This window comes from Verrucomicrobiota bacterium JB022, assembly GCA_030673845.1.
In the GTDB taxonomy this organism is placed as follows: Bacteria; Verrucomicrobiota; Verrucomicrobiia; order Opitutales; family Oceanipulchritudinaceae; genus WOUP01.
The window spans coordinates 1-57,671 of record JAUTCQ010000012.1 but is presented as its reverse complement, the minus strand read 5'-3'; the positions used below and the strand labels follow the sequence as shown (position 1 = coordinate 57,671).

The window sequence follows — 57,671 nt, the reverse complement described above, 5'->3', positions numbered from 1 at the left end:
ATTCAGGTCTGCCATGTGGCAGTTGCAGATGTCGTCGTAGCTGACGCCGCCGGAGAGCGTGCCGATGATGTCGATCCCGCAGAGGGCGAAGATTCGCTCGATCTCCCAGGCATCCCCGCCGATGTTGTATTCACCGAGGATGTTGATCTTGTATTTGGCCTCGATCGGCGTGTCGTCCAGACCGATCATGTGCTTGAACACCCCGTTGTTGGCAATGTGGTGGCCGGCGGACTGGCTTACGCCCTTGTAGCCCTCGCAGGAGAAGCCGAAGACGTTGATGCCGAGTTCCTCCTTCATCTGGCGACACACCGTGTGGATGTCGTCCCCGATCAGGCCGACCGGGCAGGTGGCGTAAACGGAGATCGCCTTGGGCTTGAACTCGTCGTAAGCCTCCTGGATCGCCTGCTTCAGCAGCTTTTCCCCGCCGAAGACGATATGGTTTTCCTGCATGTCGGTCGACATGGAGTACTGGAGGTAGTCCGTCTCGCCCGGCTTGCGGATCCGCGTCTTGTTACGGCGCGACAGCCAGCTGTAAAACCCGCAGCCGATGGGCCCGTGGGTGATGTGAAGGATGTCGTAGATCGGCCCAATCACCACCCCTTTGCAACCGGCGTAAGAACACCCGCGCTGGGTGACGATGCCGGGCACAGTGCGGCTGTTGGCCCCGATCTCGGCCGGGGTGGCAGGCGTTTCGTTGACGAGCAATTGCTTGCCGCGTTTGCGCTGAGTCTTCTTCGGGTAGATTTCCAGCATCTTCTCCCGTGCGACGGCGGCGGGCGGTCCGGGGATCCCGAGAGGTCCAGCAGATGCTTCCGATGGCTCTGACATGGTAAAGGCTCCTGATTGAGTATGGATAAGGGCAGCGCTCCTGCCGGTGGCAGGAGACGCTCAACTGAGTAACCGGGGGGTGGAGAGGCCTATTTGAACAGGCCGTATTCCATCAACAGGCTTTCCAGCTCCTCGATATGGAGCGGGGTGGGGACCACCTTGAGGGTGTTCGCGTCGATCTTGCGGGCCAGGGCGCGATACTCGTCGGCCTGGCCGCAGTTCGGGTTCCAGTCGATCACCGTCTTGCGGTTGATCTCGGCCCGTTGCACATCGTTGTCGCGCGGGACGAAGTGGATCATCTGCGTGCCCAGGCGCTTCGCGAACTCCTCGATCATCTCGGCTTCGCGGTCGCAGTTACGGCTGTTGCAGATGAGGCCGCCGAGGCGCACGACTCCCGTCTGGGCAAACTTCAGGATGCCCTTGGAGATGTTGTTGGCCGCATACATCGCCATCATCTCGCCAGAGCAGACGATGTAGATTTCTTCGGCCTTGCCTTCGCGGATCGGCATGGCGAACCCGCCGCAAACCACGTCGCCGAGCACGTCGTAAAACACGTAATCGAGCTGCTGGTCTTCGTCATAGGCCCCCAACTGTTCCAGCATGTTGATGGAGGTGATGATGCCGCGACCGGCGCAGCCGACACCCGGCTCCGGGCCGCCCGATTCGACGCACAAGCTGTCGCAATAGCCGCCGCTGCGGATATCGTCCAGTTCGACGTCTTCGCCCTCTTCGCGGAGGGTGTCGAGCACGGAGCGCTGGGCGAGGCCGCCCAGCAGCAGGCGGGTCGAGTCCGCCTTTGGGTCGCAACCAACGACCATGACTTTTTTGCCCATTTCCGCGAGCGCGGCGACCGTGTTCTGTGTGGTGGTCGATTTTCCGATGCCGCCTTTGCCATAAATGGCAACCTTGCGCATCGTCCTCTCAGAGGTCTTCTGGGCAGTGGGTGCTTGCACTGTGGCAACCATGGTGAATTCCTTTGATGTGGTGTTAGAGGTGAAAGAGTTTCGATACCTCCCACAACATGCGCCGTGCCAGTGTCTGGGTGGTGATTTCCTTAGTCTCTATATGTAAGGGGTTTAAAGGTGATAATTTCGAATTTAGGCCGTTTTGACACGTCCTGAGAGATCATCCTGTCGGCCTCAAATCCCTACATTTTTGTTAAGCGTAGTCCATAATCCTACATTTCCGTAGGATGCCGGTGGATTAGATTGTCTTATGTAAAGTAAAAGTTGGCTCCGGTTTTATAGATTGGGGAGTAACGTCTTTGTGCCGTAGGATCGGCAAAATGAGCGACATAGGAAACGCGACCGCCCAAGCACCCTTAATAGACATCAGAAAGTCTCCAACTATTGCGCCGCCGGTGAGGCGCTGGGCATTGGATAAGCTAGGAAAGATGTAGTCATTTTCCTGATCAAAAATGCCAGTTGCTCATACCTGCCAGTCCGAAGGATGCAGACTTGCCCGCGAAGGGCCTTCGCTCGAAATGCTCAATCGCTCGATGGGCGTCAGCTGTCGCTCAGTGCTCGAGCTCGGCCTGCTCTTCGCCGTCAGCCAGTCGCTTGAAAACAGCTTCGACCTCGCCGAAATCGTCCGGCCCGCCCTTCGCCGCATGCAAGACTTTATGGGGCTGGAGCGCGGGACGATTGCCCTCCTCAACCGCGACACCGGCGGCCTCCTCCTGGCCGAAGCAGTAGGGCTGCCGCGCAACCTCGCGCCGCAGGACTACCTCGGGCTGATCAAGCCCCAGCTTGAGCGTGCGGTCGAAAAGCTTGAGCCGGTCGTCATTCCCAAGTTTCACCAATGGGCGATGGAGGTGACGGACAAGCCCAAGGTGGTCGAGGCTCTGCAGCTCGATCAGCAGACGGGCCTGCTCTGCGTGCCCCTCAAATATCAGGAGAAGGCCGTCGGCACGCTCAGCATCGAGCGGCGCCATAGCCCCGACATCGGGTGGGAAGCCGACCTGCGCCTGATGACGATGATCGCCTCCATGGTGGCCCAGGCCGCCCATCTCCGCCAGGACACGGCGGAGCAAATTCAAAGCCTGCGCCAGGAAAATTCGCGCCTGCAGGAAGCCATCGCCAACGACTTCCGGCCCAAGGGCATGATCGGATCGTCGAGCCTTATGCGCACGGTCTACTACCACATCGACCAAGTTGCCCACAGCGTCACCACGGTGCTCATCCGCGGCGAGAGCGGCACGGGTAAGGAGCTGGTGGCCAAGGCCCTGCACGAGAAGAGCAAGCGGGCCCGCAGACCCTTCGTGAAGTTCAACTGCGCGGCCCTGCCGGATTCGATTATCGAGAGCGAACTCTTCGGCCACGAAAAAGGAGCCTTTACGGGAGCCCTCGCCATGCGCAAAGGGCGCTTCGAGACGGCCGACGGCGGTACCATCTTCCTCGACGAAATCGGCGACATCTCTCCCACGACCCAAGTCAAGCTCCTGCGCGTGCTCCAGGAAAAGGAATTCGAGCGTGTCGGCAGCCAGGAGACCCGCCGGGTCGATGTGCGCGTAATTGCTGCTACCTCCCGCAACCTCGAAGACATGATGGCCAAGGGCCAGTTTCGGGAAGACTTGTATTACCGGCTCAACGTCTTTCCCATTTACGTGCCCCCGCTGCGGGAGCGCAAGTGCGACATCCTGCTGCTCGCCGATCACTTCATCGAGCGCTACGCCGAGCGGCAGGGCGTGGCCCCCATGCGCATCTCTTCGGCTGCCATCGACCTGCTGACCAGCTACTTCTGGCCCGGCAACGTGCGCGAGCTGGAGAACTGCATCGAGCGCGCCGTCCTCCTCTCCAAAGGCCAGTCGATCAAGGCGCACCACCTGCCGCCGACCCTGCAAAAGAAGTCTGCCACCGAATCCAACGACCACGCCACAATCGAGGAAGCCATCCAGGCGGTTGAGCGCGAGATGATTATCGACGCCCTCAAGGACACCAAGAGCAACATGGCCGAAGCCGCCCGCCGCCTCGGCTTGACTGAGCGCAAAATGGGCCTGCGGGTCAAGAAATACGACATCGACCTGACCCGCTACAAGTAACGCCTTGGCGATTGGATGTGTCCGGGTAGCTCTTTGGCACGGTACAGATCGCAATTCGGCAGTCGGGCAAGCATTTGGTATAGCTTGGTGCACAACCTCACCCCCAGACGATGATCTAGGGTGAAAACTTCGGTATATCCGGAAGGTTGATCGCGACAGGGCTGCGCATAGTCTACTGCGCAGTGCACGCAAACGATCACACAGCAGATTTGGGAGTGCCGTAGATCGGTTGACAAACCGCTAGTGGTTGGGACTTGCAGTGCTTGCTGTTAGAACAGTTAGGCCCTTGGTATAAGCTGGATTTCGGCGGGCCGCGCTGAAGACGGGTTACTTTTCTTTTGGCTGCGGCTGCCAGGCGTCGAGGATCCGTAGTCGAGCAGCACAGTGGAGGTTAGATCCGCGCCAAATTCAAAACGTTTGCTCTACTATCGTGCGGAATTTTGATAAGGAGTTCTTATGATTGAGTGGATGGAGGGAAAAACATTGGACGATAGGGTTCATCGTTGGAGTATGGTAAAAACCCTACTCAGGGCACAGGGAAATATTTACTGTCATGCTGAAACTCCGCTGCTGCATTGTCACTTTCACGTTATTGCTCGCTCTTTTGTCCGCCAGTCCTCTGCGCGGGCAGGGGGCTGGCGACCCGTTGGAGATCGTCATGAAGGCATTTCGCCTCGTCGATGCTCCTGATGGGACGACTCAGGAAGTCGAAGCCGAAGAGGCCTCTCCTGGCGATCTGATCCTCTACCGGGCGACGTTCACCAACGCAGGCGAGGCCGATCTGGCCGGCCTGCAACCCCAGATCCCCGTGCCGGCTGGCTTCGAGTATGTCGCCGGCTCGGTGACGCCGGCTCCTGAAGCCGTAGCCATTGCCGGGCAGGGCTTCGTGGCCTTCCCGGTGCAAGCGGCAGACGGCACCTCTCCTTCGCCGGAAGCCTACCGTGCCTTCCGTTGGCAGGTATCCGTCCTCAAGGCTGGCGCCACCTTCCAGGCAGAGCTGAAGGTGCGCGTGCCGGCTGAATAATAACGATCTTCTCACGCTGCAATGGACCCATTTAGTTAATTCGAATGGGGTCTTCGGTTTATTATAACCGTTTATTATTACTTATCCAACAACCCAATGAGCAAAATGATTCTTCTCTCGCTCTACCGAAGCCGGGCTCGTCTCGCCGGTTTTGGTCTTCTCGGCCTGTTGGCACCCGGAATGGTGTCGGCAGCTGCTCCGCTGGTCGGGACGCGGATTGGTAACCAGGCCTCCGCCACCTATACGGACCAATCGAATACTACCCGCACGGCGACCTCCAATACGGTTACGACCGTGGTGCTCCAGCAGGCTGGTTTGGTGCTCACGCAAGACAACACCCGCTCCGTCTCGCCCGGTGGCACGTTGTTCTTCCCGCACACGGTGACCAACACCGGTAACGGCAACGACACCTACACGCTGACGACCGGTAACATCGACGTCACCAACCTCGACGGTAATCTGGCCAACGTCCGCATCTATGCCGACCGCAATCAGGACGGCCAGCCGGACGATCTCGGCTCGCCGATCACCAGCACGGGCGACATGACCGCCGGCGAGTCGTTCTACCTCGTCATCGGCGTCACCGTCCCCGGCACCGCCGACAGCGGCGACACCGCCAGCCTCCAGATCACGGCCACCTCGACCTACACCGGGACGATCAACGCGACCAATACCGACACCATCCGCGTGTCGGGCGACGCCGTCGTCACCGTGGTCAAGTCGATCGACACGGCCCAAGGCAAGCCGGGCACCACGCCCATCACCTATACGCTGACTTACACCAACACCGGTAACACGACCGCGACCGACGTCGAAATCATCGACATCCTGCCGGCCGGCCTTACCTACGTGGCGGGCACCGGTCGCTCCAGCCTCACCGGCTCCACCGTCTTGACCGACGACGATACCGACGGCGCCCAAGGCACCAGCCCGAACGGCGTGGACTACGGCTACGACCTCGCGACCGACACCATCACGGTGCGTCTCGAATCGATCCGCCCGGGCCTCTCCGGCAGCATCAGCTTCCAGGTCTCCGTCGACACCGACATCGCTCCCCAGCGCATTTTCAACACGGCGACGTATCAATACAACCCTGGCACCGGCACGGTGGAAGGCCCGTTCAATACGAACCGCCCGCCCTTCGACGTGTTGCCCGAGCCGGCCGTCGCCCTCCTGGGCGACACCGTGGCCAACGCGCGCCCCGGCGACACCGTCAAGTTCAGCAACGTGCTGACCAACAACGGCACCACGACCGACACCTTCGACATGACGTTCGTGACCGCCTCCAGCACCTTCCCGGCCGGCACGACGTTCAAGTTCTTCCAGCAAGACGGCAACACGCCGATGGTGGACAGCAATAACAACGGTATCCCGGACACGGGCCCCGTGAACAGTCGCCTCGCCGGTGGCAACACCTACACCGTCGTGGTGCAGGCCACCTTGCCCACCAGCGTCGCCAGCTCCGGCCCGTTCTCCATCCAGAAGCGTGCCACCGGCTCCGTGATCGACTCCGATACCGGCACGACCGCCACTGCGGTTGCGACCGACACGCTGACCGCGATCATCCCCCCCTCCGTCGACTTGACCAATGCCGCCGTGGGTCAAGACCCCGACGATGGCGCCGGCGACGGCGTGGGCGTGACCGATGGTGACGACTTTACCACCAACCCGGGCCGCACCGTCGTGATCCCGCTGACGGTGGAGAATGAAGGCTCGATCGTGGACACCTACGACCTGAGCGTCGACGCCGGCACCATCCCGGCTGGCTGGACGGTGGCGCTCCGCCGCTCCGCCGGTGGCGCTATCGTGAGCAACTCCGGCACGCTGCAGCCCCCGACCGTCGACGACGGCGAGTTCTTCCAGTATGTGGCCGAAGTGACCGTCCCTGCCGGCCAGTCGCCGGGTGATTACAACATCACCTTCCGCGCGTCCTCGCCGGTTTCGGCTGCCTCCGACACGCTGATCAACACCGTGACGGTCAACACCTACCGCGAAATCTCGCTCGTGAGCGACAATTCCGGCCAGGTCTTCCCGGGCGGCTCGGTCGTCTACTCTCACCTGCTCACCAACCTCGGCAACGTGCCCGAGGCAGTCGGCGGCACCAGCGACATCACGCTGGGCCTCTCCGACACGGAAGCCGGCAAGGGCTGGACCTCCGTCGTGATCTACGACGCCAATAACAACGGTATCGCCGACGCGAGCGACCCGATCATCTCCAGCCTGCCCAGCGTCGACGCTGCGACGTTTACCTCGCTTGGCAAGGTCGGCTCGGCCACCAGCCAGGTCCGCCTGTTTGTGAAGGTGTTCGCGCCTCTCGGCGTGCCGAACAACGCGATGAACATTACGACGATCACCGCCACGCCCTCGGGCACGGTCAACAGCATCGTCGCGCCCGCCGTCGTCTCCAACGGCGACACCACCACCGTGGTCGTGGGTGACTTGGCGATCGTGAAGGAGCAAGCCCTCGATGCCGACAACAACGGGGTTGCCGATGGCGCCTACACGCAGCTCGACCTGCAGGCCCTGCCGGGTCAGTCGATCATCTACCGCATAACCGTGACCAACACGGGCTCGGCCGATGCGACGAACATCGTGATCTACGACACCACGCCGGTCGGCACCAGCTATGCCGGTGGCCTTGGCGGTGCGGCCGTCGCCCAGACGGACGTCGGCTCGGTCGGCCTCAGCCCGGCCGACGGCGCGAAGGGCTCCCTCGAATTCGAGGTGGGCACGCTCGCTCCCGGCACTTCGGCCATCGTCAGCTTCGGCGTCACGATCGACCAGTAAACTCCCGTCACTCGGGTTGTTGGAATTCTCCGTCTCCGGAAGGGTCCGAACCCCTTCCGGAGGCCTAAGCCCGCAGCCCTCATTTCGCCGGCCAAGGATGGTCCCTGCCATCCTGCGGCCCGGAACGCTTTTCCTGCTTTTACGTAACGACCTTTACTTGTGAGTCGCATTCTCCATCTCCTGCGCTATTGGCACCCCGTGCTGCTTCCGCTGTGCTTGCTCTTCGGCGCAAGCCCCTCGGCAGTGGGCGCGCCCCTGCAGCCAGGCACGCGCATCACCAATCAGGCGGAGGCGTTCGGCTTCCGGCCCGATGAGGCGCTGGAGGTCAACCTCTTGTCGAATCAGGTCGTCGTTACGATCATTTCCAACCAAGGGCTGACGCTGGAGCCCGACCGCCGCGCTTATCTTTTCCCTGGCGCGCAGGCTACCTTCAGCCACCGTATTACCAACACGGGCAACGTGTCCGGTACTTACACTTTTCAGGTTTCGCACCCCGAAGGTGACACCTATGACCTGGGGCTGACCCAGCTCTTCCTCGACGCCAACGGCAACGGCCTCATCGACCAAGGCGAGCCCGACTTGCTGGCCGAGGGTGGGGCAAAGCTCACGCTCGCCGCCGGCAGCCATGCCGATGTCATCCTCAGCGGGCGCGTGCCCCCGCAGCTCCGCGCGGGTGATCTCTCTCGCGTCAACGTCACCGCGCAGATTGATGGCACTGCCATCTCTGCCACCGTTACCGACGAAGTGGTGGTCGGTGACGACGAGGTCCGCCTCTTCAAAGGCGTCGACCGCACCACCGCCAGTATCGGTGAACCCATTCACTTTACGCTGACCGCGCAGAACGGCAGCACCGCCCTGACGCCGATCAACATCACAATCGACGGCCAAGTGCGATCCCGCGTCGTCATTCGCGACGAAATCCCTCGCAACACCACTTTCCAGCGCGTGCTCGCCAGCCCCGGCCTGCAGCAACTGTATCACCTGCGCTCGGCCGCCAGCGACCACGAATACGTCACCTCGGCCCCGGCCGATCTCGACAACGTCGAAGCCATCGCGTTTGCCACCAGCCAAGTCTTTGCCGGCCAACGCCTCGAAGCCAGCTTCGCCGTGATCGTCAAGCCCCTCGGCAGCGGTGGGATTACGAATCAGGCCCACTTGTTCCACCGCCGCCCGGAATCGCCGACGACCGACGTGCCTTCCAACGAAGTCGCGGTCGAAATCCCCATCGAATGCCCCGTCATCACGGTCTATACCGACGAGACTTTTACCCTCCCGACCGAAATCGTCTCCGTCGGCTCCCCGGTCTTCGTCGAGATCGAGGCAGGCTTCCTGAATGTGCTGCCGACCGTACGCGACGAGCTGCCCATCCACATCACCTCCCGCCAGACAGGCGACGTGCTGGACGCGATCTTTATCGAGACCGGCCCCAACACCGGCGTCTTCCGCCGCAAACTGGCCAACGAAGGCGACAGCTACGGCTTCCCCACCGAAACGAGCCTGGAAGCGCGTCCGGGCGACATGATCCTGCAGACCGCCCCCCGCGACGTCTTGACCGCGATCATTCGCAACGGCTGCCTCGACGGCGTTACCCAGATCCAGATCTTGATCGACCCGGCAGGCATCGTCTTCGACAGCCGTACCGGTGAGCGTGTGGCCGGTGCCACCGTTACGCTGATCGACGTGACCGGGCGCGGCAATGGCGGTAACGCTGGCGGCCCCGCCGTCGTCTTCAAGGCCGACGGCCTCACGCCTTCGCCCAGCACCATCGTCACCAGCGGCGACGGCGCCTTCGAATTTCCGCGTGTCGGGGCGAGCACCTACCAGCTCCTCGTGACGCCCCCAGCGCAACACGCCTTCCCCAGCCAAGTGCCGATGCAACTGATGCCGACGATCCTCAACCCGTCGGCCGAAGCGCGTATTCTGGAAGGCGGCTCCTATGGCGACGTCTTTGAAGTCAACGAAATGACGGGCGCCGTGTTCCTCGACGTGCCGGTCGACACAGAATCGCCCGAAGGCTTCGTCCTCGAAAAGAGCGTCAACCAACGCGAAGTCGAGATCGGCGAGTCGGTCCAGTATACCCTTGAGCTCAAGAATACCACCGGCTCCAACCTGCCGGGCACCTTCATCGACGACGTTTTGCCCGCCGGCGTCAGCTATATCACCGGTAGCGCCCGGCTCAATAGCCAGCCCATGGCCGATCCGACGGGCGGCAAAGGCCCCAACCTCCGGTTCCGCCTCGGCAATCTCCCCGACCAGACGACCTACACTGTGACCTATCGCGCACGCGTGGGTATGGGCGCCGACCGGGGCGACGGGGTCAACCGCGCGCGTGCCACCAGCCTCGGGCCGCCCGCCACCAGCAGCAACCTCGCGCTGGCCGAAATCGAGATCGACCAAGGCGTCTTTACCGACCGGGGCGTCATTTTCGGTAAGGTCTTTGTCGACCTCAACGACAACCGCATCCACGACGGCTATATCGACCCCGAGACGGGCGAAGAGCGCGCGGAGCCCGTCGTGCCCGGTGTCCGCATCTTCCTCGAAGACGGCACCTACGCGATTACCGACAGCGAGGGCAAATACAGCATCTACGGCCAGCGTGCGATCCACCACGTGGTGAAGCTCGACCGCTACACACTGCCGACCGGCGCGAAGCTGGCCGTCATCGACAGCCTCAATGCGGGCGACCCCGACAGCCGCTTTGCAGACCTGCGCAAGGGCGAGCTGCACAAGGCCAACTTCCGCATCGTGGAGCCCAGCGACGCGTTGCTCGCCTTGATCGAGCAACGCCGGGCTGCCGGCGATCCCAACACGGCCGAGATCGACCGCACGCTCGACCGCCGCTTCACCTACGAAGACCGCCTGCTCTTGGCCGACCCCACCAGCGGCCCGGCCAGCGGCACCGTCGACCAAGCCTCGTCGACCCCGTCTTTCTTCCAGCCCGTTTTGCCGGAGAACACCCTGACCGCAGCCAATTCCAACCTCCCGGCCCGCCCGGTGGCCGTCGTGCCCCACGTGTCGCTCGAAGACGACCTGGCCAACGTCAGCACCAACGAGCCGGAGATCCTCGACTTGCGCGACGGCGATACCGTGGCCGTGCCGCAAGTGCGCCTCCGCGTCAAAGGCCGGGCTGCGACGCGGCTGGAGGTAAAGGTAAACGGCGAAGTGGTGCCCGAAGAGCGCCGTGGCAAATACATCGAAGACACTGCCCGCGACCTGCAGGCCGCTGAATACATCGCGGTGCAGTTGGCGCCCGGCGACAACTCGATCGAGCTGACCCAATACGACTTTTACGGCAACGAGCGGGGCTCCGACGCCGTGACGATCCGCGCTCCCGATGGGCTGGCCCAGCTCAACATCGCTTTTTCCAACCCCGAGCCCGCTGCCGACGGCACAACGCCGGTGCAGGTGAGCGTGCGCCTCGAAGACCGCCACGGCACGCTCGTTTCGGCCCCTACGCCGCTGACGCTCTCCACCACGCTGGGCGAATGGCAAGTGCAAGACGTGAACCCGCAGGAAGAAGGCATCCAGGTCTTCCTCACTGGCGGCGAAGGCACCTACACGCTGCTGCCCCCGGGTGAGCCGGGCCTGGCCGAGATCGTGGTGAGCAGCGGTGTGATCGAAAAGCGCCAGATCCTGCCGTTCCTGCCCGACCTGCGCCCGCTGATCGCTTCCGGTATCCTCACGGGCCGCATCAACCTCAACGACCGGGGCGCCTCCATCGTGCCCGCCTATGGCAATCACGGCTTCGAGGAAGAGCTGCGCGCCCTTTCACGCTCCAGCGACGGCGACCTGACCGAGGGTCGCGCCGCCTTCTTCCTCAAAGGCCAGATCAAGGGCGAGTGGCTGCTCACGACGGCTTACGACTCCGACAAGCGAAGCGATGTCGAACTGTTTCGCGACATCGACCCGGACAAGTATTACCCCGTCTACGGCGACTCTTCGGTCAAAGGCTTCGAAGCCCAGTCTTCCGGCAACCTGTATGTGCGGGTCGACAACCGCCGCTCCTACCTCCTCTGGGGCGACTTCATGACGCGCACCAACAACGAGGCGCGCGACCTGGGCAACTACAACCGAAGCCTCAACGGCTTCAAGGGCCACTACGAGACCGACCGCGCCGCCGCCAACGTCTTTGCCAGCCACGGCAACTCCCGCCAGGTGGTGGTCGAAATCCCCGCCAACGGCACCTCCGGCCCCTACAATTTCAGCGCCTCCAACGGCCTCATCAATTCCGAGCAGGTGGAGATCATCACCCGCGACCGCAACCAGTTGTCGATGGTGATCGAGCGCACGCCGATGACGCGCTACGAGGACTACGAGTTCGAGCCCTTCACCGGTCGTGTGCTCTTCCGCCGCCCTGTGCCGACGCTCGACACCAACCTCAACCCGCGTTACATCCGCATCACTTACGAAGTCGAGCAGGCCGGCCCCGCCTTCTGGACCTACGGCGTCGACGGGCAGGTGAAGGTGACGGATCGTTTCGAGGTCGGCGGCTCCTACGTCAAAGACGAGAATCCGCTGGAGGAATACCAGCTCTACAGCGCAAACACCACCGTCGCGCTGACCCAGAATGTCTTTGCGATTGCGGAAGTCGCGCAGAGCGAAGACATGCTCAAGGGCACCGGCGCTGCGGGCCGCGTCGAGCTGCGCGCGGTGGGCGAGGAGACGGAAGGCCGGATCTTCTACGGGCGCACGGAGGCAGACTTTGTCAACCCGGGCGCGCTCCTGACGGCCGGTCGCGTCGAGGGTGGGGCGGAGGCGCTTCACCGCCTCAACCGCAGCACTTCCCTGCGCGGGCAGGCCGTCTATACCGAAGACGCCGTTACGGGTGGCTTCCGCCGGGGCGCGCGTGCCGATGTGATCCACCGCTTCGACAACCAGGTCGAGCTGGAAGGCGGCGTGCGCGTCTCCGAAGAAACCGAGCTCGCGGCCAGCCCCTTGACGCGCGACATCGCACCCAATGAGGTCCGCAGCCTGCGCGGCAAGTTTACCGCCCCGGTGCCTTATCTGCCCGACGCCCGCTTCTTTACCGAGCTGGAGCAGGATGTGGTCGAGATGGACAAGCAGCGTTTTGCCCTCGGGGGCGACTACCAGGTCAGCACGCGCACCCGCGTTTACGCCACGCACGAGATCATCAACTCGTTGGGCGGCGAATTCGAAATCAACGAGTCGCAGCGCAATTACCGTACGCTCGCCGGGGTCGAAACCGAGGTGATGCGCGACACCCAGTCGTTCAACGAATACCGCATGCGCGACGCCATGGAGGGTCGCCAGGCCGAAGCCAGCACCGGCTTGCGCAACCAGTGGCAAGTGGCCGACGGGCTGCGGCTCAACACCACTTTCGAGCGCATCACGCCCTTCGACGGTGTCGACAAAAAGGTCTCCACCTCCGTGACCGAAGCCATCGAATATACCGGCGCCGACACCTGGAAAGCGACCACGCGCGCGGAATACCGCACCAGCACCGATCAGGACACCTTCCTGGGCACCATCGGTTATGCGGCCAAGCTCAACCGCAACTGGACCTTCCTCGGCCGCACCCTTTACCACACGCAGGACGACAAGAACGAAGACACCGTCAACCTCAAGCAGACCCGCTACCAGGGCGGCCTCGCGTGGCGCCAGACCGATGAAGACGTGTGGAACGCGCTCTTCCTCTACGAATATCGGACGGAGGAGGGCATCTCCTACCGCGACGACCTGGGCACCAGCCGTCAGGTTCACATCTTTTCCAACACCCTCAACTATCAGCCCAACGAAGACTGGATCTGGACGAATCGCATCGCGGGCAAATGGGTCAGCGAGTCGCTCGCACCCTTCGAAGACCGCTATTCGGCCTTTCAGGACAATGGCCGCATCATCCGCAAGTTCGACCAGCGCTGGGACATCGGCCTGAACTACGCCGCCATGTGGACGGGCGACAAGGACGAGGTCTCCTACGGTTTCGGGCCGGAAATCGGCTTCTGGGCGCGCCACCAGATTCGGATCGGCCTCGGCTACAACTTCTGGGGCTATGTCGACCGCGATTTTGATACCTCGGGCGAAACGCAGCGCGGGTTTTTCCTCTCGCTGAGCATGAAATTCGACGAAGACGACCTGCCATTCCGCCGCAAGGAAGAGGAGACTTACTGATGAACCGCTGGCTGCACCTGCTAGTTTTCGTGCTGGGGGCCATGGGGCTCCAGGCTGCCACGATCACGCCCACGACCGACTTTACTCCCGCCGATCCGAGCCGGGATACGCCCGCGGTCTCCACCCCCTACATGGACCGCGCGGGCGTGTGGGACGGGAGCGCCGACGTGCGCGCGAGCGAGGGCGATACGTTCCGCCTCTCGCTGCCGAATACCGGCACGACTGCGTACGATCTGGCTGCGCAGGTCACCGTCCCCGCCGGATTTACCTACGTGCCGGGCACGGCACAGGCTACCGGCACCACGGTCAGCGCCAGCCAGTCGGGTAACGTGATTACCTTTACGCTCGGCGGAGGCGGCTACGACCTCGCGAACGGCAGCACCCTTTCGATCGACTACGGGCTGCGCGTCGAATCATCGGTCGTGGCCGGGACGTATTCGCTGGCCTACGAATGGAGCTTTGGCGATACCGACGGGGCCGTGAGCCGCACGACCAGCACCCTCAGCCAAAACGTGCTCGTGCTGGCCGGGGCTGCCGTCGTCCAGAAGCTGCCGGTCACGCAGACGGTGGGGGTAGGGGAAGATGCAACCTGGACGGTGACGGTCACCAATTCCGGTTTCGGCGGCCTTTTCGATGTGGTGGTCGATGAAACGGCCCTGCTGGGCAACGCGTCCTTTACCAACGTCACCATTACTCAGACTTCGCCAGCTCGGAGCGCCATTCAGTCGCCCGCCGGGCGCTATCGGCTGCCCTACCTGGCGGCGGGAGAAGACTTTACCTTTGCGGTGAGTGCGACGGTGGCCGGTTGCGACAATCTCGGCAATACCGTCCAGATTTCCGACCGCACGGGAGAGATCGACACCAGCCGCGAAGGGGCCGTTGCGCTCGACTTCGACCTGCCGCTGGTACAGTTGACAACCAACCCGATCCAGCTCGACTTTCTGACGCCTACCAGCGTCTCGATCCCGATCAGCAACGTGGCCGGGGCGGGCCCAGCAACCAACTTCACACTCGAGTCCAACCTCAACACGCTTGGGGTTGCGATCGTGAACGTAGGCGGCGGCTTTGCCTACAACCCAGCCAACGGTAACTTTACCTACACTTCCAACGGCGGCAGCATCGCGGAAGGTACCACCGCCACGCTGACCTTCGATGTGCGCTCCAGCGACGTATGCGCAGGTACCGGCGGCGGCACCATCGTCTGGCAGACGTTTTACCAGAACGAGTGCGGCGACCCCTATTCGGTGCCGTTCCAGCTCAGCAGCATCACCGCGCCCAACAACCGGCCTTCGCTGAACGTCGGCGTGAGCGATGGCGGCATCAGCCGCTTGAGCATCAACGGCACCGGTACCTTTACGGTGGAAGCGAGCGCGACCGAGCTGACCAGCATCGCCGAAGATCCGATCTCCGTGGATGTGGCCATTACCGGCGAAGTGGCGATCACCACCGTTCAGATGCCCTCCGCCGGCTCCGTCGTCGATAACGGTGACGGCACCTACACCTGGAACCTGCCCCGGGCGAGCCTGGCTGGCAACCCCACCTGGGAGCTGGATTTCCAGGTTAACGGCGACCCCTGTAACGGGGGCACGCAGGCTGGCATCACCGCCAGTGCCAACGCCACGACCATCACGGCGGCCGACGGCGCTTCCTGCCCGTTGACGGCCAATGCTTCCGACTCGCTGACGATTACCAACAGCCCGGGTGCGACCACCACTCAGTATTACAACGTTACTGGTTCGGTCTTCGAGGCTGGCTCGCCCTCCGCCAATCTCACGCGCGATGCCGGCGAAGGTGAATTCATCCCCTACATCGCTATTTACCAGTTCGACCCCGGCTACCCCGGCGCCTGGGCCGGCTCGACCTACGTCGACAACTTCGACGGCGATGCCAGCCAGACCCTCGTCCCCGGCTCCCTGACCGTCACCTACGATAACGGCAGCGGCTCGGTCGGGCCGGTTGCGGTCCCGGCCGGTGCCATCGTCCAGTCGACCGGCGCCTTGCGCCTCAACCTCGACTTCCTCGCTGGGGCGGGCTACCTCGATACCGATTACGTCAGCGGCACGATGGTCACCTTCGACTACCAAACTACCGTGCCCGACGGCTCGCTCGGCGGCGATTCCCGCAGCTACCAGAATACTTCCGTGCTGCGCCTGACTGGCTCTTCGAGCGGCCCGGGCGCTTGCGACCTTGCGGGTGATCAGGTCTTTACCCAAGTGGCAAGCTATACCGTGCAGCGGGCGGCAGCCAGCCTCTCGCTCAGCATGCCCGCCCAGCTCGATATCTGTGAGGAGTTCGACGCGGTCATCACCCTCGGCAACGCCAACGCACAAGAAATTTCCCGCGTCTTGCTGACGCTCCTGACCTCCAATGCCGATTACGAATACGTGACCGGGCAGACGCCGGTTTACGGCGGCGTCTTCACCTCCGGCAACATCGTCTATGCGGAAAACGGGGGCAATAACCCGACCTTTCGCTATACGGGCAGCGAGCTGACGGGGCAGGGCACCATCACAGTGCGCATGCGCCGCGCCGCCGATTCCGGCACCGACACCACGGGGATCTCGGCCCGGGTGGATTACGACGACTACCAGACTTCGCCCACGACCACGCGCGATTTCTCCACCACGGCTTCGGCCAACCCGTCGTTTGTCTTCACTGCCGAGCTTGCGATCGTGGTGACGCCCAATACCCGCCTGCAGCTGCAGGACACCCGCACGCAATGGTCGCTCATCGTGCAAAACCTCAAGCCCGGCACGGCCTACGGGGCGACTGTTGCCAATACCCTCCCGGAGAATTTCCAGATCGATACCACCGCGACCGCGGCGGCCAACACCACTGCTTTCACCGTCTCGGGCAGCACGATGACGGGGCAGACGATCACTTTTGACCTTGGCGACTTCGCCGGTGGTGCCCAGCGCACCCTGACGGTCGTGGCCGACCTGCTGCCGGGGGCCGATTGCCTGATCCCCGATGGCGAAAATACGGTTTTGACCCGCTGGGGCTGTGGGGTGGACGTGGCCCAGAGCATTGTGAGCATAGCCCCCAACTTCCGCCTCGGTGCCGGCAGCCTGCAAGTCGTGCACGACACGACCGACAGCCTTGCCCGCCTGTGTGGCAACGGTGAAGTGGAAATCCTCGTCCGCAACACCGGCGATGGGGCGATCTACAATGTGGAAGTGCTCGAAGTCATGGATCCGAGCCTCACCGGCTTGAGCATCGTGCCCGGCTCCATCAGCTACGCGACCGACAACGCGCCCAGCTCCTTTGTGAGCGTGGCCGGTATGCCCGCCGGTGCCGGCAGCTCCGGCAGCCCTTACCGGTTCGACAGCACGCTGATTCCCGCCCTCGCGCACCTCGTCAACGTCCATACCGACACGGGCTCGACGGTCAATTCTCTCACGATCCGCTTCCAGATCGTGGCCAGCGATCCGGACACTTTTGCCGGCAACCAGCCCGGGCCTACGTTGACGGCCTCGGGCAGTGCCGAGCTTTTCTGCGGCAGCAACGTCCCTTCCCCCGGCGTGCCGTTTATCCTGCCCTCCGAAAAGCCCGACATCAGCACCAACCTGCGCATCGACAGCGCCACGAATCCCGACGGCTTCAGCGACAAGCAGATCGCGCTGCCCGGCCAGCAAGTGGATTGGCAGTTTGTGATCACCAACGCCGGCGATGCATGGGCAGAGCACGTGCGCGTGCGCATCCCCCTCTCCGGCAGCGGCGGCTCGGCGGTGCTGAATGGCGACGTTCCCAGCCCCGGCGCGGCCTACACTGGCGGTTGGGTGGCGGTCGATGACGTGCCGCCCGGCGGCAGCATCACGGTCACGGTGCGCGAAACGCTTGGCGCGAACTGCCTCGACATTACCCAGACGGCGGAAGTCACCTGGGGCTGTAGCGATCCGGGTGCCGGTCAGCCCAACCTCGTCACGCAACCTACCGACAACGACGACACGGCGACGCTCGTCATGCTGCCCGACTTCACTACGAGCGGGGGCACGATGACGGCTACCGCCGATGCCAGCATCACCGCAACGCCCAGCCGCGGTAACAGCGGCCGCGTCCGCATCCGCGTGACGATGACCAACAGCGGTGCGCGCGGCGAGAACCTGAGCATCACGCCCGACCTGCCCAACCAGACCGTTTTCGACGACACCTACGCCCCGGTGTTCGTGACCAACAGCAGCTCGCTGACGGCGGTCGCCTGGGACGGCGTTTCCAGCACCGATCCGCGCCTCGAATTTACCGGTACGGTGGAGAATGCGGAGAGCTTCACGGTAGAGTTTTACGCGATCACCTCGATCGACGATACGACGCGCGCCACCAGCTTCCCGGCTCTTGCGGCAGAGGAAGAAACCGCCAACGGCCTCGACCCTTCCGTCAACCCCGGCGGTAACAACCGCACGATTCAGGCGGCTTACGAGACCTCCTGCGGGGCGAATTTTACCCGTAGCGTCACGCTCAACATCGACCCGCGCCAACCGGAGCTGGACATCAAGTTTGCCGCCAACGGGGGGACCGAATCGACCAGCGTGATCAACCGCATCGTGTTTGCCGGCCAGCCGGAGACCTTTGACGTCTACGTGCGCAACGAAGGCGAAACGAATTCGGCCGCCAACAACAATACGATCGCCGTGACCCTCGGCAGCGGCTGGACGACGGCGAGCGTCGTGCTCGTCAGCTCCCCGCGCGGCAGCAACGGGGCGGCGACACAGGCCGGGAACGTCTACACCTTCAGCCCGGCCCAGGTAGGCGAAATCCGTCGCACGGGCACGTTGGAGGAAGTGCACCTGCGCATCACCGCCACGCCGACCGGACTGCCGGCGGATTCCCTGCAAGTGCAGATCGACGTGGACGGGGAGCAGATCGGGACCGGCGGCTCCTCGACGGGTCGCTTTTATACCCGCGACAGCCGTGCTTTTCGCTGCCTCGGCGTGAGTGTGGCCAAGACCTACGTCAACGGCTCCACGACCGAAACGGCTACCGGCACCGAAGGGCATACGCTCATCGGCGAAGAGGCGAGCTTCGACTTGTCCGTCAGCTTCTTCGGCGCCGACGGTGGGGCCGACATTAGCAACGTGGTCGTTCGCGATACGCTCGGCAACACGGCGGCGGCCGACAAGGGCCTCGGCCTCGTCAGCATCGACACCAGCAGCTCGGAAATTGCGCCCGCCTCGGTCACGACCACCCCGGCCAATCTGGAGACGCTCGACCCTGTCCAGAATGGGGTGATCAATTTCAACCTGGGCACAATCACGGGCCCAATCGACGCCAGCAGCAACGAGTTTACGGCTCGTGTGACCACACGCACGCTCAACGATGCCGCCCTGGCTGCGGTCAACTCCGACAACAAGGAGCTGTTCAACCACGTTGGCGTCTCGCTGGAATACCAGGGGCAGGTGTTCCGCTCCAGCAGCAGTTTCGATGGCTTCAGTGGCGGCATCGGTTATGCCTCCCTCCACGCCCAGTCATCCGTCCGCGTGCAGCGCCCCTCCATGAGCGTCAACAAGACCGTCCGCAACCTGCGCACCGGCGGGGCTTTTGCCGGAAGCGCGGCGGGTGAGGCGACCGACGTCTTCCAGTTTCGTACCATCATCACCAATACCGATGCGACGGCGGTCACGGTGCCCATCTATGATCTGAATTACGTCGACACGCTCCCGGCGGGCCTGTCGCTGCTCGATGCCAGCACCGATCCCTCTTATGCCCCCGGTGCCGACACCAATGAGGACGACACGGTAGACGTCGCCATGGTCGGCGGGGTCAGCACGGGCATTGCGGGCAGCCTCACGGTGAATGCGGCCAATCTCAGCTTTGGCAGCGCGGGCAGCAACCTTGTGCAGCTCGACCCTGGCCAGTCGGTCCGCATCATCTACTACGCCGAAACGGTGCAGGCGGTGAATCCCAGCCAGCAATGGACGGACGACGTGACGGTATATGCCGATACCTTGCCCGGCGCGACCGGTAGCCAGAGCACGCGCACCGGCTCGACGGGAGACCCGGACGGCGCGGCGGTCATCAGCGCCTCCGACAACCCGGGTGTGACGATCCAGATCGACTCGATCGACCAGGCCAAAGTGGTCTCGCGCACCTCCGTGGGCGGCGATGCCTCGGGCAACGTCCTGATCGGTGAGCAGGTGGAATATCAGGTGAGCCTCGTCCTGCCCCAGGGCACGATCCCGAACCTTGTGGTTTCCGACCAGCTGCCGCAGGGGCTGGAGCTGATTTCGCTCGGCAACCCCGTCATCGGGTCAGGCATCACGACCACAACCAACGACCTTCCTTCCGTCGCACTTCCGGCCAGCGGCAACCCCCTGAGCCTGACGTGGGAATTTGGCAGCACGGTCGTCTCTTCGCCTGTGGGCGACCCGGTGGCCAACCGCACCATCACGATCACCTACGTGACGCAGGTGCGTAACATCGCTGCCAACCAGCACAACACCACGCTCACCAATTCGGCCCAGTATTCCTTTACCGGTGCGCCGGTCGACATCGCCGACGTCGACCTGACCATCCGGGAGGCCATCATGAGCGTGACGAAGACCGCAGACCCGACCGACCCGGTCCGCGCGGGCGATACCGTCACCTTTACCGTTGAGATCGTCAACGCTCCCACCAGTGGCTCCAGTGCCTACGACCTCGACATCGTCGACACCTTACCCGCCGGGCTGACTTACGAGACGGGCAGCACGACGCTGCTCAGCGGCTCCGGGCAGACGCAGAACCTGACCGGCACCTTGGGCGAGCCGACCGCCGCAGGCCAGACGCTGACCTGGGGGCTGGGGCAGGGCACCAATCTCGACCTCGGGACCAACGGGCGCCTCGTCTTCAGCTACCGCGCCACGGTCGATAACAGTGTGGAACCTACGCAGGAACTCGATAACAGCGTGGTCGTGACCTGGACCTCGCTCGACGGCGACCCAGGGCCCGACCTGGGAGGGCCCCTCGTGGGCACTGCCGGTGCCACCAATGGCGAGCGCAATGGCAGTACGGCCAACGCCAACGACAACCGGGCCACTGCCACGGCTGACGTAGTCGCCGCCAACTCCAGCTCTCTCACGAAAACCGCGAGCGGCGACACCTTGCCGCTGGCGGGCCCCACGCCGGGCACCGGCTTCCGCGTCGGTGACGTGGTCACCTACACCTTGCAGGCCACCATCATGGAGGGCACGCACCGCGATTTCGAGATCCGCGACACGCTTCCCGCCGGGATGTCGTTCGTCGGTTTCGACGCGATAACTCCGGCCAGCGGGGCCAATGGCTTTACCTACACCCCGCCGGTCGCGGGCACCAACGCACCGGAGGCGGGCGATACGGGCAACCTCGTCTTTGCGCTCGGCGACCTCGTCAACGAAGGCGATGGCGACACGACCAACGACACGCTGACCCTCGTCTACCGCGTGCGCATTGTGGACCATGTCGATTTGCCCACGACGGATGGCAATAACGGCACGACCGACGACCGCGCCATCGACCTCGACAACACCGCGCGTCTGGCCTTCCGCCATGCGGGAGATACGGACCCCGCACCGCTGGAGGAGACCGCGAGCGTCACCGCCACCATCGTCGTCCAGCAGCCCGAGCTGACCGTGGCCAAGTCGCGGGTTTCACCCAGCAACGGCCGCCTTTCGCCCACGGGAGAAGGCCGCTTCACTTTTACGGTGACGAATCGCTCCACCGTCGCGCCAGCCTACAATGCCGAAGTGATCGACACCTTGCCCAACGGTATGCGCGACACCGAGCCGACGATCATTGCTGCTACCCTGAACGGCAACGATGTGATCGACGATCTGGCGCACACCTACGACGCAGGTACGGGTAAGCTTACCTTCAACTTGACTGATCTGCAGCAGATCGACCCGGGCCAGACGCTCGTCGTCAGCTACGACATCGCGCTAGACGCCGATGTGGGCGGTAACCTGACGCTGCGTAATTCGGTCGATGCCACCTATTATTCGCAGCCTTCCGCGAGCCCGGATGGCCGCCGCCTTTACGACAACGTGACGGTGGCGCGCGCCTCGATCTTTACGCGCATGACCCTGGAGGGTAACGTCTTTGAAGACCTGAACCTCAACCGCAGCCGCGAATCGATTGAGAACTGGGCGAATGGCTCTGCCGTCTACGTCAACCTCGTCAACGGCGCTTCGGTGGTGCAATCCCAGTTGGTGGAGCCGGGCAACGGCTACTTCCGCTTCGATCTGGTCGAAACGGGCAGCTACAACCTGGTGATCAGCGACGGCGCGACCAACGCCTCGCCCGTGGCACCGCCCGGCTTCATCTTTTACGAGCCGCTGGCCCCGTCAGATGGGCGTCTGGCCGTGAATGTCGCCAGCAGCAGTATCTACGGGATTGAGCTGGGCCTCGCCCTCGGCAGCAGCCTGAGCGGTCGCGTGATTCAGGACGACGGCAACGGCGGCGGTGTGGCCAACGACGGCAGCCTCAACGGGGGCGAGCGCGGCATCAGCGGCGTGATAGTCCGCCTAACCAACGGCTCCGGCACGGTCTATGACGAGGCGACGACGCTCGGCGACGGCAGCTTTGTGCTCATGGTGCCGCCTGCGGTGCCCAATGGTGCGGCGCTGGTGGTGGAGCAGTTCAACCTGTCGGAATACCTCTCGACCGGCGGTAATGCAGGCGATTCCGGAGGCAGCTACGATCGTTCGTCGGACCGTATCAGCTTCACCTATCAGCAGTCGATCGGGCATACCGGCCTGCTCTTCTGCGATGTGCCGCCCAATGCCCTGCTGACGGACGGCGAGCAGACGATTTTGCCGGGCAACGTCGCGTTCTATGCGCACACCTTTACGGCGGGGACGGCTGGCCAGGTCAGCTTCAGTCTCAACGCGAGCGCCAACCCGAATACGCCGGGGTGGGGGCAGACGCTCTTCCGCGACCTCAATTGCAACGGCCAGCTCGATTCCGGGGAGCCCATCATCGACACCCCCGGCAATCTCATCACGGTCAGCGCAGGCGAAACAATCTGCCTCATCGTCAAGGATGCCTCGCCCAGCGGAGCGCCTTACGGTGCACTCAACCAGATCGAGTTGACGGCGACGTTTACCTACAGCAACGCGAGCCCCGCCTTGCCGAGCAACGTCCTCACGCGGCACGACCTGACGCGGATCGGGGCCGTGACCACGGCGGGCCTGGAGCTGCACAAGGCAGTCGATGCCTCGACAGCCAGCCCGGGAGCGATCATCACCTACACGATCACCTTCACCAACAATGGGGAAGGACCGCTGCAGAATATCGTGATCTTCGACCGCACACCCGCTTACACGACCTTTGTCGATGCGGCGGCGACGGCACCGCTGCCGAACGATCTGACGGCTGCGACCATCGACGCCCCCGACGCGGGCAAGGCTGGTTCGATCATCTGGACCTTCGATGGCATCTTGGCTCCGGGCGTTGAAGGCAGTGTAACCTACCGCGTGCAGATCGAAAACTGATCCGGCAGACGAGGAGGGCTCTTGGTAGCCCTCAATTGAAAAAGCTATGATGGCGTTTTGGGGCGGAGCTTGACCAGGGGTCTCAGCAAAAACGCTGCTTGCGACTGCGTATTGCGCAGGCGAGTTGTTAAGTATGTGCCCACAGCGACCTAGGGTTTGCACCTCGGAAATGTGGTCGGGTGAGCGTCACATGTATTTGTAATTCAGGGTATTAGCGGTTGTTGTGCTGCTTTTGTAGCGTTTCTGCCGCTTCACCTGAATGCCACAAATAGGCACTCAAATTGTAAAAAAACAGTGATAGGCTCTGCATTCTCTCAACCTTGCACCCTTTGCTGAGGGTGCCCTGGCCACCAGAAAACCCATCGGGTCCTCGTTCTCTCAAGGGGACCCGATGGTGTTTTTTATTACTGTCATAAACTTAGCTTAAGCCTCATAAAATGTCGCTTCATGTAAAACTGCCAGCGCAGCTGCTCGGGTTAGCGATCCTGACCCAGGGTGGCGCGCATGCGCAAATCGACCTCGGTTGGCAGAAGATCGACCGAGACGATCTGCCGCCTTCGATTGAGTTGTACCAATCGACCCAAAACTATCCCAATGGGAACCTGGTTTCCGGGCGCTATGCCTTGATCGACCTCGACGACCCGAATCTCGAGCTGGATATTGAAGAATTCGCGGGTAGCGCCAACCGCACGCCGGCGGAGCTCGCTGCGACGGCTGACGAGCTGACCTATGTCGTCAGCAACGGCTCGTTCTTCAATACCTCCAACGGCACCAGCCTCAACATCCTGCTGGATGACGGGGTGCTGGTCAACGACGGCGGCTATACCGATCCCCGCACCTGGGGCATGTTCGTCCGCGATGCAGACGGTGCGCTCGACACGCTGTGGGGCTACCCCGCACAGAACGACCTCGTGCTCGGATTCCCGCAGCCCAACCAGAACCTGAGCGTGCAGCCCCACGTCGAGCTCGACGGAGAAGGCAACGTGCTCTCTATCGTGCCCTCCAACGGCTTCGTCGGCACCTTCACGGAGGCCATCGCGGCCCGGCCGGTGTTGATCGACAACGGCGTCAAGACCACCACGGCCCAATGGGACCGCGAAGGTGTGGGGGCCAGCGGCAGCTTCACCGACCGCAATCCGCGCACCGTGATCGGGGTGACGGCCGACAACAAGCTCATCCTGATGGTGATCGACGGCCGTCAGGCCGAGCACTCGGCGGGCGCTTCGCTTTACGAGCTGCAAGACATCATGCTTGGGGTAGGGGCGGTCGAAGCCCTCAACCTCGACGGGGGCGGCTCTTCTTCCCTTGCCATCTTCGATGAGACGGTGACGCAGCCGTCGGACCTCGAAGGCGCGCGCGCGGTACCGAACTTTGTCGTGATTCGCCGCAAGGCTCAGGTTTACGATACGCAAGACAGCTTTTACGCCGAGACCGCTGGCTTTATCGAAAGCGGCAACGCGGGCTACTACGGCGAGTCGAAGACCCGTCTCGTGACGACGGTCGACCCGGCTGGTGCCCCCAGCGCTGAGGCGACCTACACGGTGGGCGAAGACCTCCCGCCCGCCCGCTACGAGCTTTCGTCTTACTGGGTGGGTGCTTCCAACCGCTCCAATGCGACGCCTTACACGGTCAAGCGCGCCGGCTTCAACGACGTCGTTTACCGGGTCGACCAGACGATCAATTCGGGCGACTTCAACTACGTGGCTACGCTCGACCTCGCACCGGGCGACCAGATCGTGATCGGCAACAACGCCCCCGGCAGCTACGTGGCGGTCGACGCCATGCGCCTGCGCTACGTGGGCGAAAGCGCCGCACAGGTCAGCTTCCCCAACGGCAGCCGCGCCGATGTGGTGCACAACGACTCCATCGAAATCCCGGTCGACTTCCGCTCGCCCAACAGCGGCGTGAAGGTCCAGGCCCTGCGTGTCTACCGCAGCGTCGATGGCGGCACCGAAGAGCTGATCTCCGGTCCGATCTCGCTCAACGATACGACCGCCGACTCCTACGTCTACAGCTACACCAGCAGCGAAGCCATCGGTGCCGAAGTGGCCCTGCGCTTCGAGCTGGAAGACGACCGTGGCGAGCTGACCTCGGCCACGCAGACGCTTTCGATCAAACCCTTCGCCATCGGGTTCGACCCGAACGTGCTGGAAGGCGAACACCGCGCGGGCGGCAGGATCGAGTTTGATGTGAACATGGACACGCAAAACCCGGCTTCGACGCTGCAGGTGATGTATGTCTACCGTCGCGTCGATGGCGGCGAGTTTGAGCTGATCGACACGGTGGAGCTCGACAGCTCCGTCGAGTCCGTGCGCTTCGAGTATCTTGTGCGCGAAGCCGCCGGCTCCAACGTCGAATTCAAGTTCGAGGTGGGCACGAGCGATGGCAACAGCTCCGAGAGCACCTACACGGCCGAGATCGTGCCGGCCAAGGGCGACATCACCCTCGGCTTCGTCTCCGACTTCAATGGCTCCTACGGCTCGACCACCTACGATGCCCGCGTGCGCCAGGCCTTCGACTTCTGGGTCAATCAGGATGTAGACGCCGTCGTCTCCGCTGGCGACATGATCGCCGGCGAGTCGAGCGCGCTGAGCAAGGCGCAGGTGATGGCCATGTGGCAGGGCTTCAACGGCGAGCTCTACGGCAAACTGAAGAACGCCGACATCCCCTTCGTCTTCACCATGGGCAACCACGACGGCGCAATCACGGTCGACCGGGAGGCGGCAGTAGAATTCTGGGCCATCCCGGACAACAAGCCCGACGTGCAATACGTGGACGAAAGCGGCTACCCCTTCAACTGGTCGGCCGTGCTCGACCTCGATGGCGACAGCGTCAACGACGTGTTCTTTACCTCGATCGACTCCGCCAACGGTGCCTTTTCGCAGAGCGAGCTGGACTGGCTCGATGCGACCCTCGGCTCGCCGGAAGCGCAGAGCGCCCGCGTCCGCATGATTACGACGCACCTTTCGCTCTACGCCGTGGCCACCGAGCGTAACGACATCGGCAGCCTTTCGCGCCCGCGCCAGCCCATCCTCGACATGATGGAAGAGCACGACGTGCAATTCTTCGTCTTCGGCCACTCCGCCGCCTACTTCCCCGGCCAGCGCTATGGTCGCCTCATCCTCTCCACTGGTGAGATGGGTGGCGGCGGCAAGGCCTACGTCGGTGAGGCCCAGCAGGCCCCCTCGACCATTACCCGCGCCGACATCTTCTTCGACGACGAGTACTATGGCGAGAATGCCATTGTGCTGACGACCTACGACCTCTTCGACGGCTTCTCGATCGTGAAGAACAGCGAAGTGCCCTCGGCCCTCTTCGGCTACGATGGCGACTTCATCATGCGCAACGACATCGAGATCAGCGACCGCGGCGCGGCGACCCTCTCCGCCCTCAACGTGGACGGTGTCAGCTCTTCCACGGCGGCGACGGCTTCGGCCCAGATCGAAATCGTGGGCGGCGAAATTGTGATCAGCGGCTCCTTCGCTAACCTCGAAGGCAAGCTCCTGCGCGACCGCACCGCCATCTCCCTCTACCGTGGCCGCAACAGCTTCAGCGCCAACCTGCTCGAAGCCCTCGAAATCGACTCCGTGGACGGCAAGAACGGCACCTTTGAAGGCCGCCTGCCGCTCTTTGCCGAGTTCCGCGACGGCCTCGCCATCGGCCTCTACGGCATCAAGATCCTGACCGACATCCACCCCGAGGGTGAGTTGCGCGGCCAGTTCTTCAACGATGCGCAGTCCGGTGCGCCCAAGCCCGCCGTCATCACCTCGCAAAACAGCACCGACACCTACGGTATCCGCGACGTGCCCGCGCTCTACCCGGTGTCGTGGCAGCCGGCGCAAGACCCTGAGCAAGGCGTGCTCACCTACACCTACCAGCTCGCGACCGACGCCAGCTTCAACAACCTGCTGATCGACGCTCCCACCGGTGTCACCACGCGTTTCAACGCGCTTACCGAGTCGGAATGGTATGTGTTTCTCGCCGACACCGAAGCTGGCGAAACGCGCACCTTCTACCAGCGTGTGATCGCCAGCGACGGCCAGAATGTGGTCGCCAGCCCCGCCCAAGCCCTCGTCCTCACGAAAGACGATTCGATCCCGGACGAAGCGGTGGAAGTCGCCGCCCCGAACTACACGCTCGACGGCGTCTTCGCCCAAACCAGCCCCTGGCACGCCTATGACATCGCGATCGACGAAGTCAGCGGTCGCGTGTGGGCCGTCAACTACAACGGCGGTGTCAACGTCTACAACCCGGACGGTTCGGAATACTTCCTCTCCAGCGAGAACATCGAGTACGACTCTTACCGCTACGAGTGGATCCAGTGGGAAGGCACCCGCCACGGCATCGGCTCGACCTACGGGATCGACTGGGACAGCCGCGGCTTCATGATCCTCTCCGAAGGCGGCGATATCTGGAAGCTCGACGCGACCACCGGTGAACCGCTGGCATACTACGATGGCTCCTTCGGGGTGAACGCGGTCGTAGACGACAATGGCCGGATCTTCTGCCATGGCGTCTTCACCTCCACCGCAGCCTACATTCTTGAAGAAGACCCGGAAAACCCGAAGGGCTACCGCGTCTACAGCCGCGTGGACATGTCGGGAGCACCGTCCGTCGTGCGCACCACCTCGTATTCGCCGGAAGGGGACGCCGTTTACCTGCCCGACGCAACCGCCAGCCGCCGTGTCAGCCGCTTCACCAGCGACGACGACGGCCTGACCTGGACCCGCGAGGCCGACTTCGAGATGAACGCGCCCACGGGCTCCAATGCCGTGGTGGCGACCGAAAACGACACCGTCTACCTGATCAATAACAAGAGCACGGTGCCGCCGACGCTGATCTTCCGCGACTTCGAGCGCAACCTCTCCTGGAGCCTCGCGCTGGAAGGCGACCTCGCCTCCGACATCCGCGCCTTCACCATCAGCCGCGACAAATCAGTCTTCTATGTGGGCGACATCAGTGGCCGCGTCTTCAAATACAGCCTCAAGACCGGCAACGAAGTGCCCGAGCCCTCGACCATGAGCCTGGCCGAAGCCGTCGCGACCAACGCCGAAGGCGAAGCCGTCAACGCAGGCACCTACGTGCGCACCTACGGCGTCGTCACCAGCGCCAACTTCGGCGACGAAGGCACGCTCGACTTCTTCCTGCAGGATGGCAACGCCGCCGTGCGCGTGTTCCAGCCAGCCGCAGAAGTCGCCTACGCCCCGGTCGTCGGCCACCGCATCGAAATCGTGGGCACGATCAGCCAGGTGGCTGGCCAGACCCGTATCGGCGCGGCCGAGATCAACCTGGTGGATGAGACCGCCATGCTGCCGCAAATGGCCCGCCCGAGCACGCTGCAAGACAAGGACGAATCTGCCCTCGTGCGCCTGCGCAAGGTGAGCCTCGTCGACCCGAGCCAGTGGACCAACGACGGTTACGCAGGCTTCACCGTGCAGGTGACCGACGGCGAGCAGCAGTTCGACTTGTTCGTGCACCGCAACAGCCCGCTCTTCGGCGAAGAAGCCCCGCAAGGCGAGTTTGCCGTCAACGGCTTCGTGGTGCAGTTCGACCCGAACCGCCCCTACACCTCCGGTTATGAGCTGATGCCGCGCAACACCGACGACTTCGCCGCCCCGGAAGCCACCTTCGGCGAATGGGCCGAGACGGAGCTCGCCGGCTACGACGAAGCCCTCCAAGCCCCGACGGCCGATGCCGACGGCGACGGGATCAGTAACCTGCTCGAATACATCTGGCAACTCGACCCGACCGCGGCGAACGGCAACTACCGCTACTACATGCAGGTCGGCCAGTCCGTCACCCGCAGCGAAGCCGACGGCGAACGCTACGTCTCCCTCATCTTCTACCGCCCCAGTGGCGACCTGAAGGGCTTCGACTACACGGTGCAGACCCTCGACAGCCTGTCGGGTGCCCTCGATTGGCAAGCTCTGCCGGCGGGCTCCTACCAGGTGACCGAGACCGACCTCGGCGGCGCGGTGGAGATCGTCGTGCAGCTGCTGACCCCGGTGGAGGAGATGACCGACTCCGCCTACATCCGCGTCCAATGGGAAGGTGCCCAAGAGTAACCGGACCGACCACCACGCCCAACACATTGCAGAAATGAAATTCTCCCAAAGCATTGGCCTGCTGGCCGGCCTCCTCCTGAGCGGCGGCGCGGCCATGGCCCAGAGCGCTGCCACCGATCCGGCCTTTATCCAGACGGTCTCGCTCCAGCCCGGCAGCGATTACGCGCTCGCCTTCCCGCTCGACACCCTCGCGGTGTATCAAGGCGCGATTGCCTCCACTACCAGCTCCAGCCTCCAAGTCACCGGCAGCCCCAACTGGGCTCCGAACAACTGGGCCGGCAGCATCCCGTATCAAGTGCTCGTCCTGAGCGGTGAGCTGGAAGGCGCGACCTTCCCGATCTCCGCCAACGGCCCCAGCACATTGACGGTAGCGTTTGGCCTCGAAGACCGCGCCCAGCTCGCCGCCGGCGACCTCGTGCAGATCCAGCGCGCCTGGACTCCGAGCGACCTCAGCGAGATGGCCGACCTGCCGGAAGGCACCCAGCTCATCGTGCAGGGCATGAACCCTGGCACCGGCAGCATGCAAACCGCTGTTTACACCTACTATGTAGACTACGGCTGGTTTGATGGCTCGTTTGGTGAGGCCGATTCCGCTCCGCTTAACCGGGGTGCCGGCTTCATCCTCCGCCTGCCCGCCGCTGGCGAAGCGACCGAACTCGTGATGGCTGGCCAGGTGCCGATGACGGTGCAGCGCATGCGCTTCAGGATGCCTGCCGGTGAGAAGTATCGCGACTTCCGCTTCGGCATCATGAGCACCGAGCCCATCAATCTCGACGCCGCCGGGCTGGTCGATCGCGTAGAAGCCCAGTTGTTCGTCTACGACAATGCGACCGCCGGCATCAACAAGCTGCCCGCGAAAACGCTGTCGGCCTTCCCCGGCTGGGGCTGGTACGACGAGCGCTTCCAGGAGGCCGGTTCCACCACCGACCTGCTGCCCGGCCAGTCCTACATCCTCCGCCACTTCGATGCTGGCGTGGATCTCGTCTACACCTGGACGTGGCTGCCCAGCTACCTCCAGTAAAGCTGTGAAAACCTTAGAAAGTATCGTCACAATGATTCACAAGACTACCAAACTGCTGGGCAGCCTGCTCGTCCTCGGCGCAGCCTCCCTCCAAGCCTCCAACATGCACGTCTCCGTCAACACCGGCGGCTTCCTCGATGCGCTCGGCGAGGCCAAGGACGGGATGCAAGTCGCCGTGGTGTTCGACCTTAATGGCGACGGCTTCGGCGGCTACGATGCCTTCGACTTCTCGCTTAGCGGCCAGTATCTGACCTCTGGCGGAGTCGCCACCGACGACCTCTTCGTCTTTGGCACCGAGGGCTTTGCGCTTACCACCTTCGCCCCCATGTTTGGGCACGGCAGCCTGGCCCAAGTGTCGAACATCGACACCACCGGCCTGCTCGAAGGCACCGCCTTCTCGCTCATCTGGTTTGCCGAGGGTGGCGCAGCGGTGGGGCAGCACTACGGCCTCGTCTCGCACGAAAACTTCATCGTGCCGACCGACGGCGGGGTGACGGTTGCCCCGATGCCGTTTGGCAGCCTCGTCCCCGGCGCTGCCGATTACACCTTCGCGGCGGTGATCCCCGAGCCGACGACGGTGGCCCTCGGCCTTGGCCTCGTGGCCGCCGGTCTGGTCGCCCTTCGTCGCCGTCAGGCCTAGACTGCTGGCGGCCTTGCCCGCTTCGTCCCGAGCGTCTCCCTTGCGGGGAGGCGCTCTTTTTTTGGGTTCATCATTGAAGAGCGGGGCATCATCACGCCCAATATCCTCGCACGACCAACGGCTCGGCCTATACTGGAGGTGCAGGTAGCCAGACGGCGACCAATACCGCCCTTACCGGCTACGGTGCGGCCACCTCGATTATCTCTTTTGCGCGACCGAAGCGGCTGTGCAATCTTACGCCGACTGGGCGCTGCCTGCCGCAGATGCCGGTGCAAGTCAGGACCCTGATGGCGACACCGGCGGTGAAAACTTCGAGCGAAGGCTTCGATACGATGGGCGGTTCCGCGCTCACCCCATTTTTTCAGGCACACTTCGTAGCCTGTCCAAAAAAAGATCGCCCAATCTTTCCGATTGGGCGATGCGGCAGTTCTGGAAGACGTTCTTTACAGCTCTTCCGCGTGCTCGATCGTGACATCCGCGATTTGCGGGCTCCAGTTGTAGGTGGGGTCGATTAGCTCAAAGATCACGTAACGGGTGCCGGTGGGGAGGGGATCGGCGAGGTGGGCGTTGGTGCGGTACCAACTGCCGTCGGTGTGGACGGGGCTGTCGAAGCTCAGGTTTACTTCCTGCCAGGTGGAGAGATCGTAGGACGCGTAGGCCTTGAAGCGGGTGCTGTCCATCGCGGAGGTGTAGTGGATCAGCTTTACGCTGAAATCTCCGATATCGCGCAGTTTGTAGGCGATGTAACCTGGGCTGGTCGTGTTGCGGTAGAGCCGATCGGTATCGCCTTCGCTGTAGGCGGTGCTGCCGCTGACGAGGCTGACGTTATCCGAGGCTTCGACCAAGGTCAGGTCGGCCAGCTCGTCTGCCGTGGTGGCGGCAGGGCGGGTCTGGATCCGCACATCGGCGAGTTGAGTGGCCCAGCTGGCGGTGGAGCCGTAGAGCTCGATCTTGAGGAAGTGCTGACCGGCAGCGATCCCGCCAGAGGGTAAGCCGAGGTGGGCACGCTCCCACGCGGGGGTACTGGGATCGGGGGCGATGCTGTCGACAACGGAGAAGTCGAAGGCTGAGCTCCAGGTGACGCCGTCCGCCGAAGTGTAGCCGCGGATACGACCGGCAGGGCTGAAGTTGCTGCTGGAGGAGTAGATGAACGCTTTGAGGTTTAGATCGACGATCTCACCGTCTACCTCATAGGTCAGCGAAGTGGTGGTACCGGTCGTCGTGCGGTAGTAGCGTGAAAAGTCGTCCTCATCCCACGACTGGTTGGTGGTGGCAATGGTCCAGGAGCCGGTGGCGCTGGCGAGGCTCAAGTCGTCGAGCGGGTCGTGATGCAGGCGGCGGGCGTTGAGCCGGGCGAGCTCGCCGTAAGCCGTGATAAAGCTGTAGTCCGGGTTCATCGTCTCACCGGGCGGGCGAATGAGCCAAGTGCCCACCAGTTGGTTTTCAAAGAGGGAGACAGGTGTGGTGTAGTTGAAGGTCTCACCGCTGCGCAGCCCGTTGTCGTAAATCGCCCAGTGCACGATCCAACGCGGGCCCCAGCGCAGAGCGTAGTCGACCTGGTTCATGATCACGCTGCTGAGGGTCGCATCCGAGGAGGCGGAATGGTAGGGCGCAGAGCTGCCCATGAAGCTTGATTCGTAGGCGCCGAACTCGCCCATGTAGAGGTTGTCGCGCCCAAAGGTGGAAGAGCTTGGGGTGCGGGCGCGGGCGTAGTCGAGCCCCCGGATGACGTTGATCTCCTGCCCGGTGCCCTTGCTCGCCCAGTTGGACCACGAGTAGAGGTCGCAATCGGTGTAGGGGATCACGGCATTGATGACGCAATTGGCGGCAGAGACGGGGAGGCTCGATGCGGCCCCGGGGTTGTAGTTAAACTCGCAGGCGTTGTAGACGTAGACGTCGGAGTAGCCGCTGGCGGCGGCGATGCCGGCTTCGACCCCGGCCTGTCGGGCATTGATCCAGTCGATCATGCCCTGGATTGCGACAGGCCAGTCCGCCGGATCGAGCAGATCGAGGCTGAGGTGGTTATCGCCTTCCCAGCTTTGGAAAATGAAGGTCTTGCCGGTGCCGGAATACGTCTCCAGCAAATATTCGGTCGCTTCGGCAAATTCAGCGATGATGGCGGCCTCTTCGGCGGGGGAGAGCCCATCCTTCCAGTTGGGTTTCGCAAATTCGGTCGCGACAAAGAAATAGGTCTTGAAGTCGGGTCGCGAGAGCGCGTCGGCGTAATAGGTGGTCTGCAGCAGCTCCGTCATGTCGTCGCATGAGGGGAAGGCGTGCAGGCCGGTGAAGTTCGGGTAATTGCGGTTGGGCGAGCTGTTGAGCCAGAGCTTGATCGTGCGCGAGCCGAGTTGTGAGATCCGGTCGGCGCCCTCCGTCAAGTAGTCGGTGGCGGGCGAGTAGAGGGGGATACTGTATTTACCGCCCGAGTGGATTTCGCCGATGATGTCGGCCAGCGGTTGAGAAGGCAGTTGGGCAGTCAGCAGGGATGAAAAAGCCCCGATGGAGGTCAGGGCTGCGAATCGGCCGAAGGGGACGGCAAGGGAGGTTTTCATGTGTCGCTGGGGTGGGGTAGAGCGCTTTGTGGCCAGGCCGCTACGGGCGTAGGAATCCCGAGGGCATACAGGCACGAAACACGGGGTTGATTATAAGGAGTCGCTGGGCGACGTGGCAGCTTCTCCATCCCGGCGCTGTTTGGCAATGAAGCGAAGTTTCCCGCTCAGGCGGAAAACTTTGAAAAAATATTATAGGGAGCGCTGGTGGCTTTGGAATCTGTCTGAATTCTGATTGGTTATTTTTAGGGATTGCGTAACGCTGAGGGCGTTTACGACATGCGTTCTTCGGTCTCTGCGTCGAAAAGGTGTGCCTTGGAGAGGTCGAAACACATCGAGGCGATCTGCCCGGGCTCGAAGCGATCCGTCGGCGGGATGCGGGCGATGATCTGGGTCGAGGCCGTGTTCAGGTAGAGGTAAGTTTCGGAGCCCATGGGTTCGGAAACATCGACCTTGAACATGCAGGGGTTCGATGCGTCGGCGGGGGCCTTTTCGCTTTCCAGCACATCCTCCGGTCGGATCCCGAGCACGACTTTCTGGCCTTGGGTAACCTTGGCCGTGCCCGCGACCCGGTCATCGAGGCGCACCTGGATTCCAGCACCCTCGGCCCCGTCTTCCACAAAGAGCGATCCTTGGGCATCGCGCTGCAGCGTGCCTGCGATCAGGTTCATGGGTGGGCTGCCGATAAACCCGGCCACGAAGAGGTTTGCGGGCTGGTTGTAGAGGGTCAAAGGGTCGGCTACCTGCATGATCTCGCCTGCATTCATCACACAGATGCGGTCGCCCATCGTCATGGCTTCGATCTGGTCGTGCGTGACGTAGATCATGGTGACGCCGAGGCGGTCGTGCAGGCGCGAAAGCTCGGTGCGGGTGGAGGCGCGCATTTTGGCGTCGAGGTTGGACAGGGGTTCGTCGAAGAGAAACACCTTCGGTTTGCGGACAATGGCCCGGCCAACCGCGACGCGCTGCCGCTGGCCGCCGGAAAGGGCCTTGGGCTTGCGCTCGAGCAAGGGTTCGAGGTCGAGCATGGCGGCGGCCTCGCGCACCTGGCGGTCGATCTCCTGCCGGCTTTGTTTACGCAGCTTGAGGCCAAACGCCATGTTTTCGTAGACAGTCATGTGCGGGTAAAGCGCGTAATTCTGGAACACCATGGCGATGTCGCGGTCCTTGGGCGCTACATCGTTCACAGGGCGTTCGTCGATCACGATGCGGCCAGAGGTAATCTCCTCCAGGCCGGCGATCATGCGCAAAGTGGTGGATTTGCCGCAACCGGAAGGGCCGACAAGCACCATGAATTCGCGGTCGCGAATTTCGAGATCGATGCCTTTGACTGCATTGAATGCAGAGGTCTTGCGGGTTCCGGGGTAAATCTTCGTGAGGTTTTGGAGTAGGACCTTGGCCATCTTGAAAGTCTTCCGGTTTGAGGGGCAGATTGTCGAGCGGATGTAAGTAGCGATTAACGGCGAAGGTTTCGGAATTTTAGGCAAAAGCATGTTCCGAAATGCACCGTAGAGGGCTCCCACGTGGCGAGTTGGACCATCGCCCGATAAGCGCGTGCGTGCATTAATAAAGAAGGGTGTGCTGGTTTTGATAGTAGCCGGATGCTTGCTCAAAATCACTAAGTTTTTCCGCAGATATGCTTCCGCTTCACGATTTCCACCGCCGGGTGGATCTGTTCAATTAATACTCGATGATGCAAGCACCAACCCCAACTACTTTTCGCCTCAACCGTTTTGCCGGCAATCCCATTCTGGCCCCTCTATCCGGGTCGGAATGGGAAGGCGAGGTGACGACCAATCCAGGCGCCTTTCGCGACGAAGCCACGGGCGACGTCTACCTGCTCTACCGCGCTGCCGGGCACGAAGAAGCGCACCGCGTATTCTTCGGCCTGGCCCGCAGTCGAGACGGCTACCACTTCGAACGAGTTAGCGACCAGCCTGTGCTCTCTCCCTTGGCGCTCACGCCCGATGGCGGTTGTGTGGAAGACCCACGAGTGATCAAGATCGGTGACTGGTTTTATGTGACCGCAGCCACGCGCGCGCTGCCCCCGGGCCGCTACTGGACCTTTCAGGATAATCAGGCCAAAGCCGGTTCGGAGTTTCCGGACGAATTTCCTGCCGCCCTGCGCCGCAATTTCACATCCACCCAGCTCTACCTCACGCAGGACTTCAAGACCTGGATCCGCGCCGGGCGCCTGACCGATCCTTCGGTCGACGACCGCGATGTCGTGATCTTCCCCGAGCAGGTAGGGGGCAAATGGGTGACGCTCCACCGCCCGATGCAGTGGCATGGCAAGGGCTTCGACAATCCATACCCTGCCATCTGGATCGCCTGCTGCGACGATCTGCTGGAGTGGAAGGAGCTGCGCCTGCTGATGAAGGGCGAGAAGGCTTGGGAGCGCAAGGTCGGCGCCAACAACCCGCCGCTCAAGACCGAGGCTGGCTGGCTGCAGATCTACCACGGGGTGGGCGAAGACAAGCAGTATCGCCTGGGCGCCGTGTTGCTGGACCTGGACGACCCTTCGCGCGTGACGCACCGCACGCCCGAGCCGATCTACGAGCCCGAGGCGGACTACGAGAAGAAGGGCATCTACGACGGCGTCTGCTTCCCCTGCGGCCACGTGGTGATCGACGGCACCTACTTCCTTTACTACGGCGCGGCCGACGTCAGTTGCGCGGTGGCCACGGCCCCGTTGGATGAATTCCTCGCCCACCTGCTGGCCAACCCCGTGGCGTAAGAGACTTCCTGACAGATCCAGACCGGGCGCCGGGTGGGTGGGCGTGTCGTAGTGCCCGCCTGCCCGCGCCTTCTGCCGTATCCAGATGCGGCAAGTTTTTCTCCCACTTCTCCCAAGTAGATTGGATCGCGGCCCCACGGCAGCGGCGACACCCTTTACCCCATGAAACTACCCCTTTTTACCCTCCGACTACCCCTCGGATTTGCGCTTCTGTTCTGTCCGCTCATGGCCCACGCCCTGACCGTGGCCGATCTTTTTGCTCCCCACGCCGTGTTGCAACGCGAGGCCCCGATTCGCATCTGGGGAGAGGCTGGAGCCGGGGCCGGTATCAGCGTTGCGCTGGTGCGCGATACCCCCGGTGGTGCCACGTTGGCCAGCGCGACGGCCACGGCAGGCAGCACCGGGGGCTGGGAGCTCGAATTGCCCGCTCAAAGCGCCTCCGATACGGGCTCGGCCTGCGCCCTGGTCGTGACTTCCGGCACGGATGAGCTGCGTATTGCGCCCATTCACATTGGCGACGTATGGCTCTGCTCCGGCCAGTCCAACATGAACTTTCTCATGCGCCCCTACCTGCCATGGAGCGAAGGGGTGCTTGATTGGGAAGGGGAAGTGGCCGCGGCGGGCGATCCATTGCTCAGCGTCTATACCGTCGTGCCGATTGCCGACTGGCAGCCGACGGATGCGGTGCATGGCTCGTGGCGGCCGGATACGACGCAGTATGCGCCCTATTTTTCTGCCGTCCCCTACCTTTTTGCGCGCGAGATCCGCGCGCAGCAAGATGTGCCGGTGGGCGTGATCGTGGCTTCGCTGGGCGGGACCTCGATCATGGCCTGGCTGCCGACCGACGAGCTTCAGGCGCGCAATCTCGCGGCAGCCAACCTCTCGACCCACGCTACGCGTCGCGCCCAATACGCGGACGAGCTCGACGCCTATTACGAGCAACAGCTCCCCGCCTACATCGAGGATTCCTTGCAGAACCATTGGGCACCCACTTACGCGGCGGCCTATAGCGAGCCTTACCCCAACTGGCGCTACCAGCCCGGCGGCCTCTATCATGGGATGATCGGCCCGCTGGAGCGCTTCCCGGTCGCAGGGATCGTGTGGTATCAAGGAGAGTCCGATACGCGCAACCATGGCACCTACGACGATTATCTGACCGCGCTGGCCGAAGTCTGGCGCGGCCGCCGTAACGATCCAGACCTGCCGCTGCTGGTCGTCCAGTTGCAGAATCACGACCCGGTGGAGCGGGGAAGCGATCCGGCGCTCTTTACCGACGTCTGGGCCGAGATGCGCCTCGTCCAGCAGCAGACGGTCGAGTCGTTGCCGGCGGCGGGCTTTGTGGTGACGGCGGATGTGGGCGACGCGCTCAATATCCACCCGCGCGACAAGCACACGGTCGTAAAGCGCTTGGGCCTGCTGGCTCGCCGCCTGGCCTATGGAGACCGTTGGGTGCTCGACGAGGGCCCCGCTCCTCTGGCTGCGAGCGTCGATGCCGGCGGTAAGGTGGTGATCTCGTTTGACCATTGCCCCTGCGGCATGGTGCTCGACTCGACCCGGGCGAATGGCGATGGGCCCGACTTCCAGCTCGCGGGGGCCGACGGTGTTTTTCATGCTGCCGAAGCCACCGTGCTCGACCGCCATCGGCTCGAAATTTCCAGCGCCAATGTGTCGGTGCCCATGCAGCTTCGCTATGCGTTCCACAACGACCCGCGTCTGATCCTCTACAATCGCGAAGGCCTCCCTGCCGCCCCGTTCAACCTGACCCTGACGCCTGTTCCTTGAGGCCTCTTTTTTTCACTTCATACCCCGCTTTTTGATGAAATTCCTCCTTTCCTGGTGCACCCTTTGGGCGGTAGCTTGCGCCGCCCAGCCTGCCGTTGAGCTCGTGTACTCGCGCCCAGTCGCCGATGTGCTCGGCTCCACCCACGTCAGCGGCCGCTACTATTTTTCGGACGACGACTTTCTCAACGAAGGCGCGGATCAGATCCTGAATGTGGGCATGCACGTCTTCAAAGGCTGGCTCACCCCCGGTTTCCGCAGGTCTTACCCATACAACTCCGATTGGCCGGAGAAGGTGGGCTCGCTGGTCGAGCTGCTGCAGACGCCCCACTACGCGGAGTTGCTCGACAAGCCCTTCACGACCTACTCGTTCGTCGTCTCGGAGTTCAAGGACCCGAGGTGGAAGACGGGCTTGACCCCCGAGGCCGCCCAACGGGTCGAAGCCGAGAATTACGCGCTCGCCGCCTACCTGCTCACGCGCTACGCCAACACCGGCAAGACCTTTATCCTGCAAAACTGGGAGGGCGACAACGCCTTGCGGGCCTGGGAGATCGACGACCCTGCCGCGTTCGAAGTCGCCCGCCAGGGAATGGTCGATTGGCTCAACGCCCGCCAGGCCGGTATCGACCGGGCACGCAAGACAGTAGGGATGGAAGGTGTGCGGGTCGTCGGCGCGGTCGAGATGACGCGCACCCCCAAAGGGCGCGAACCTTTTGAGCATCCGCTCGTGGTGGATACGGTGGTGCCCTATACCCATGCCGATTTGTATTCGCTCTCGACCTGGGGCACGCGCCTGCCGGGAGATGAGGTGCTGCTGCTGGCCCAGCTCGACTACATTGCCGGCAAAGCCCCAGCCAGCGACCTCTATGGCGAGAAGAACGTGATGCTGGGCGAATTCGGTGCCTATGAGCAGACTTACACCAACCCTCGGCACAACTACCCTGAGTGGGCGGCGGGCGCAGAGCAGGATGTCTTCAACTGCGCATCGAGTATGGGGCAGTTGGTAGCCAACCGCAAGCAGCTCGAATATGCCCTGCGTTGGGGCGTTCAATATGCCCTCTACTGGGAGGTCTATTGCAATGGCTTGCGGGCGACCGCAGGGGAGCTGAGCCGCGATGCGAACGGCGAGCTGGTGGCCTCCATGGATCAGTTGCGCGGCGTCTGGATGATCCGCCCCGATGGAACAAAAGTGCCGACCTGGTATTACTTCCGCAACCTGACCGAAGGCGGCTACATTGCAGACGGTTTGTGGGACTGGAGCCGCGTCTGGGCGCGCTCTGCCCGGCTGCAACGCCCGGCCAACGCACCCTTTGTCGCCAATCAGTCGGCTCAACCCGGGAGCGTCATCTACCAGGTCGACGAGCTGGCCATGGCTGGGGTCCGTCTGCTGCACTCCAGCCAGAACCGCGAAGGGGAGGGCGTTACCTTCTACACCTCTGCCGATGGTGAGCAGTGGGCGGAGGCGGCCTCGACGTTTCAGGGCGGCCCGGAGTTGGCTGGCGCGGGCTGGAGCTATGGGTATCGCACCGTTTCGCCCGATGCGATTCCGGCTGGCAGCCGCTTCCTGCGGGTAGATCTCGCGCCTCAAAGCGCGGACCGGGTGCGGCTCAATAAAGTCGTGGCGGAGGCCAAAGATGTGGCAGACGATCCCCAGCGCCGTTACTTCCGCTTTGCCGAACTGGATGCCCTGCTCGTCGACGGCCAGCCGATCGAGGGCTTCGACCCTGCGTTGACTCAGTATCGCGTGAAACGGCCGGGTAAAGGCACGCCTCGGCTGGAGTGGATTCTGGCCGATCCGCGCCTGGAGGTGCGCGTGACCTCCGACCCCGACCATGGGAAGCGAACGCGGGTCGAGGTTTCGTATCCCGGTGAAGCTAAAAAGGTTTACGAGATTGCCTGGCAATAGGTTCCGCGGTCGGCCCCTCCATTTTTGGGTGGTGCCGCTCGGTTGTCGTCGTTAATAGAAAGGTATGGGTGGATCGATGGTTGTAACCTTTGAAGACTGCATGCACATCCGGACGAATCTCGTCTGGATCTACGAGGGCGATGTATTGAAATCCGTCCGTCAAGGCACCTTCCCACCGGGCGACCTCGCGGCATGGCTGATTCTGGAGGGCGGCTGTGAATTGAAAGCCGAGAATGTGACGGTTAAAGCCGGGGCAGGGGACTGGTTGTTCCCTTGGCCCGGTCGCCGTTTTCAGTCGTTTGAAGAAGGCTCCCGCATCCTTTCGATTCGCTTCCAGGCTCGCTGGCCAGACAAGCGCCCTCTCTTCGACCATGGGCTGAGCGTTTCTTTCCCTGCCCAGCTCCACCCGGAGCTGGAGGTGGCCGCCCGCAATCTCCTCGGCTCTTGTGCCGATCTGCCGCGCGAGGATCCCTTTCTCTTCCGTAAGTCTCAGCTTACCTTCGACAAGTTTCTGCAAGTAAAAGCTGCGCTGCTCCAGTGGATGTCGGAATACTACCGCGTGCTGGTGCAGATGGGGATCAAGCCTACGCGGATGGGCATCAGCGACGAACGAGTCGCGGAGGCGCTGCATGTGTTGGACGAGTTGCCGCTCGACACCCGTTTCAGTGAAGTCGACCTCGGTGCGGCCCAAGGGTTGAGCTCCGGGCAATTTGTGCGCATCTTTCGTAAGGAGATGGGCGTTACCCCGAAACGCTATTTCGAAGAGAGGCGGCGCGATTTTGCCCGGCGGATGCTGGCCATAACCAACGTGCCGATCAAGCAAATCGCACTGGAGCTCGGGTTTCTGCGGCTTTCCGACTTTTCTTCCTGGACCAGAACGTTTTGCGATGCATCTCCTCGCGACTATCGCAAGCGTTATACCGACGAGGTGGAAGATGATGCGGATTGATGCTCCTTTTCCCTAATTCTTCTCCGCTTATTCCGAACCCTGACGGTTCGTGTTTTCCCCCGCCACGCGCCCTAATGAATGCGTGAATCGAACACTTTCCTCCTTATATGATGTTGTCGTCTATGGCAGTTGCGGGGCTGGTTTTGCGGCGGCCGTCCAGGCTGGTCGGGATGGCCTGAAAGTCTTGCTGATCGAGCCGGGCCCGCGGATCGGCGGCATGACAACCAACGGCCTGGGTGCCACCGACATCGGCAGCCCGCGTGCGATTGGCGGTATGGCGCGCGAGTTTTACGAACGTATCTTCGAGCATTATGAGGCCCCCGGCTCGTGGTGGTTTGAAAGCCGTGAAGAATATCTGCCCAAGCATCCCCTGAGCGTGAAGGATGACGACCGAATGCATTTCTTTTTTGAGCCTTCCGTGGCCCTTGCGATGGTGACGCAGATGCTGGAAGAGGCAGGCGTGGAAGTCATCACAGGCGTGGGGCTGGACCGCACCGCCTCGTTGCAATTCGAAGGTTCGGCGATTCGGGCAATCCCGCTCAAGGGTGGGACGGTGGTCAGCGGGCGCTTCTTTGTCGACGCCAGCTACGAGGGCGACCTCATGGCAATGGCCGACGTGCCTTATATCGTGGGTCGTGAGGGCAATCAGCAGTTCGGCGAAAGCCTCAATGGGTTTCGCCCCCAGCCGGTGGAAGACACCGCTCACGTCGACCCCTTCAGGGTCATCGGCAACCCCTCTTCCGGTCTGCTGCCGGGGATTGAGGAAGCGCCCGACCTGTCGGCGGGGCAGGGGGATTCTCGCGTCCAGGCTTATAATTTCCGCCTGTGCTTAACGGATGTGCGCGACAACTTTGTGGCCATCGAGCCACCGGCTGATTTCGACCCTGCGGGGCACGAAGTGGTCATCCGGCACCTGCTGGCCAAAGGCGATTGCGCGACCTTCCCGTTTTTCAAGCGCACGCCTATGCCCAACCGCAAGACCGACTCGAACAACCACGGCGCGTTCTCGACCGATTTTGTCGGCGGCAGCCATGCGTGGGCGGAGGCGACGGACGAAGAGCGTTGCGCCCTCTGGCAACAGCATAAGGACTACATGCTAGGCCTGCTTTGGTCGCTGGGCCATGACCCGCGCATCCCCGAAGCACAGCGCGCCGAGGTCCGGCGCTGGGGCCTCGCCCGCGATGAATTTGCGGAGACCGATAACTGGCCCCCTCAGCTTTATGTGCGGGAGGCACGCCGCATGGTGGGCGATTACGTGGTGAGCGAAAACGACTGCCGTGGCACCTCCTTTGCGCCCGATAGCGTGGCGTTGGGCTCCTACGCCATGGATTCGCACCAAGTGTCGCGTTTTGTCGATCAGGAAGGGCGTCTGCGGATGGAAGGCGGTTTCTGGAAGTCCTGCCAGCCTTACGCGATCAGCTACCGGGCGATCATCCCGCCAAAGGGCTCGTGCCCCAATCTGGCCGTGCCGGTCTGCCTCTCGGCGACGCATGCCGCTTATGGTTCGATCCGGATGGAGCCTGTCTTCATCATGCTCGGCCAAGCGGCCGCAGCGGCCATCTTGCTGGCGTTGGAAGAATCGGCGGCGCTGCAGGATCTTGATTATATGCGCCTGCGGGCAAGGTTGGAGGATCTCGGCGCGATGCTGAATGCGCCGCAGGTCTCATTAAAATAAGTTATATGGTGTCGGCTGCGGGCCGCAGGATGACGGGAGCTTTGTATGAGGGCGTTCGTCATCTCGGCTCAAATCGCAAATGCCGAAGAATCCAAAATTTTCCGCCATCACTGGAACTCATTGGGTTTGATGTAGCTCTAATTCATGGTGTTATCTATCTTTCACATGATACCCCTTTGCTCCTGTTGCCTCCGCCCCGAGGCTTTCGGTCGGGCTCGTTGCCTTGCCGATAAATGTATAGGCATACGATCCGGCTCCTTTTGCCTGTTGCGAAGGGTGGGGCTGGTTGGTAAAGCTAGCGTTTCCTCATCCTGTAACGAGGTCTGCCGATGAAGCGCACCTTTCTGATTACAGGGGGAGTATTGGCGCTCGCCAGTATCGCCACCATGCGTTCGATCCCGGGGCAGGGCGGGGACTTACCCGTCTTGCACTGGGTGACCGACCCTCACCCGGCGCGAGTCGAGCAGATCGCGACCTACTATGAGTGGCTGGATCGACACGACTACCCGCGCATGCAGGTGTTTCTCGATGCGGCCAACGCGGAGATCACTAAAAAGCTGATCCAGGGCGTTTCAGGCGTCGGCGGCGAAATCGTCGACTGCAACCGGGCCAAGCGAGACCTGCTGGTCTTCCACGGTGTCGGCATGTTGGAGGACGTGACGGATGAGGCGCAGGCTCTTGGTTTTTCAACCGACCAGACATACCCCTCGATGGAGGAGGCGATCACGGTGGATGGGCGCCAGTTCGGTTTCCCGCGCAACGTGTCGACCTTCATGTTCTGGGTCAACCGTCAGACGTTCGACAACCTGGGGATGAAGCAGCCTCCGCAGGTGTGGGACTGGGCGGAGTTCGAGCGGGTGGGCAAGGAGTTTGTCGCCCGGGCCAACGCGGGCGCAAACCGCACACCGGCCTTTTTCCTCCTGCCCGACCAGACCGACCAGATGGCGCTGCCCGTCGTCATGATGCGCGGCCTCGGCCAAAGTCTCTTCAACGAGACGATGACAGCCTCTACGCTGGATGACCCCCGCACGATAGAGGTGCTCGAAACCATCCATCGCTGGACCTTCGAAGAGCGTTTGCTCCCCACCGCCGCCGACCGGGCTTCGTTTACGACCTCCAGTGGCTTCGGTGGCCCCGCCCTGCAGCTCTTCCGCGAAGGGCGGGTGGGGATGGTCATGATGGGGCGCTACGCGCTGTTGCAGCTCCGTCGGTTCGACGAGCCATTGCAGCTCGCGGTAAGCGAGCCCCCGGCCGAGCGTTACCGCAACACCTTGATCATGGGCGGCATCTCGTCCGTTTATGCCGGTGCGGAGAACAAGGAGCTGGCGGCCTACTTCCTGGCCTACCTCGCGAGCGAGGGGTACAACATGCAGATCGTGCGCGATGCCGACGGCCTGCCGCCGAACCCCCGCTTTACCGAAACGGAGGCCTTTCTGCGCCCGCCGGAGCATCCCAACGAATGGGGAGTGCACGAGGTCTTTGCCAACGCGGCCAAAGAAATCGCGATCCCCTACGATTACAACGAATTCATTTTGCCGACTGCCACCTCGCGCATCCTGGACAGCCACTACGAGGCGTTCATGAACGGTTTGATCGATGCGCCGACGGCAGCCTACCGCATGCAGCGCGACCTCGATGCCGAGATCCAGCGCAACCTGCGAGACCGGCCCCAGCTGGCGGAAAAACACGCCCGCCTGCTCGCCGCCCAACGCGAGATCGACGCCCTGAAGCAGGCAGGCGAGCCCGTGCCCGCTTCGCTGCTCCGTAACCCCTACCACCTGGCACTGCAGCGCCGTGCCGATACTCCGCGCGCCGAATGAGACCCCACCTTTCCAAAGACTCTGCCGCCGTCCTGCGCGGGCTCGCCTTCATTTCGCCCAACATTCTGGGCTTCCTCCTTTTTACGCTGGTGCCGCTGGTGCTCAGCTTTGTGATGGCCTTCACCAACTGGGACCTCCTGCAGCATAACATGTTTCAGGACAACCCGATCCAGTTCGTCGGCCTGCGTAACTTCATCCAGTTGTTTCAGGACACGAATTTCTGGCAATACCTCGGCAACACCTTCTTCCTGCTGCTGGGGATCCCCTTCAGCATTGCGGGCAGCCTCGGGGCGGCACTGCTGCTGTTCCGCAACCCCAAGGAAGGGTATCGCGGCCCGGGCTGGCTCTTCTGGTCGGTAGGGCTTTCGGTCTCTTCCGGCTTGCTGCTCCTGGCGCTCGGCTTCGGGGCCAGTGCCATCGTTTCCGTGCTGGCGGGCCTCTTTGCCCTCGTGATGATTTCGGGTATGGCCGGCGGCACGACGGTCTACCGCACGCTGTTTTACCTGCCGCACTTCACCCAGGGCGTGGCCATCTTCATCCTCTGGAAGAAGCTCTACAACCCCACTTCTGGGCCGATCAACTCGACACTCAGCCCTGTGCTCGACGCCGTGGGCGGGGTGGCGGCACAATTTCCGCCCCAGGCTGGTTACGTGGCGCTCGCGCTGGTGGCCGCACTCATGCTCTGGGTCTGGAGCGCGGCGCTGCGGGGCAGCCTCGTGGCCTGGCGCGAAGGGGAGCAAGGGACCGCCGCTCTGGTCGCAGCCCTCGTGGCACTGCTGGTGCCGCTCTTCTTTGCCTTGCGCTGGTTGCCTGGCCCGACCGGGATCGTATTTGTGGCCGCTGCCGTGGCGCTGGGTGTATGGCGAGGCCGGCGCGTCTGGGCTCGCTATCCCTTCCGCCACGCCGCCCCCAAAGCCCATGGCATGGGTGCAGCTCTGATGAAAGGCGGGGCGGTGGTCGCCCTTTTGCTCGCGCTGATCGGGATCGGCCAAGTGCTGCTGCACCTGCCTGTCTGGAGTCGCAGCGGCCTGGAGCCGCCTCTGTGGCTGGCGGATTATCATTGGGCCAAGCCCTCGATCATGATCATGAGCCTCTGGGCTTCGATCGGCTCCAACAGCATGATCCTCTACCTGGCTGGCCTTTCCAATATTTCACCGGAGCTGTATGAAGCGGCCGACATCGATGGGGCGGGGCGCTGGCAGAAGTTCCACCACATCACTTGGCCGCAACTCGCTCCGGTGACCTTTTTCATCGTCATCATGAGCTTCATCTACGGCCTGCAAGGCGGCTTTGAAATGGCCCGCACGATGACTAAAGGCGGACCGGCCGGCGCTACCACCACGCTCAGCTACTACGTCTATACGGAGGGCTTTGAAACGGGACGTTTGGGCTACGCCTCCGCCGTAGCCTGGGTCCTCTTCCTGATGGTCTTCCTCATCACCCTCTTCAACTGGAAATTCGGGAACCGCTATGTCGCCGACTGATTCAAGCTCCCGCCCTCAGACCGGCTCATGGCTGGCCGGTGCCATGGGGCGCTACCTCGCCCTCTCCGCCCTCAGCATGTTGATGCTGATCCCCTTCGTCTGGATGGTGCTGACGAGCCTCAAATCCGTCTCGGAAGTCGATGCCGAGCACTGGATCCCGAGTGCGCCCCAGTGGCAGAACTACCGTGAGGTGTTCAACGTGATCGAGTTCGGGCGCTTTTACTGGAACAGCATCTTCGTCGCGAGCTGGGTCACCTTCCTGCAGGTGTTGACCAGTTCGCTGGCCGCCTACGGTTTTGCCCGCCTGCAGTGGAAGGGCCGCGACGCCGTCTTCCTGCTCTACCTGGGCACGATGATGCTGCCGGGGATCGTGATGATTGTGCCCAACTACAGCATCATGATTCGGCTCGGCCTGGTCGACACCCTGCCCGGGCTCATCCTGCCGGCTGCGTTTACCGCCTTTGGCACCTTCCTGCTTCGCCAGTTCATGCTCGGCATCCCGCGCTCGCTCGACGAGGCGGCAGAGATCGACGGCGCCAACCACTGGCAGATCTTCTGGAACGTCATCCTGCCGTTGACTCGGCCAGGCATCGTCACCCTCACCATTTTCTCGTTTATCGGCAACTACAACAGCTTCTTCTGGCCACTCATCATGGTGCGGACGATGGAGCGTTACACCTTGCCCATCGGCCTGCTCTATTTCGATTCCTCCCGAGGCCAGTCGACGCACCTCTTGATGGCGGCCGTCACCATGGCGGTGCTGCCGATGATCGTGGCGTTCATCTTCCTCCAGAAGCAGCTCATCCGTGGCATCCAGCTGGGCGGCGTCAAAGGCTGATCTGCTTCCCCAATCTTCAAGCAACTCCTTTTTTATGACCAAAACCTCATTTGACCTCATCGTCTACGGTGGCACCTCGGCAGCGGTAATCGCAGCCTATGAAGGCAGCCGCCAAGGACTCGATGTGCTGCTCGTTTCTCCGGAGAATCGCCTCGGCGGCCTCACGACTGGTGGCCTTGGCGATACCGACATCGGCATCGAGCGTGCGATCGGCGGCCTTTCGCGCCACTTCTACGAGCGGGTGGCCCGCAAATACGGCCAGCCCGAAGGCCCCTGCTGGCGCTTCGAGCCCAGGGTGGCCCTCGAAGTTTTTGAAGACATGATCGCCGAGGCCGGCTTCCCTGTGTTGAAGGGGGAGCGCCTGGTCTGGGATGGAGGAGTGGAAAAGAACGGCGGGCGGATCGAGCGGATCCGCCTCGAATCCGGCAAGGCCTTCTCCGCCCGCCAATTCATCGACGCAACTTACGAGGGCGACTTGATGGCACAGGCCGGCGTGTCCTTCACTTACGGTCGCGAGCCCAATGCGCTGCACGGCGAGACGCTCAACGGCATCCATGCGGGCAACGAATTGCCGGTAGGCATCGACCCTTATGTCGTGCCCGGCGACCCTTCCAGCGGCTTGCTCGAGCGCGTCTTCCCCGATGCGGCAGGGCAAGCGGGCGACGGCGACGACCGCATCCAGGCCTATAACTTCCGCATGTGCCTGACGGACGTGCCGGGCAACCGGGTCGCGATTGCGCAACCGGAAGGCTATCGGGAGGCCGATTACGAGATCCTCTTCCGCGCGATCGAGAAAGGCCAGACGCGTCGCTTCTTCAAGCTCGCCCGCGTGCCTGGCGGCAAGACGGATTCGAACAACGACAGCGGCATCTCTACTGACTACATCGGTATGAACCGCCGCTACCCGTTCCTCGATTACGCGCAGCGCGATCAGGTACGTCTGGCCCACGAGCGCTACCAGCGCGGCCTTGTCTGGACCTTGCAGAATCACCCGCGGGTTCCGCAGGCCGTGCGCGAATTCTACAGCCCCTGGGGGCTGCCGCAGGATGAGTTTCTCGACAACGCGCACTGGCCGTCGCAACTCTACGTGCGCGAAGCCCGTCGCATGCTCGGCGAGTTTCTGATTACCGAGCCGGTGGTCCGGCGCAAGGTGGAGGTGCGCGACTGCGTGGGCCTGGGCTCTTACGCGATGGATTCGCACCATATCCAATACTGCGTCGACGAAAACGGGCATGTCCGGACCGAGGGCGGCTTTTACATCACGCTCGACAGCCCGTATTGCATCAGCCTGCGGGCCACCTTGCCCAAGCGAGCCGAGTGCCTCAACCTGCAGGTGCCCGTCTGTGTCTCCGCCACGCACGCCGCCTACGGCTCGGTGCGGATGGAGCCGGTCTTCATGATCCTCGGCCAGTCGGCTGGGGCGGCTGCGGCATTGGCCGTGCGCTCGCAAAAAGACTTGCTGGATCTGGATTATCCGCAGCTCGCTCGCTTGCTCGAAGAGGGCGGCCAACGCCTCGACCCGGTCGAGTTCAACGGCGAAGCCATCGGTAATATCACCGATTGATCTTCCATGCCGGGAGGCCTGCCCCGCCTTGCTCCCGGCGATGCCTCCATGCGCAAACTTAATGCCCAAGTTTCCGCATGGGGCATCATTGGCTCCCTGGAGGCTCCCGTTTAGGCTTCCTTCAGAGATTCACGATTCTCCCAACCCCAATACCCCCATTACTCCCATGTGCAACCCACACCGCTGGCTGAGCTTGCTGGCCCTTTCCCTTGCAACCCTCACTCCCGCCTATGCGCAAGATACGGCGGATGAAGAGACCGATGGCACTGTCTACGAACTGAGCCCCTTTACCGTGACGGTAGCCGAAGACGAGCTGTATGCGACCAACGTGCTTTCCGGTACGCGCTTCAACACCAACATGCTCGAACTACCCAAGGCCGTGGACGTCCTGACCTCCGAGTTTATCCGCGATACGGATTCGACCGAGCTGGCCGATGTGATCGAATACTCACCCTCCGTCAGCCGGCAGGATTCCGGTACGCCCGACGACATCACGGGCAGCAGCTTCGCCGTCCGCGGCTACACCACCTTCACCACCTACCGCAACGGATACCGCTCCTTTGGCGTGCCCGATACGCTCTTCATGAGCCGCATCGAAGTCATCAAGGGGCCATCGTCGGTCTTCTCGGGCACGATCGAGCCGGGTGGCACCATCAACATCATTACGCCCACGCCCGCAGCCAGGCCTACTGTGATGACCAAGCTGCGCTTTGGCTCCTACGACCGCTTCCGTACCGAAGCGCTCTACAGTGGCCCCCTGAACGAGAACCGGACGATGGGCCTGCGTCTGGGCGCCGTCTACGAAAACTATGGCAGCCGCTTCGACTATGCCGACCGCGAGCGCTACGTGCTCGGCGGCAACTACCGCTGGAAGCCGACCAAGAAGTCGACCCTGACGCTGGATTCGCAGTATGTGGACACCTCTTCCACGCCTGCCACCAACCCAGTCTACTTTTCGGCCGACCGCACCCACATTCTCTGGGATGTGGACCGCTCGTTCAACAAGAACGGCCCTGACGCCTTCCAGGACGTCATGCAGTGGCAAGGCAACCTCGACTATGAGGCGCAGCTCAATGAAATCCTGAGTCTCAAGCTGGGCTTTTATTGGCGCGCCCAAGACCTCGAGCACATGAAGATCGCCGGTTCCTCGGTCGTGACGCAGGGTGCCGATGGGCGCCGCACCATCCAGATGGTGCCGGACTACCTCGACTCCTACAGCTACGATCTCGATCCGCAGGCCTACCTCTATGGCGAGTTCGAATATTTCGGGCTCAAGCACACTTCGATGCTCGGTTTCGAGTATTACTACACCGATCAGGACCGTCTCGAAAAACGCCAGAGCCCGAGCAGCCTCGCCCGCCTCGACATCGACAATCCGGCCCCTTTCGACCTGGGCACACCGGCAGACTTCGTCGCCATCCGGCTCGACCAGAGCCTGGAATCGGTGCAGACGGGCATCTCGTTCAACAACACCTGGACGGCCCTCGACGACAAGCTGATGTTCCTGCAGGGCTTTCGCTACGCCACCTTCGAATACGATGTGGTGCGGCTCGATACCGACTTGAAGACCATCTACGAAGAGAAGTCGGAAGCCGTCTGGAATTTCGGCGTTTCGGGGGAGATCGTCCCCGGGCTGCGCGCCTTTGTCAGCTACGCCGAGTCGTATCTGCCACAGCGCACCTTTACTTACGATGGCGACCTGTTCGACCCGATTACCGGCTCCGGTTGGGACTGCGGGATCAAGTATTCGCTTTGGAACAACCGTGTTTCGGGCTCTATCCTCGGTTACTCGATCACGCGCGGCAATACCCCGCAGGACGATCCTGAGCACCCGGGCTACAGCATCCAGTCTGGCGAAGACGAGTCGACCGGGGTGGAGTTCTCGCTGCAGGGCAAGATCACCGAAGCCTGGAGCAGCATGCTGGGCTACGCCTATACCGAAACCCAGATCACCTCCGACGATGCCCGCCCGCAAAATATCGGCACACGCCGCAGCGGCATTCCAGAGCACCAGTTTTCGGTCTGGAACCGCTACCGCTTCCTCGACGGCCCGCTCCAGGGCCTGAAGGCCTCGTTTGGCTGGGTATATGTGGGTGAACGCCGGGGTAACGATGCTTTTGCCGACCTCGAAGGGATGCGTTTGCCCTCCTACAGCCGCTTCGACGTAGCGTTCATTTACGGGATCAAAGGGGAGCAGGTGGACTGGAATTTCGCCTTCTCGGTCAAGAACATCCTCGACAAGGATTATTTGCTCAGCACCTCCGGGTGGGGAGAGGGACGGACCTACAATGGCACGATCTCGATGACCTTCTAAAGACGTCAGGCGGCCAGCCCGGTGCCGTGGTGGGGAGTTTGTTGGCGCCGGGTATATTCGATGGTTCGTAACACAGAGGCGCTCGGGCCTGCAGGCTTGAGCGCCTTTCCTATTTGTCGCTGAAGACAAGGGTTATAACGAACCGAATTCGATCAATTTACCTAAGTTTAGGGCCGGCAAACGAAACGGCAGAGCCTTGTCGCCGGGAGGAATCAGGCGGTATCATGTGGGCATCGTTCAAAACCCTTCACACTACTCCCAAATTACCCATTTTATGAACCACCACATCGCCCGCCTTTCCTGCGTTGCACTGGCTGCCGTTTCTGCCGCGCCCGCTTACGCCGAAGTTGTCGCTGGATACGATTTTACCGGTCGATCCGCTGAAAGTTCGGCCTCGACCGAGCTCGCACTGGCCTCTGCGATGACCAAGAGTTGGGGCGTCAATTTCGCAGGCAGCGTATCCTCTTCCACGCTGGATTACTTCGACCGCTCCAACAACGCCATCCCGGATTCGCTGGAAGAGGCTGTTGCTAATGGCCGCTATGTCGAAATCACGGTCTCGCCTGCGGTAGCTCTCGATACCTGCTGCATCAGCTTCGACCTGGGTGCTTATAGCGGCCTCGAAGGCGGAGTGTATGAGGTAGGTGCAGCGGTCTTCACCAGTGCTACGGGCTTTGAGTCTGCCGATTTGTCGTTGGGTGGCGACACGCATTCGGCACCGCCCATGACGATCCCGACTTCGTATAAAACGGTGTCGGTTGACCTTAGCGCCGTTCCGGCGCTGCAAGGCATATCTTCTCCGGTAACGTTTCGCATCTATTATTATGACATCGCCGGGATCTCCAATAGCAACGCGATGATCCGCCTGGATAACATCAGCGTGACGGCCTTGGCGGAAGAAGTTGCACCCGCGGCAGGCGCCCTCAAGGGTCAAACGATTGCCGGCACCAGCGATACCTTTCAACTCGGTTGGTTTGGTAGCTATTACCATATGGACGGCAGCCACAACTACTTTCACTTCGATGGGCTCGATTGGGTATACGTTCAGCCTGATGCTCAACTGACCAGTCTCTATCTCTATAATTTCGACGATGAGCAGGTGGGCGGCTGGTGCTGGACGACGCCCGCTATCTACCCCTGGGTTTGGAATTGGAACCTGGGGGAAAGCGGCAACTGGTTTTACATCGGAGATGGTGGAGACTGGATCTACATCGCCGAATAATCGCCCGCGGTCTCCTTATCTATTCACGACTCACTACCTTGTTAACCCCCTATGTACCTCAATAAGACTACCTCCCTCGTGGCTTCACTGATGCTTGGCGCTACTGCGCTCCAGGCGCAGATCGTGGCACTCTACGACTTCACCAGTCGCTCGGCCGCCAGCAGCGTGGAAAGCGCACTCGGCACCGCCAGCGACATGGCCAAAAGCTTCGGCGTCAATTTTGCCGGCAGCGTCTCCAATTCCACCTTCGATTACTACGATCGGTCCAACAGTCCCTTGCCCGATTCTCTGGCCGGCGCGCTGGCGGCTCCACGCTATGTAACGTTCGATTTCACACCGGCGGAGGCGCTCGACTTCACCTCGTTCACCTTCGACCTCGGGATCTACAACTACACCGGATCGGCTTACTCGGTGGGGGCGTTCCTGTTCTCCAGTGCTACGGGTTTCGACAGCATTGAAGCTTCGCTGGGAGGCGGTACTTTTGATGCCAGCGCAGGTTCGGGCATTACCTACACCAATATTTCGGTCGACCTCACAGGTTTCGAAGCGTTACGCGAGGCAGAAGATACGATCACATTCCGCCTCTATTATTACGATACAGCAGGGATTTCGAGCAGCGAAGCCATGGTCCGCCTGGACAATCTCGCCCTCAGTGCCGCCCCGGCTGCGGCGGTGCCAGAGCCAGCCACTTTGGCCTTCCTCGCGGGAGCCAGCAGTCTGTTCTTCGCCTTTTACCGCCAACGCAAGGCGTAGGTTCACGTTCAACTTAACCCAAGCCGACAAGCGAGTCACCAGTCCCAGGACCGGGGCTCGCTTCCGTTTATCATGAAAACGTGGCGTCAATTTTTTCTATTGCTGGCAGGCACTACTGCCGCTTCGTGGGCTTCGGCAGAGGAACGTTACCTTTTGCCGGCTGAACAAGCGATGGATGAGGTGGTAGGGGCGACCCACGTCGGCGGCAAATACGCCCTGACCACGCAGCCCTTTCTCCTGGAAGGCTCCAGTCGAATTCTTGAGATGGGCTCGCGGACGATCAAACTCTGGCTCAACCGTTCGGCGGCCAACAACTACCCCTTTCATTCCGATTGGGCATCCCAGCTGGCGGGGGTGGACAGCATCACAAAGCTGATCCAGACGCCCTATTACCGCCAGGCGCTCGACCTGCCTTTTGCGACCGTCGTGTTGATGACGACCGAGTATCGCTTGCCGAATTGGAAAGATGGGGTGAGCGCCACCGAGGCCGCCGCCGTGACCCAAGAGTTCCGTGAGCTGACGGAATACCTTCTGGAAACATATCGCGGCACGGGGCGCACCTTCATCCTCTCCAACTGGGAAAGCGATAACCACATCGGGCTCGATCTGGTGCCCTCCGAGCAGTGGCCCGTCCAGATCCAAGGTATGATCGACTGGGTCAATGCGCGCCAGGCCGGGATCGAGCAGGGGAGGGCGGCAGTCGGCATGGACGGCGTCGCGGTCTTCGGAGCCTTCGAGGTCAATCAGATCCCCGTGCACCGTACGTTCGATTGGCCGGTGACGGTCGACACCGTCGTCCCCCATACCAGTTGCGACCTCTACTCCTATTCCAATTGGGGCACCAAAGTCCCCGGCGAGGAATGGCAGATCATCGACAATCTCGACTACATCGCGTCCAAAGCTCCGTCCAGCGCCTATTTTGGCGAACGCAACGTCTACCTGGGCGAGTGGGGCGCCTACGAAGTCTCGTTTATGCAGGCCCTCGACCCCGACAGCCCAGACGATACGCGCGTGCACGACGCGGAAAGCGATGCTATGCAGCGCCAGGTGGTGATGCGCAATCTCGATCTGGCCCTGCGCTGGGGCGTGCCTTACGCCCTTTACTGGCAAGTATACGGCAACGGCCTGCGCAACGGCGTCAGCGTGCCGCTTGGGCAAAACGCGTTGGAGGAGCAGCTCAAAGGCGTCTGGCTCATCCGGCCCCCAAGCAACGTGCTGGGCCTGCCATATTCCTACACCTCTACCTGGGGGAGCTTGGCCGAACTGATGACGACCCATCGCCTCTTTGACGACCTGGAAGACGCCGAAGGGCTGTATGATACCAGCGAAGCGATCGCCTGGCACCGGGATGCACCCGCCTGGGCTCTGGGGGACGACAGTCGGGTCGGCCCAGTAGAAGGCAGTGTGGGCGCATACCTTGTCTACCGCACGCGTGAGGAAATCCGCGAGGTCCACGTTTCGGTCTTTGCTCCTGTGGCCGAAGAGATTCCGCTCGCCCTCTCTGTCTCCGCCGACGGTATCGACTGGAGCCCCTTGCCCTTTCAGGTCGAGCATACCCGTGAGAACGGTGAGATCGCACGCTCCTATTTGCGCCCCAGCGGGTCGGTTCCCACGGGGATGCGCTACTTTGGCATCGCCTGGAGCGATACCGCCGCAGGCTTTCCGCAGATCGGCGCGGTGGCGTTGCAGACGGGCGACCACGCCACCCTCGACTCACGCACCGCCGGTTTCGTGGGCCTCGACGAAGGTTCGGGCAACTGGCAAATCGTGCCTTCGGCACTCGACACCCAGCCTGCGCTTCAACGCACGGATGCCGCACCCGCCTGGATCGTGCACCGCCACAATGCCCTGGCGATGGTGGAGCATACCCTGCTGCAACCCAGTGGCGCTATTGTGCCGCTGCGCTACGCCTCGTCTTACGATGGGCGGCAATGGACCGAGCTCGAGACGGCCTACACCAGCGCCGCCGCTTCCCTGGACGGCTTGGCCACAGTCACATGCCACCCGGTCGACCTGCCAGTTGGCACGCGCTACCTCCGTGCAGCATTGCCTGCCGAAGCCTCTCAGGAAAGCCAGTTGCTGGCCTATAATATAGAAGCCTCCCCGCGCCCCATCTCGGTCGATTCCGATGGCGATGGCTGGCTTGATCTCGAAGAAGCCTGGATGGGCACGGATCCATTCGAGATGGATCATTCCCTGCTCCTTGAGCCTTCTATAAATAATGAACGCCTACTGCTCCGCTTTGGTTCGCGGCTCGGTGTTAGCTATCGTTTGGAGTCGACCTCCGATTTATCCCGCCCGTGGCAGACTGAGCAGACGCTGGAGGGTACGTCCCCATCAAGCTCGTTTATTGAGCGGCAGGTTGATCCAACGCTCCGATTTTACCGAGTAAGATTAGCCCCCTGGTAAGCTGCGTCCATCGCCTCTACAAGGCCGCCGGGTTGGATCTGACGCGCAGACGAGGCAAGAAGCGCTGTGCCGCGTCCCGCCTGTCTTTGGAGAGCGCGACCAAACCGAGTCAGCGTTGGTCGATGGACTTCGTGACGGACCGAGTGGTCAATGGGCGGGCTTCCCGCGTGCTGACGGTGATTGATCAGTATGACCGCAGCTGCCCGGTTCTATGGGTCAATCATTCCATCGGTGCCGCCAAAGTCATCGAGGCACTGGAACTGCGGCGATCCGCAACGGATCATTGCCTCAAGCTATCACGATGGACAATGGACCCCGACCGAGGACACTCTCACTGGGCCGGGCCAGTTTTTTGGGAGAAGGTCCAACGGCAAAAGACCGCTGTTCAGGCTGGGATGACTTGGACTGAATTTGCGGGTGCAATAGAGGGCGCTCAATTTCTCCTCCCACACGGAGATATTCTTGCCTCTTCGTCGGTGTACGGGCGCTAGGCGGTGGCACGCGATGTGCAGCGCACTGCTACGGGTGGTGGGCAACGGCCACTGGTCAACGTGGCACATAAAAAGAGCCAGTCAGGGCAGCTGACTTTGTTTTGCTACGTCCCGATTATCCCCGGGAGGTGAAACGTAAGCTGCCGAAGGCCAATTTCTTGGCTTTGGCAGCTTACGTGGTACGTAGTTTCCGGAGTTAAGGCCAGAGGGCGCACCTCTTTCCTTAACTCAAAAGAAGAACTCTGCGCTCAGCCTCTTCTTATGGGGTTGGCGATGTGGCGAACACGACCTCAAGGCTGGGGATGAGGGCAGGGTCAGATGCTTCCTTCGAGTAGTAGTTCGAGAAGTCGCTGTTGTTGGCTGCAATCGCGAAGCTGAGAGAACCATCACCGTTTAGTTCGGCTGCTACTTGGGAAGTGACGTCAAACGAGACCACTGAACCGGCTGCGGTAGAACCAGGGACCGAATCCAGCACTGTGCTGGCAATTGGCCGGTTGTTCCAGGTCAGCGCATTTTCCGTCCAGCTATCGTCGGAGACGTATCGGAGCGTGTGAGTCTGATTGTCTTTGCTGTTTTTGACGGTGAGCCGAAGTGCCGCGCTGACTACAGTCCCCGTTCCCAAGGACGACAGGTCGAAGCGCAAATAAGACTCACGTGTCTGTTCATCGGTGGGCCCCTGATACTTTACCGCCAGGTTATCGGCGGACCCGTAGTTGTTGTTGCCGTATCCGCCTGCCTGCACAAAGGCATCGTGGCTGGGTGTAAGGTAGAAGGTGCTTCCTCCCGAAGAGCCTGCCGTAGTTACCGAAAGGCTGGTACTGGCGGCAGACGGTGTGCCGTTGGTGTCAACCGCAACGACGGTGACGGCATAGGTGGTATTGGCCGCGAGCGCGGAGATAGTTGCGCTGGTGCCGGTGGTTGTGCCGGCCGAGCCGCCGTCGAGGAAGATTTCGTAGCCCGCTACTCCTACGCTGCTGGAGGGGGCAGCCCATGATAGGCTGAACGAGGTGCTCGTGACGTTGGAGGCTGAGAGGTTCGAAGGGGCAGTAGGCGGAGCCACAGAACTCAAGGTGATCTCCAGCACAGGATGCGAAGCGGGATTTGCAGCTTCCTTTGAGTAATAGCTGGAGAAATCGTTGTTGTTGGCATCGATGGAGAGACTGAGCAGGCCGTCGCCGCTTTGCTCCGCAATCGCCTGAGCGGAGACGTCAAAGGCCACAACACTTTCGGCTGACGCTGAGCCAGATATGGAATCGAGGGTGGCGCCGGTGGCAGGTCGGGTATTCCAGGTAATGGTGTTTTCGGTCCAGGCGTCGCTGTTCACCGCCCGAAGGTGGTGGATCTGGTTGTCTTTGCTGGACTTGACGGTGAGCTTGAGCACTGCCGTCTGGATATAGCCTGTGGTCGTGGAGGGCAGGGGGAACTTGAGGAAAGATGCACGCGTCTGTGCGTCGGTAGGTCCCTGGTTTTTCACGGCGAGGTTATCCGCAGATCCATAGTTGGTATTGGCATTCGAACCTGCCTGCACAAAGGCATCGTCACTAGAATAAAGTGTGATCTGGTTGCCTGAAGGTGCACTGGTTGTGACGGAGAGAGGGCTGCTCAGAGCCGAGGCGTTTCCAGCGGAGTCGAAGGCACGAACCGCCACCGAATAAGTGATGAGCGGGTTGAGGTTGCCGATCGTAGTCGAAGGAGTCGTTGAGGTGCCCACCGCGGTGCCGTTGAGGAAGATCTCGTAGAAGGAGACTGCGGTGTCATCGGTCGATGCAGTCCACGACAGCGTAAACGAAGAAGTGGTGATGGAGGAGGCCGCAAGACCGGCAGGAACGGAAGGAGGCGTGACATCTGCCGTGCCGTAGGTGGTGACACCAAGGGCGGCGCTGGCGGCGGAGAGATTACCGGCGGTATCGACCGCACGAACCGTCACGGCATAAGAAGTGCCGGAAGCGAGCCCGCCGAGGTTGATATTCAGGCTGCTGGTGGTCGCGATCGACACGCCATCCAGGAAGATTTTCAACCATTTGTAATTAATGCATATGCGCCCGTGAATATAGATGCGGTTTTTAGCACCCTGCTGAAAAAGTCCTTTTCCGGGGCAGCGGCATAGATAAGCTGTGGGTATGCGCGGTAAGGTGTCGAGACAGTTGGATGCGGTGGCGTTGATCAACCTGGAGTCGTTGATTCCGGCGAAGCATCCGATCCGC

The 57,671-nt window shown here is 62.1% G+C and carries 26 protein-coding genes (1 of these 26 running past the window's edge); 21 read left to right on the top strand and 5 right to left on the bottom strand.

Annotated features, from left to right (window positions below; genetic code table 11):
* Nucleotides 1-753: the beginning of a nitrogenase component I subunit alpha gene (locus tag Q7P63_07230; protein ID MDP0499879.1), read on the bottom strand. 840 nt of this gene lie to the left of the window's left edge; only the first 753 of its 1,593 coding nucleotides appear in the window; the start codon lies at nucleotides 751-753; its stop codon lies off the left edge, out of view.
* A gap of 164 nt (nucleotides 754-917) precedes the next feature.
* Nucleotides 918-1,742, bottom strand: coding sequence for a nitrogenase iron protein (gene nifH / locus Q7P63_07225; GenBank protein ID MDP0499878.1), 825 nt, complete (start codon nucleotides 1,740-1,742; stop codon nucleotides 918-920).
* Between the two features lie 503 nt (nucleotides 1,743-2,245).
* Between nifH and Q7P63_07220 the strand changes: the two genes are divergently transcribed.
* From Q7P63_07220 to Q7P63_07185, 8 genes are all read left to right on the top strand, one after another.
* Nucleotides 2,246-3,868 (top strand): sigma 54-interacting transcriptional regulator, encoded by a 1,623-nt coding sequence (locus tag Q7P63_07220; GenBank protein MDP0499877.1) that lies wholly within the window; start codon nucleotides 2,246-2,248, stop codon nucleotides 3,866-3,868.
* Nucleotides 3,869-4,472: 604 nt separating this feature from the next.
* Nucleotides 4,473-4,892, top strand: coding sequence for a hypothetical protein (locus Q7P63_07215; GenBank protein ID MDP0499876.1), 420 nt, complete (start codon nucleotides 4,473-4,475; stop codon nucleotides 4,890-4,892).
* A gap of 96 nt (nucleotides 4,893-4,988) precedes the next feature.
* Nucleotides 4,989-7,679 carry an NEW3 domain-containing protein gene (locus Q7P63_07210; GenBank protein MDP0499875.1) on the top strand — a complete coding sequence of 897 codons (2,691 nt, stop codon included), beginning with the start codon at nucleotides 4,989-4,991 and terminating at the stop codon, nucleotides 7,677-7,679.
* Between the two features lie 159 nt (nucleotides 7,680-7,838).
* Nucleotides 7,839-13,808, top strand: a complete 5,970-nt coding sequence (locus Q7P63_07205; GenBank protein MDP0499874.1) for a hypothetical protein — start codon at nucleotides 7,839-7,841, stop codon at nucleotides 13,806-13,808.
* The gene (locus Q7P63_07200) at nucleotides 13,808-23,251 is read left to right on the top strand and encodes an isopeptide-forming domain-containing fimbrial protein (protein ID MDP0499873.1); all 9,444 of its coding nucleotides are present in this window, start codon (nucleotides 13,808-13,810) and stop codon (nucleotides 23,249-23,251) included. The genes Q7P63_07205 and Q7P63_07200 overlap by 1 nt, the downstream gene beginning before the upstream one ends.
* Nucleotides 23,252-23,688: 437 nt before the next feature.
* Nucleotides 23,689-29,316: a phosphodiester glycosidase family protein gene (locus Q7P63_07195; protein ID MDP0499872.1), complete on the top strand. Its 5,628-nt coding sequence runs from the start codon at nucleotides 23,689-23,691 to the stop codon at nucleotides 29,314-29,316.
* 34 nt (nucleotides 29,317-29,350) lie between these two features.
* Complete coding sequence (locus Q7P63_07190; protein ID MDP0499871.1) at nucleotides 29,351-30,337, top strand: TIGR02597 family protein; 987 nt, start codon at nucleotides 29,351-29,353, stop codon at nucleotides 30,335-30,337.
* 31 nt (nucleotides 30,338-30,368) lie between these two features.
* Entirely contained in the window at nucleotides 30,369-30,977 is a 609-nt protein-coding gene (locus tag Q7P63_07185; protein MDP0499870.1) for a hypothetical protein, read from the top strand.
* A gap of 443 nt (nucleotides 30,978-31,420) precedes the next feature.
* Here Q7P63_07185 and Q7P63_07180 read toward each other — a convergent pair whose 3' ends face one another.
* Together Q7P63_07180 and ugpC are read right to left on the bottom strand one after the other, a co-directional pair.
* Nucleotides 31,421-33,529, bottom strand: coding sequence for a hypothetical protein (locus Q7P63_07180; protein ID MDP0499869.1), 2,109 nt, complete (start codon nucleotides 33,527-33,529; stop codon nucleotides 31,421-31,423).
* Between the two features lie 269 nt (nucleotides 33,530-33,798).
* Nucleotides 33,799-34,929, bottom strand: coding sequence for a sn-glycerol-3-phosphate ABC transporter ATP-binding protein UgpC (gene ugpC / locus Q7P63_07175; protein MDP0499868.1), 1,131 nt, complete (start codon nucleotides 34,927-34,929; stop codon nucleotides 33,799-33,801).
* A 290-nt stretch (nucleotides 34,930-35,219) separates the two neighbouring features.
* Here ugpC and Q7P63_07170 point away from each other — a divergent pair, with 290 nt between their 5' ends.
* The 13 genes from Q7P63_07170 to Q7P63_07110 all read left to right on the top strand — a co-directional run bounded on the left by Q7P63_07170 (nucleotide 35,220) and on the right by Q7P63_07110 (nucleotide 54,976).
* Nucleotides 35,220-36,263 carry a glycosidase gene (locus Q7P63_07170; protein ID MDP0499867.1) on the top strand — a complete coding sequence of 348 codons (1,044 nt, stop codon included), beginning with the start codon at nucleotides 35,220-35,222 and terminating at the stop codon, nucleotides 36,261-36,263.
* Between the two features lie 225 nt (nucleotides 36,264-36,488).
* Nucleotides 36,489-38,045, top strand: coding sequence for a sialate O-acetylesterase (locus tag Q7P63_07165; protein ID MDP0499866.1), 1,557 nt, complete (start codon nucleotides 36,489-36,491; stop codon nucleotides 38,043-38,045).
* A gap of 34 nt (nucleotides 38,046-38,079) precedes the next feature.
* Nucleotides 38,080-39,948, top strand: a complete 1,869-nt coding sequence (locus Q7P63_07160) for a hypothetical protein (GenBank protein MDP0499865.1) — start codon at nucleotides 38,080-38,082, stop codon at nucleotides 39,946-39,948.
* Between the two features lie 100 nt (nucleotides 39,949-40,048).
* On the top strand, nucleotides 40,049-40,897 hold the full coding sequence (locus Q7P63_07155) for an AraC family transcriptional regulator (protein MDP0499864.1): 849 nt from the start codon (nucleotides 40,049-40,051) through the stop codon (nucleotides 40,895-40,897).
* 82 nt (nucleotides 40,898-40,979) lie between these two features.
* Nucleotides 40,980-42,572 (top strand): FAD-dependent oxidoreductase, encoded by a 1,593-nt coding sequence (locus Q7P63_07150; protein MDP0499863.1) that lies wholly within the window; start codon nucleotides 40,980-40,982, stop codon nucleotides 42,570-42,572.
* 329 nt (nucleotides 42,573-42,901) lie between these two features.
* A complete protein-coding gene (locus tag Q7P63_07145) occupies nucleotides 42,902-44,392 on the top strand; it encodes an ABC transporter substrate-binding protein (protein ID MDP0499862.1) in 1,491 nt (496 codons plus the stop codon).
* Nucleotides 44,389-45,876, top strand: coding sequence for a sugar ABC transporter permease (locus Q7P63_07140; protein ID MDP0499861.1), 1,488 nt, complete (start codon nucleotides 44,389-44,391; stop codon nucleotides 45,874-45,876). Before Q7P63_07145 ends, Q7P63_07140 begins: the two co-directional genes overlap by 4 nt.
* The gene (locus tag Q7P63_07135) at nucleotides 45,863-46,714 is read left to right on the top strand and encodes a carbohydrate ABC transporter permease (GenBank protein MDP0499860.1); all 852 of its coding nucleotides are present in this window, start codon (nucleotides 45,863-45,865) and stop codon (nucleotides 46,712-46,714) included. Before Q7P63_07140 ends, Q7P63_07135 begins: the two co-directional genes overlap by 14 nt.
* 34 nt (nucleotides 46,715-46,748) lie before the next feature.
* Nucleotides 46,749-48,278, top strand: a complete 1,530-nt coding sequence (locus Q7P63_07130) for an FAD-dependent oxidoreductase (GenBank protein ID MDP0499859.1) — start codon at nucleotides 46,749-46,751, stop codon at nucleotides 48,276-48,278.
* Nucleotides 48,279-48,444: 166 nt separating this feature from the next.
* On the top strand, nucleotides 48,445-50,592 hold the full coding sequence (locus tag Q7P63_07125) for a TonB-dependent receptor (GenBank protein MDP0499858.1): 2,148 nt from the start codon (nucleotides 48,445-48,447) through the stop codon (nucleotides 50,590-50,592).
* A gap of 274 nt (nucleotides 50,593-50,866) precedes the next feature.
* Complete coding sequence (locus tag Q7P63_07120) at nucleotides 50,867-51,814, top strand: hypothetical protein (GenBank protein MDP0499857.1); 948 nt, start codon at nucleotides 50,867-50,869, stop codon at nucleotides 51,812-51,814.
* Nucleotides 51,815-51,865: 51 nt separating this feature from the next.
* Nucleotides 51,866-52,567 (top strand): hypothetical protein, encoded by a 702-nt coding sequence (locus Q7P63_07115; protein ID MDP0499856.1) that lies wholly within the window; start codon nucleotides 51,866-51,868, stop codon nucleotides 52,565-52,567.
* Nucleotides 52,568-52,639: 72 nt separating this feature from the next.
* Nucleotides 52,640-54,976: a hypothetical protein gene (locus tag Q7P63_07110; protein MDP0499855.1), complete on the top strand. Its 2,337-nt coding sequence runs from the start codon at nucleotides 52,640-52,642 to the stop codon at nucleotides 54,974-54,976.
* 750 nt (nucleotides 54,977-55,726) lie between these two features.
* Here Q7P63_07110 and Q7P63_07105 read toward each other — a convergent pair.
* Nucleotides 55,727-57,671, bottom strand: a 1,945-nt coding sequence (locus Q7P63_07105; protein ID MDP0499854.1) for a DNRLRE domain-containing protein, incomplete at its 5' end; no start/stop codon positions are given.

Excerpts from the sequence above, each read along its gene's own strand:
- nifH (MDP0499878.1), bottom strand. The coding sequence starts at position 1,742 with ATGCGCAAGGTTGCCATTTATGGCAAAGGCGGCATCGGAAAATCGACC.
- Q7P63_07220 (MDP0499877.1), top strand. The coding sequence starts at position 2,246 with ATGCCAGTTGCTCATACCTGCCAGTCCGAAGGATGCAGACTTGCCCGC.
- Q7P63_07210 (MDP0499875.1), top strand. The coding sequence starts at position 4,989 with ATGAGCAAAATGATTCTTCTCTCGCTCTACCGAAGCCGGGCTCGTCTC.
- Q7P63_07200 (MDP0499873.1), top strand. The coding sequence starts at position 13,808 with ATGAACCGCTGGCTGCACCTGCTAGTTTTCGTGCTGGGGGCCATGGGG.
- Q7P63_07195 (MDP0499872.1), top strand. The coding sequence starts at position 23,689 with ATGTCGCTTCATGTAAAACTGCCAGCGCAGCTGCTCGGGTTAGCGATC.
- Q7P63_07190 (MDP0499871.1), top strand. The coding sequence starts at position 29,351 with ATGAAATTCTCCCAAAGCATTGGCCTGCTGGCCGGCCTCCTCCTGAGC.
- Q7P63_07185 (MDP0499870.1), top strand. The coding sequence starts at position 30,369 with ATGATTCACAAGACTACCAAACTGCTGGGCAGCCTGCTCGTCCTCGGC.
- Q7P63_07180 (MDP0499869.1), bottom strand. The coding sequence starts at position 33,529 with ATGAAAACCTCCCTTGCCGTCCCCTTCGGCCGATTCGCAGCCCTGACC.
- ugpC (MDP0499868.1), bottom strand. The coding sequence starts at position 34,929 with ATGGCCAAGGTCCTACTCCAAAACCTCACGAAGATTTACCCCGGAACC.
- Q7P63_07170 (MDP0499867.1), top strand. The coding sequence starts at position 35,220 with ATGCAAGCACCAACCCCAACTACTTTTCGCCTCAACCGTTTTGCCGGC.
- Q7P63_07165 (MDP0499866.1), top strand. The coding sequence starts at position 36,489 with ATGGCCCACGCCCTGACCGTGGCCGATCTTTTTGCTCCCCACGCCGTG.
- Q7P63_07160 (MDP0499865.1), top strand. The coding sequence starts at position 38,080 with ATGAAATTCCTCCTTTCCTGGTGCACCCTTTGGGCGGTAGCTTGCGCC.
- Q7P63_07155 (MDP0499864.1), top strand. The coding sequence starts at position 40,049 with ATGCACATCCGGACGAATCTCGTCTGGATCTACGAGGGCGATGTATTG.
- Q7P63_07145 (MDP0499862.1), top strand. The coding sequence starts at position 42,902 with ATGAAGCGCACCTTTCTGATTACAGGGGGAGTATTGGCGCTCGCCAGT.
- Q7P63_07140 (MDP0499861.1), top strand. The coding sequence starts at position 44,389 with ATGAGACCCCACCTTTCCAAAGACTCTGCCGCCGTCCTGCGCGGGCTC.
- Q7P63_07135 (MDP0499860.1), top strand. The coding sequence starts at position 45,863 with ATGTCGCCGACTGATTCAAGCTCCCGCCCTCAGACCGGCTCATGGCTG.
- Q7P63_07130 (MDP0499859.1), top strand. The coding sequence starts at position 46,749 with ATGACCAAAACCTCATTTGACCTCATCGTCTACGGTGGCACCTCGGCA.
- Q7P63_07125 (MDP0499858.1), top strand. The coding sequence starts at position 48,445 with ATGTGCAACCCACACCGCTGGCTGAGCTTGCTGGCCCTTTCCCTTGCA.
- Q7P63_07120 (MDP0499857.1), top strand. The coding sequence starts at position 50,867 with ATGAACCACCACATCGCCCGCCTTTCCTGCGTTGCACTGGCTGCCGTT.
- Q7P63_07115 (MDP0499856.1), top strand. The coding sequence starts at position 51,866 with ATGTACCTCAATAAGACTACCTCCCTCGTGGCTTCACTGATGCTTGGC.
- Q7P63_07110 (MDP0499855.1), top strand. The coding sequence starts at position 52,640 with ATGAAAACGTGGCGTCAATTTTTTCTATTGCTGGCAGGCACTACTGCC.